Here is a 55965-nt window from a genome sequence, read left to right on the forward strand (position 1 = left end):
GCCCACGATCATCGGGCAGATCAACAACAAGCCGGTCTTCGGCCTGCCCGGCCATCCCGCCTCGGCCTTTGTGGTCCTCATTGCCATCGTCCGCCCGCTTCTCGATAAGATGCTCGGGCTCGATCATCCCATGCTCCCGACCATGAAGGCAATCCTTGCGGAGAATATCCCGTCCCAGCGGGGGAGGGAAGAGTACGTCCGCGTAAAGGTGGAGAAGGGGGTCGCCACCCCGCTCTTCGGGAAGTCCGGGCTCCTCAACACGCTCGTCAAAAGCCAGGGGATCATCCGTATCCCGGCAGGGTTTGAAGGGCTCGAGAAGGGGAGCGACGTCGAGGTGATCCTGTGGTGAAGCGGTACCTGAACGTGATGCCTCTTGACGACGTTCTCGTGCTTCTCTCGCGTGAGTTTCCCTGCCCGCCCTCGACCGAGACCATCCCGCTCGAAGAGGCTTCCGGCCGGGTCACTGCTTCCCCGCTCTTTGGCAACTATTCAGTACCGGAGATCCACCTCGCAGCAATGGACGGGATCGCGGTGGTGAGCGAAGAGACGAAAGATGCTGCCGAGCAACACCCGGTCACGCTCCGGACGGTCGCTCGGGTGAACACCGGTAATGTCGTCCCCCCCGGCTACGATGCGGTTATTATGATCGAGGACGTCTGGGAAGCAGACGGGAATTATACTATCCGGAAATCGGCCGCTCCCTGGCAGCACGTCCGCCCTGCCGGAGAGGACCTTGCCGAGTCCGAGATGGTGATGCCCTCCCGCCATCGTATCCGCCCTCACGAAACGGGAGCCCTTGCCACTTACGGTATTACCGGTCTCGATGTAATCACAGTCAGGGTGGGGCTCGTTCCCACGGGCAGCGAACTCATTCCTGCCGGTACCCGTCCCGCCCCGGGCCAGGTGGTCGAGAGCAACACGGTGATGGCAAAGGCAATGCTCGATGCGGTCGGTGCGAGATGCACCCGGTATCCCTTTGTCGAGGATACGCCGGAGAAGATCCGCGACGCGGTCGAAAAGGCAGTAAAAGAGAACGATATCGTGATCGTCTCGGCAGGATCGTCAGCAGGGACGAAGGACTTCTCCGCTGACGTGATCGCAGAACTCGGTGAGGTGCTGGTCCACGGGATTGCGACAAAGCCCGGCAAACCGGCGATCATCGGGAAGGTGGATAAAAAACCGGTCGTCGGCCTGCCAGGCTATCCCCTTTCGGCCCTGACCGTCATCCGCGAGATCATCCTCCCGTTCCTCCGGAATTATGGCCTCGCCGTCCCCGACCACGAAGTGATCCGGGCAACCATCACCTCCGCTCTTCCCAAAGAGATCGGTTCGGACGAGTTCGTGCTCTGCACGCTGGGGAAGGTAGGGGGACGCTGGACCGTCTCCCCCCAGTCCAAGGGTGCCGGGGTCCAGATGAGTGCGGTCCGGGCAAACGCGTACATCCGTGTCCCCCGCGAATCGGAAGGGTACAATGCCGGGGACGAGATCGATGCCCGGCTGATGGTGCCGATCCAGGAAGCAGAGACCGCACTCCTTGTCACCGGCAGTCATGACCCGGTGCTCGATTACCTCGCCGACCTCCTCCGGCCAGAGGGTATCTCGCTCATCTCCACCCATGTCGGGAGCATGGGGGGGATCATTGCCCTGAAAAAGGACGAGTGCCATGCCGCACCGACCCACCTCCTCTCACCGGATGGGACGTACAATACCGGATATCTCCAGAAGTATCTCCCGGGGACCGCAGTCGATCTCATCTGCGTTGCCGGCCGTCAGCAAGGGGTGGTATCGAAGAGCGGGCTCTCGTTTGCCGGGTTGCCGGGCCACGCGTTCATCAACCGGCAGAAAGGCTCCGGCACCCGGATGCTCCTCGATTATGGCCTGAAACAAGCAGGAATCGACCCATCGGCTCTTCCCGGTTATGAACGCGAAGTGACCACCCATATCGCGGTCGCCCTTGCCGTGAAGAGCGGCGAGGCCGAGGCCGGTCTCTGCGTGTACAGTGCGGCAAAAGCCCTCAATCTCCCATTCGTGCCCGTTGCTCAGGAGCGGTACGAGCTTGCTATCCGCAGGGAACATGCGGAGGACCCCCGGGTCCGGGCGCTCATCAAAGCGATCCGTTCCAATGAGTTCAGGTCGATCCTCTCGGAACTCGGGGGATATGATACTTCAGAGACCGGGTCCCTGCGAAAGGTCCGGTGAACGGGCAGACCCCGGTTCATCTTCACCTTTTTCCCTGCCCGGAGATGTGCGTATCTGATACTATATGCGGGAATGTGTGCATCATGAGCCCGTACAGGTAAGTCACTATATAATGCATATTACACAAATCAGCCCTATTTTTCCCGCGCACGTAGTGAGCACGACGATAAGCCGCTGACGGGCATGACAGGAAGTAAACCATTATATATTAGAATCGTGCATTTTGCACGTGAATGCGAAATCAGGGCCCGGATGTCAGCGGGAATTCCCGGTAATCCGCAAGAAAACGGGCCGCAATTTCCGGAAAGTACATTCTTTTATTCTAACTTTTGATGTTGAGTTAATATCTTGAGATTAACCGTTTGTAATTTTAGATATCTTTAATTAACTTGCTCCACAACATTGGATCTATCGACGACAATGTGTGTGTGATGCGCATGGCGTTTTCAGTACATGTAAACATGGAGCGATGCACCGGTTGTGGCAACTGCGTCATCGCATGTCCGGTCGATGCACTTGAACTGCATACGGTGGACCCGGCAACGAAAGAGAAGATCTACGCCGTCAGGAATGGGAAGTCCATTCATCTCGACGTAAAGGCTGAACTCTGTGCAGGCTGTGGCGTTTGTGTCAATGCCTGCCCGTATGATGTGATCCGCCTCTCCGGCAAAGGAGCAGTGGCCCTGACAGAGGCCTGAGGCAGGAGCCCGGGACCTGATCACCTTTTTATGAGGAATACCATGACAAAGAACATCAGCTTAAACCTGATCTCGGGACGCACCATCCAGCAGGGTGTAGCAATCGAAGGCGGCAAGGAGAAGCCCCTGTACCGCACCGCAGCCGGCATTATTGAGATGGACGAGTCCGATTTTAAGAAACTCGGCGCATGGAAGAGCACCAATGTCCGGGTCACGAGCGAATACGGCAGCGTTATTGTGAAAGCGGTCCAGACCACCCAGGGTCCCCACCCGGGCCTCGGGTTTATCCCGATGGGGCCGTGGGCGAACGCGATCATCAACCCCAACACCTACTCGACCGGCATGCCGACCTTCAAGGGTGTCCCGGTTACCGTAGAAGTTGCCATGAACGAACCGATCCTCCTGGGCATTGAACTTGTCCAGAAACTCTGCGGGGTGAAAACAGAATGACCAAGACAATAACCGATGTGATCTGCCCGTTCTGCGGAACGCTCTGCGATGACCTTGAGGTCGTTGTATCGGATGATGGTAAGAAGCTCCTGGAAGTCTACAACTCCTGCGTTATCGGGACCGAGAAGTTCCTGCACTCGCAGGCGCCTGACCGGGTCACCCGCCCACGGATGCACCAGGAAGACGGCTCGTGGAAAGAGGTCTCCTACGATGAGGCAGTCGAGTACTCCGCCCAGATGCTGGCAAAGGCAAAGAAGCCCCTGATGTTCGGCTGGTCCTCCACCAACTGCGAGGCCCAGAGCGTGGGTAACGAGATCGCCGAGATCTCAAAATCCTGCTGTGACAACACTGCCGCCACCTGCCACGGCACTACCCTGATTGCCGTGCAGGATATCGGGCTTCCCAGCTGCACCCTTGGTGAAGTCAAGAACCGTGCAGACCGGATCATCTTCTGGGGCTGCAACCCGGCCCACGCCCACCCCCGGCACATGTCCCGGTACTCGATCTTCCCCCGGGGTTTCTTCACCGGCAAGGGACAGATGAGCCGGAAGCTCGTGGTCGTTGACCCCCGTGTCACTGACACCGCCAAGATGGCCGACCTCCACCTCCAGGTGGAGCAGGGCAGGGACTACGAACTCCTCGATGCACTCCGCGTTGCCCTCAAGAATGAGTGGCTCCCGGACACGGTTGCGGGTATCCCGGCCGAGAAGATCCGCGAGACCGCCGCTATGTTAAAGAGCGGCCGGTTCGGTATCATCTTCTTCGGCATGGGCGTCACCCAGTCCCTCTCCAAGAACCACAACATCGACGCTGCAATTGCGCTCACAAAGGACCTCAACGAACACACCAAGTTTTCGATCATGCCGATGCGGGGCCACTATAATGTCACCGGCTCCGGGGAAGTCTTTGCCTGGCAGTTCGGGTTCCCGTTCTCGGTCGACCTCACCCGCGGCTTTGCCCGTTACAACCCGGGCGACACGAGCACGATCGACCTCCTCACCCGCGGTGAGATCGATGCGATGTTCACCATCGGCAGCGACCCGGGAGCACACTTCCCGATCAGCGCCGTGAAACACATTGCCGCAGTCCCCTCCGTCTGCGTTGACCCGCACCTGACCCCGACCACCGGAGTCTCGAAGCTCCATGTCCCGGTCGCCTTCAACGGTGTCGAGACCGGTGGCAACTGCTATCGTATGGACAATGTCCCGATCGACTGCCGCAAGGTCGTCGAACCGCCCGAGGGCATGCTCACCGATGAGGAGTTCCTCACAAAAGTCCGTGACCGCCTCAAACAGCTGAAGGGGGTAGCGTAATCATGTCAGAATATCTCATTAAGAACGGCCACGTCTTTGACCCGGTCCAGGGCATCAAGGGCGACAAGAAAGATATCGCAATCAAGGACGGGAAGATCGTTGACAAGGTCGGATCCGGTGCCAAGGTCATTGACGCAAAGGACAAGACCGTCATGGCAGGCGCCGTGGAGATCCACGCCCACATTGCAGGGCCCAAGGTCAACCTCGGCCGTATCTACCGGCCCGAGGACAAGCTCTTCAGCTGCACGCCCACGAAGGGTATGGAGCGGATGGGCGGCGGGGCTTCGATCCCGACCACGTTCAAGACCGGCTACGAATACGCGAAGATGGGCTACACTACCGCGATGGAAGCCGCAATGCCCCCGCTCTTCTCCCGCCACGTGCACGAGGAGATCCGCGACACCCCCATCATCGATGAGGGCGCATTCCCGGTCTTCGGGAACAACTGGTTCGTACTTGAGTACCTCAAGAACCACGAGATCGAGAACACCGCAGCCTACATTGCCTGGATGCTCCGCGTCACCAAGGGTTACGCAGTCAAGGTCGTCAACCCCGGCGGCACCGAGGCATGGGGCTGGGGACTGAACTGCCTCTCCATCAACGACCCGGTCCCGTACTTCGACATCACCCCAGCAGAGATCGTCAAGGGACTCATCGAGGCAAACGAGTACCTCGGCCTCCCGCACTCGATGCATATCCACCCGAACAACCTCGGGAACCCGGGATGTTACGAGACCACACTCGACACGCTCAGGCTCGCAGAAGGTTTCAAGGCAAAGAACAAGTTCGGCCGGGAGCAGGTCCTGCACCTCACCCACACCCAGTTCCACTCCTACGGAGGCACCACTTGGGGAGACTTCGAGTCCAAGGCAAAGGAAGTCACGGACTACGTCAACAAGAACAAGAACATCACCATCGACACCGGTAACGTCACCCTTGACGAGACCACTACGATGACTGCTGACGGCCCGTTCGAGCACCACCTCACCGGCCTCAACCACTTAAAGTGGGCGAATGTCGATGTGGAACTCGAGACCGCAGCCGGTGTCGTGCCCTACATCTACAGCCCGAACATCTCGGTCTGTGCGATCCAGTGGGCAATCGGCCTTGAGATCCCCTTAATGATGAAGGACCCGATGCGCTGCTACATCACCACCGACCACCCGAACGCAGGTCCGTTCACCCGGTACCCCCGTGTCATCAAGTGGCTCATGAGCAGGAAGGCCCGGGAGACCCAGATCAACGCCTTCAAGCACAAGGACAAGGTCCTTTCCCAGACGGCCATCGGCACTCTCGACCGGGAACTCTCGCTCTACGAGCTTGCCCAGATGACCCGTGCCGGCCCGGCAAAGTCCCTTGGTCTTTCCGCAGTCTGTGGTGGCCTCGCGCCTGGCATGGACGCGGATGTTGCAGTCTACAACTTCAACCCCGACAAGCCGGTTGCAGATCCGGAAGACATCGAGAAGGCATTCAGCCGCTGCGCAGCGGTCTTCAAGAGCGGCGTGCAGGTTGTCAGCAATGGCGACATCATCAGCAACGGCCACAAGCGTACCCTCTGGGTCAATGTCAAGACCAAGGAGAACCCGCAGGTCGCACGCGACATTGCTGAGAAGTTTGTCAAGTATTACAGCATGACGCAGAACAACTACGAAGCACTCGGGCACCACTTTGTCCCGAACCCGTTCGCCCTTGAGGTGGATGCAACCAACTGAGGTGGAAAAAGATGGAAACCGTTACCATTACCATGAAGAACGCGCCTGCACTGTATCTTGAGGCAGACACCATCTCTCCCGATGCATTTGCCGGCAAGAACGCGGCCCAGATCGCAGAACTCCCCGCGTTCGAGGGCAATGTTCCCACAACCCTGGGCAAGTACTTCGAGATCAGCGGCACTGCCGGAGCAACCGCAGCGGACACGAAGATCGTAGTCAAAGGCGATGTAAAGAAGGTCAAGTATCTCGGCTTCAAGATGAGCGCCGGGGAACTGGTCATCGAAGGCAGCACCGACCTCTATGTCGGGGCCTGGATGACGGGAGGCAAAATCCTCGCGAAGGGCGATGTCGCGGCATTTGCCGGGCTCGCCATGAAAGGCGGCGAACTCACCATCGAGGGCAATGCCGGCAACTATCTCGGTGCTGCCTACCGCGGCGACTGGAGAGGCATGTCCGGCGGCAAGATCCTGGTCAGGGGCAATGCCGGGTCCGATATCGGCATGTATATGACCGGTGGCGAGATCGTTGTCAACGGCAATGTCGATGTCCATGCAATGACCCATGCAGAAGGCGGGAAGCTCCTTGTCAAGGGCAATGCAAAGAGCAAGCTCGGGGGCCAGATGGTCAAGGGCGAGGTCATCATCTTCGGCTCCATCGACACGATGATGCCCGGCTTCAAGCCTGTAGGCGAAGTCGCACTTGAAGTCGAGGGTACCAGGGCAATGTTCTCGCATTTCATCGGCGACATGGGCGAGCGCCACCCCAAGCGGAAGGGCGAGACCGTGTACGCAAACCTGTACAAGAAGATCTGAATCACTTTTTTTTACGCACATACACACAGGCAGATCGCATCACAGGATCTTCCCGTATCTTTTTTGATCAAGCCAGTTGGCTTTTACCCGGAATCCGAAGTTCATCCGGGAGATTCCCGGCGGGAAATTGAAAAGATGTATCTAGGAAAAGTGTCAGAGAAAATATCATGGCGGAAAGACCAACGTGTGAACGCTGTGGGAAGGAGGCGATCGGGTTCCAGTCAATGGAGGGCGGTTTCGAATATGTCTGTTCAGACCATGCAGACAGTCTCCTCCTTGCACTCAAACCCGGTGAAAAAAAGGTGTACGGCGTCTGTTATCTCGAACGGTACTCCTGACACCGGATCGCTTCCCTGCAATGGACTGCGGATCCATTTCCCACGCAGGTTTTATTCAGGACCTGTGTCCCATCCCTGGTTTCCCCGGCCAGGCTCACAAGACCAAAAAGATGTATCTGTAAAACTCCAAGAGAGAATAACGATGGCGGAAAGACCAAAGTGCGAACGATGTGAGAAGGATGCAATCGGCCTCCAGTCACTGGGGTTCTGTGTTTCCTATGTCTGCCAGGACCATGCCGACAGCGCCCTTCTCGCTCTCAAGCCCGGCGAGAAACAGGCGTATGAATATTGTTATCTCGAACGGTTCGATACCACCGATCCCTGATATTTTCCAAAAACGAGGAGGGTCGCAACGCTCCCTGCGAGCCTGATACCTTTTTTTCGGCGTCAATCCCGGTGTTCAGGAATAACTGATACAGGACAGAATACATGAACACGACTTTCACAGGGCATTGAGGTGTGACAGGGAAGGCATGGTAAAGCCGGGTGGTGAATTGTGTGTATCGGCCTTATCCAAATACAACTCGTTATTAGAGAGAACTCTTGTCCTGCCCCACCAGTGTCTGAAAAATAATTAGTGTTGGCTGGTTTCCCCAGCCTCGGTCTAAGGATCCCGTATCCTTTCCTCTACGTTCCCGGGAAGGTGTTCACTTTTTCGCTACCGGGTTGAACACGTTCTGGTAGATCATGTCGCTGCCGGTGTTATGGAGCCGTGCACGCTCCTCCTTCTCCTCGACATACGCCATGAGCGGAAGTTCCATGTTGATACCCGGGACATGGCCGAACATCTTCTCGAGTTCGACCTGCTGGGCGTGCATGAAGAGCGCGTTGGGGATCTCCGCAGGGCAGAGTTCCTGGCACTGGCCACAGTTCACACAGGAGTCAGCAATATGGGCGAAGCGGATCAGGTGGAACATGAAGTTCGGCGGGAGTTCCCCGGGCTTGACATAGGCCGGGTTCTTGGTCGTGCAGTCCACGCAGTAGCAGATCGGGCAGGCCTCGATACAGGAATAACATTTGATGCAGCGGGAGGTTTCCTGCATAATCTTCTTTAACCGGTCTTTTCCTTCGCCAAGACCTTCGAAGTCGTGCTTGCGCCACTTGTCGCCAAGCTTCATCATTGCGCCCTCGACCTTTCCGCGGATCTCGAGACCCTTGGGGTTGGCTGCCTCAGTTACCAGAAGCCCTTTCTTGACGGCACCTTCGAGGAGTTTTGCACCCTTCTCGGAACAGATCTCGACAAAGGTTGCTTTGCCGGCCTTCTCGCCGATAACACCCCAGTTCCCGCAGGCAAGGTCTGCCTGGCGGGGGATCTTCATCTTGCAGCGGCGGCAGTTGCTGCGGCGTCCGTAGCCGGCCTCTTCGAGTTCGTCCACGGAGATACCCTTGTGACCCCCCTCGTACTCGATGATGAACTGGCCCTTGTCGATCTCTTCCTTCGTGACCACATTTGGATCAACACCGTACTTATCGGCGATCATCTTGCGGGCGAGGACCGGGCTGACCGATCCTCCGCAGTTGACACCGATCAGGATGACATTGTCGAGGTTGATCTGCTTGCGCTTGGCCAGTTCGTAAAACGCCATGGCATCGCAGCCCTTGACAGTGACACCGATCTTCATGTCCGCGGCGCCATCCATGTATTTTTTGAGGAGTTTGGGCAGGAGCAGGGTACCGCAGTGAAGAGAGCCGGCGGTCTTTGCAAGATCGTTAGGATCGGATATCAGGATCGGCTGTGCATCGTAGAGGTCCGTACCCTTGGTAACCACGAGGACTGCATCGACAGCCTTGGACTCGAGTGCAAATTTCCAGAGTGCGGTAACTGCTCCTCCGAGTTCAGCCTTCTTCTTGATCTCTGCGTCGTTGGTCCATGCGTAGAGCATATCGCCTTTCTTTGCCATATTCAGGCCTCCTTGATCTTCTCTATTTTACAGGAACAGGCCTTGAACTCGGGGATCTTTGCGACAGGATCGAGTGCATTGTGGGTGAGCAGGTTTGCTGCACATTCGATATAGTGGAACGGGATGAAGACGACACCCTTCTTGATGGTCTTGATCACGCGGGCGCCGATGGTAATCTCTCCCCTGCGGGAGATCGCCCTGACCATCTCCTTGTCCTTGATGCCCAGCGCCTTTGCGTCCTCGGGATTGACCTCGATCCAGCCCGTTGGCTCCTCACGCTCCAGGTCGGGGGAGCGGCGGGTCATGCTGCCGGTGTGCCACTGCCAGATGCAACGGCCGGTGGTCAGGAGGAGCGGGTACTCCGCGTCCGGTACTTCTGCCGGGGGTTTCCACTCGATCGGGGTAAAGATGCCAAGACCGTCCGGGTGGGAGAACTTTTCCTTGTGGAGGATAGGGGTACCCGGGTGCTCCTTTGTCGGGCAGGGCCAGTGGAGTGCTTCGGGCTTCTCGAGCCGGGCATAGTCCATGCCGGCATAGGAGGGAGTGACCTTGGTGATTTCCGTGAAAATCTCTTCTGCGCTCTTGTACGGGAACTGCTTCTCGAATCCCATGTACCTGGCGATATCACTGATGATCTGCCAGTCCACTTTGGCCTCGCCCGGCGGGTCCTGCGCCTTTCTCCACTTCTGGACACGGCGTTCGGTTGAGGTCTGGGTGCCGTCCTTTTCGGCATAGCAGGTTGCCGGAAGGACAACATGAGCAAGCTGTGCAGTCTCGGTCAGGAATATGTCCTGCACGACAATGAACTCGGCATTCCGGAGTCCCTTCTCCACGTGGTGGAGGTCCGGGTCGGAGAGCATCGGGTTCTCACCCATGATATAGACGCACTTGACCTTGCCGGGCTCATCGGCAAGCGTATTGATGAGCGTGGTGACCGTGAGACCGACTTTGCCCTCGGCGAGATCGGTTACGCCCCATGCATCCATCATCTTCTTGCGCATCTCGGGGACCAGCACCGACTGGTACCCGGAGTACACATTTGCAAGGGCTCCCATGTCGCAGGCGCCCTGCACGTTGTTCTGCCCACGCAGTGCGCAGATACCCGTGCCGGGTCTTCCGAGGTTGCCGGTCAGCATCTGGATGTTTGCAACCGACTTGACGTTGTCGACACCGGTCGTGTGCTGGGTAATACCCATCGAGTAGAGGATCGCGGACTGGCCGGACTTGCCAAACCACTCTGCCGCAGTGATGATGTCAGCTGCGGGAACACCGGTGATCTTCGAGACGTTCTCGGGGGAGTAGGCCTCCTTCATCACGACCTCTTTGACCTTCTCGAAGTCCTTTGTCCGGTTCTTGATGAAGTCCTTGTTCTCCCAGCCGTTCTTGAGGATCTGCTGCATCATGCAGTTCAGTAATGCCACATCGGTTCCGGAGTAGAACTGCAGGTGCAGGTCGGCGATCTTCCCGGTCGGCGTGAGCCGTGGGTCGGCATAGATGATCTTTGCGCCATTCGCCTTTGCCTGCATAATGCGGCGCCCGATCAGCGGGTGCTGCTCGAACGTGTTGGTGCCGATGACAAGGAGGCACTTTGATTCGGCAATGTCTGCAATTGACTGCGTCATTGCACCGGATCCAAACGCGCCGGCGAGCCCGACGACCGTGGATGCATGGCAGAGCCGGGCGCAGTGGTCGATGTTGGGGGTTTTTAAGACGGCCCTGGCAAACTTCTGCATCAGGTAGTTCTCTTCATTGGAGACACGGGCCGATGAAAGACAGGCCATCTCCTCTCCTTTGTAGGACTTGAACTTGGAGACGATGAGTTTGTATGCCTCGTCCCAGCTTGCTTCAACAAACTTCCCATCCTTCCTGATGAGAGGCTTGGTCAAACGTTCGGGGTTGTTCACGAATTCCCAGGCATAGTTGCCCTTGGGGCAGAGCTTTCCTTCATTCACCGGGTTGCGCTGCCACGGCGCAACGCCAACAACTTTCTTGTCTTTTACAACAAGGTTGAATCCACACCCCGTGCCACAATACGGACACGTAGTCGGTACATACTTGAATTCCATGTATACACACACCTCTGAATAAAAGAAAGTCCGAATTTGAGGATATTTAAGCGTATTGAAAAAAATGTGAAAAATGGTTAATATTGGTGGGTTCAATAGAAAGTCAGGCCGGGCAGGGTAAAATGGTTCCACCAATTATTGCACAAAGTCAATTGGCCGGCATTTATCCGGAAACTGCTGGATCGCGGGGAGCGCATACGTCATGAAACCACCCCGAATCCCCCCGCTTTTTAAGGACATTGTCCAGACCGCGATCTCTGCCTGTGACGGGCTCACCTTCACGGATCACGCGGCATGCCCGGCATGTGGCGGCCCCCTTACCGGATATGATACAAAAAAGAGGCAGTTCGCACACATGTTGGGCGACGACGGCCAAAAGACGCTGTTTGTCAGGGTCAGACGGTTTCAGTGTCGTACCTGTAAAAAAATCTGTTACGCAGATGAACCGTTCTATCCCGATACCCGGATCGGCTCCATCATCATTGACCTCTGCATTGCATTGTCCTTGACGATACCGGTAAACCGTATTCCGGCATACCTTGCGGCAATGGGAATTCATGTAACCCGTTCCAGCTGTCGGCTTTACGTACAGAACAACAGCAGTTACTATGTGCGGAACAATGTCCGGTACATCGAGACAGATAATATATTCGACATTCACCTGCCTCACTCCATTATCACCCTCTCAGCGCTGGCTGCAGACGCTGATACGGGAAGTTTTGTTAAGGGGAAGGAAGTGCTCGAAGCCTGTGGTTTTCCTTCCGCACAACGGACAAGCCTGAACAGCCGCTATCGCCTGAAACCATGGAAACCGCTGTGGAAGGAGAAATAAAAGAAGTACAGGGCCATACACGGTAATTTACGGGTCTGGCGGTATTTTTGGAAATGCTGGTTTGCGGGACCATTACCAGACGCTGTCCCTCCTCATTCAGACAATCTGTGTCTTGTGGATGAAAACGGACCCTCATTCAATAAATTTATCTGTTTGCTGACAGTAACAGTCTTTAAGGTTCGTTATATGGCTGATTTAATTACCGATATCCTGATCTATGCCGGTATCGGGATCATCACCTTCACCATCGGGATGATCCTCGGGTACCAGCTCCTGATAATGTATTACACGAAGCGGTTCATGGTCATTGCCAAGGAATGTTCAGATACAGACTCTGTCGTCCCCATGGTGGACGAGCTCGCCAGGGAGTCATGAACGGGGGTACTTACATGGTAGACATTGTTAGTTACACCTTAATCAGCATCACCTGCTTCTGTTTCGGGCTTATCGTCAGCTTCCAGCTGGCACACATCCATTACAGCCGCAAGCTTACGAATCTCGTGCGCCGCTCCATATCCACCAAGACCATTGCCCCGGTCCTTGCTGAATATGAGGGGCTCAAACCCAAAAAATAATTTTTTTCGCGGACAGCAGCAGGGAAGCCCGTTTTTTATCAGATCATACCTTTTTCCTCACCCATAACTCTGGTCGCTGGCAGGAACGTGTTATAGGCTCTAATACGAGGACAGCGAATAATGAGACCATGCGCTGTATCGTCCTTGCCAGCGGGAGCAAAGGCAATTGTGCTGTCATTGAAGGGAGCGCCGGGAGCATCCTCATCGATGCCGGGCTGAGCACGAAAGAGATGCTGCGCCGCATGGCCGCGACCGGGGTGGACCCGGACACGATCGATGCTGTGCTGGTAACGCACGAACACGGCGACCATGTCCGGGGGCTGGACGTAACCGCCCGGAAACTCGACATACCGGTATACGCAACGGAAGGAACGCTCCGGGATTTCCTGGAGCATCGCCGGACATCGCAAAAACCGCTCCGCCACCATACCTGCTCGTATCACGAGCAGTTTTCAGTTGGCAACTTCCTCATCAAGCCGTTCGGGACATCCCACGATGCAGCAGAACCCTGCGGGTTTGTGATCAGCGATGGGGATACCCGGATCGGTTACTGCACGGACACCGGCATCATGACAGCCCCGATGCTCGGACTCCTCCGGCCCTGCGACGGGATCGTCCTCGAGAGCAACCACTGCCCGGAGATGCTCGCAAACGGCCCGTACCCCGAGTCCCTGAAACGGCGGATCCGGTCAAAGCGGGGCCACCTCTCAAACCAGGCCGCGGCCGAATGTCTCCGGGGGTTCGGGAAGGACGTGCCCCGTATTATCCTCGCCCACTTAAGCGAGGTCAACAATACACCGGAGAAGGCGTGGGTCAGTGCCCGCGACGGGCTCGGGCTCTTCTTCGAAGAAGAGAGCGTCGTCGTCGCCACACAGTGCGGGACCTGCCCTGAACGGCCCCAAGAGTTCCGGTTGTAAGGGCGATCTTTGACGTTCTTTAAATCTGTCGGAACTCGAAGAACTTACATGGGTTCGGACCACTCGAAACTCGAAGAACGCTGGCGCGTTCTTCTCATCCTCACGGTTCTGATGAACCGTTCGGAAATCCAAACGTTAATCCCTCCCCCAAGGTAACATCTCACGAGAGAACCGCCATGCTCTTTATGGATTTTGCAAAGACCTGCGAGAGACTGGAAGACACTGCCGGCAGGCTCGATATGATCGGTATCATCAGTCAAGAGCTGACGGGCCTTTCTGAAGAGGAACTGCCGGTCTTTGTCAGGTTCGTCATGGGGAGGATCTTCCCGGACTGGAACTCCCGGAAACTCGGGATCGGGCCGAACATCCTGTACGATGCGGTCAGGAGCGTTGCCGGCGTCAGGAAGACGGCGGTTGTTGACCGGCTGAATAAGACCGGCGATATCGGCAGGACGGTCGAAGAACTTCTTCTCGTCAAGACCCAGACCTCCCTGTCCTATACCGAACTCGACCTCCTCGATGTTTACTATAAACTCGTCAGCATATCGTCACGCGAAGGAGAGGCATCGCAGCGGGAGAAAATGCGCACGGCGATGCAACTGCTTGGGGATGCCCGCCCGCTCGAAGGCCGGTACCTTGCCCGGATCATGCTCGAAGAACTCCGGATCGGTGTCGGGGAAGGAAGCGTGAGGGAAGCGATCGCAAAGGCGTTCAATGTGGATTCGGCGCTTGTGGAACACGCAATGCAGGCACTCAATGACATGGGCGAGGTGGCACGGCTCGCGAAGATCGGGCCGGATGCATTAAAGGACGTCCGGATCACGCCGTTCCACCCGGTCCGGATGATGCTTGCCCAGCAGGGAGCCATTGCGGACATGATCGAGGAGCACGGGCAGATCGCTGCCGAGTTCAAATACGACGGTTCCCGGTTCCAGTTCCACAAGAAAGGCAACTGGGCCCGGCTCTACTCCCGCCGGCTCGAGGACGTCACGGCAGCCCTGCCGGACGTGATCAGTCAGCTGTTGAGTGCCACCGAGCAGGACGTGATCCTTGACGGGGAAGTGATCGCGATCAAGGACGGGAAGCCGATGCCGTTCCAGTCCGTGCTCCGGAGGTTCCGCCGCCGTCACGATGTGGCGGAGGCGCAGGAGGCGATCGAGATGGTCCCAAACGTCTTCGATATCCTTTACCTGGACGGGGAGACGCTCATCGACCTGCCGTTTTCCGTACGCCGGAAAAGACTCGAGGGTGCGGTGACACGCTACATTGCCCCGCAGATCGTCAGCGGCGAACAGGCAGAGATCGAGAAGACCTATGATGCAGCCCTTGCTGCCGGTCACGAGGGGATCATGATCAAGGTGCCGTCTTCGCCCTATACCCCGGGCCAGCGGGGAAAGAACTGGATCAAGATCAAACCGGAGGTGGACACGCTCGACCTCGCGGTGATTGGCGCCGAGTGGGGCGAAGGGAAGAGGGCACACGTATTCGGCTCGTTCCTCGTTGCCTGCCAGGACCAGGGCCGGCTTGTCCCCATAAGCCGGGTCGCCACCGGCTTTTCCGATGAGCAGCTCGCCGAGGTGTTTGAGATGCTCAAAGAGAGCGTGATCAAAACTGAGGGCAAGGAAGTAACTTTTGAGCCGTCACTCGTCTTTGAAGTCGGGTATGCCGAGCTGCAGGCAAGCCAGAACTACAAAGGCGGGTTTACCCTTCGCTTCCCCCGGTTCATCCGGATCCGCGACGACAAGGACCTCGCGGATATCGAGACGATCGAAGGCATCAGGGCCCGGTACCAGCGGCAGGCAAACTCCGCACAGGCCTACCAAAAATGATTGAGTGTCCGCTGGGTCCGCAGTTCGGGGATCAGGGTGCTGTGGGCAACCCAGGCACCCGACCCGATGACGGTGACGGTCCGGGCTACTGCAGCATCCAGTGTCGGGCACGCCAGAGGGGGCGCTGCCATCGCCTTCCGTGTCGCCTCCCGGATCACCCAGCTCCCGAGCGGGGCCCAGTACTCGTTCGAAACGCTCCGGACCACGATCACGCGGGCGCAGCGCCGGATACTTTTCAGGTATTCGTACACGGCGAGCCGGGCCGAGTAGTATGCACCGGTTATCGGGGAATATCCTGACTTGGTCATCCCTTCACGGTCCTGCACGATCACATCCTCCTCCCCGCCCCAGAGCGTGTGCTTCCCCCATACCTCGATCATCTCGTACTTCCAGTCGCCCGGTACGAGGATACAGGCAATGCGGTTCCCGAAGATCTCGCCCGAGAAGACGAGGATCTCCTCAACGGGGGGGAACCGGGCGATCTCCTTTTTTAAGTTGATCGAAAGGGTGTCATCCACGGCGGTAATTGCCCAGCGGGTGGGGACAAACTTCCGCTTCCTCCCGAGGAGCCCCGCAGTCATCAGTTTCGAGATCTGGTACACGTCAACTGCCGAATCCTTCAGCGCAACGCAGGCCTCCGTTGCAACAAGATCGGTATCGGAAGTGATCCGGTCCACCACCCGCTCCACCTTTGCACTCCCGATAACATCCATGCTCTTTACCGATCCGGTCATCCCGACCGGCGCAACGGTACCGTCAAAACTGAGGCTGAACGCCACCGGCCGCTCGAAGGCGACATCCACATCGAGCGGGACCGAAGAGAGCGCGATCTCCTGCAGGTCTCCTGCAACGGCGGGGAGGGCCGAGCTCCCGCGGAGGGTGCGGGCACGGATGCCCACGATATCCTCCATGCCGAGGTTCTGCCGGATCCAGTCCGGGGGGTTGTCGGAATCGTTGATCAGGAGCGGGCCGCCCCGCACGTCGGGGTACCCGAAACTGCCGATGAAGACCGAGGGGGAACTGCCCTGGTAACTGGCAGAGGGTTTTGCCATCGAGGCGGCCTGCGCATGGAACCGGCTGACGATCGGGCAGCGGGGGAGCCCGCACATCCCTTTTCCCTTGCACTCTGCACACCGCATCATCGGTTACGCTCCATCCGGACAGGGCGACAGGGAATATTATTCGGGAAGGTGCGGGTCATGGGGAGGGAGTGCCGGCAGGCTGGTGACAACCGTGACATGCGGCGAGGAGATGGGGGGTACTGCCTGGGAGACGTTCACAAACCGGCTCTCGAATTCCGTAAACGAGACACGCCAGCCCACATCGTAGCGGGCCCCGCATTCCGGGCAGATGAGGATCACGCTGTACACCTCGCGGGTGGACTTGACCGGGTTTGTCTTGTCCGTGTTCGTGCCAATAAACGAGGTGTGGAACCCCCGTTCGTACCCGCAGGCCGGGCAGGTATGGAATTCCGTCCCCGCTTTGATATGGGTAATCTCACCGGATGCTTTCATAAAAATTCCTGAAATTCTTAACGATGATACTGTGGGGACGGGACCATATTGAGACAAAACCGCGTTCCGCAACAGAGATGATGACATCGGACGCGTTCTGCCGCCCGTTGACCCCGGCATGGGCTGCCCGGAACGGTTGGGGGACAATAGTCATAGTCTCGGCGATCTTCTGCTCCAGGAGCCCGGGGGTGATATTCCTCCCGTCGACAGAGGTCCCGGCCCCCATCTCCACGATCCTCATCGCATTGTTCTGCTGTTCGGGATGGCCCGGGTCCATGATGACAAGGACCGGTTTCTCGAAGATCAGCGCCTCGTGCAGCGTGGTAAGTCCCCCGTGCACGATCGCGATCCGTGCTGCGGCAAGGTGCTCGTGGAGGTTTTCGACATACCCGTGGGTATGGAAATTGTCCGATGACTCCGGCAGCACCGCCCCGGTATAGAAGACATCGAAGGTGAGGTCTTTTCTCCGGTCGGCAATCCCTTTCAGCATCCGGTACATCGGGAGCTTGTAGGGCTCACCACCAAAACTGGTGAAGATCGTCTTGTTGTCATACGTGAACCGTTCCGGCTCGAAGCGGAAGAACGGGCCGGTGAGACAGTACCGCTCCTGGTCGCGCGAGGAGTACCGGATATTGTACTTGCTGACGGTGTCGGGCGACGGGTAATCGGGGATGATCACTTTGCGCGCAAACCGCAGGTAACGGCGGATGAGAATGTTCAGGACCTTCCAGACAAGGTTCGTGGTGCCGTTCGGCCCGTTGAAATGGGTCTGGTTGGTGATGAAGACCACCGGGGCACGTGCCAGCCGTGCCCCCGTGACACCGGCGTACATCGTGTCGCAGACAACGCAGTCATAGCCATTCCTGCGGACGAGCTTCTTGACATCCAGGCCGGACTGGAGGAGGTTGAAAAAAAGGGTTTTTGAGTGCCAGAGGGTCTTTTTCAGGCTGAAGAAACCATCCGTTCCCTCAAGGCAGACTTCACGATGGATCCGGTGCAGTTCCGTGCACCCGTGCTGGTCCATGAAATCATACGACTTGCCATACCCGGCATAATGGATCGTATGCCCCTGCTGCTGCATATAGTGCCCGAGGTGGAGACAGCGGGAAGCATGCCCGAGTCCTTCACCGCAGACAACGAAAAGGATCTTCATTCGTGTCCTGCCGGACAGTTATGTTCTGATGGAAGATGAATTATGGTGTCTCTCCACCGGGCTCTTCGGGTATGAGGACCCATGCAATGAGGTAGACAAGGATGCCGGTGCCAAGCGACAGGAGCGTGAGGGCAACCCAGACCAGGCGGACCACCGTGGGATCGATATCAAGGTGCGAACCGATGCCCGTACAGACACCCCCGAGCATACGACCATGGAGCGGGCGGTACAATTTCTTCATGGTCAGAACTGGTTTTTTTCTGGCATTAAGACTGACCCTGCCGGTCAATGGTCACATGCAGAGCATTATAGTTCACGGGTACTAAGGGGGAGTGGGAATACTACGATGACCGTGACAGAGAGCAAACCGCTTGCGACATTCGGGGCCGGGTGTTTCTGGGGCATCGAAGAGGCGTTCCGGACCATTGAGGGGGTACTCTCAACTGCCGTCGGGTACATGGGAGGGACGGTGAAGGCCCCGACGTACGAACAGGTCTGTACCAGAGAGACCGGCCATGCGGAAGTGGTACAGGTGACATTCGATCCTGCAAAGGTCAGCTACGAGCGGCTGCTCGACGTGTTCTGGTCGGTTCATGACCCCACCCAGCTCAACCGGCAGGGGCCGGATATCGGATCCAACTACCGGTCGGTCATCTTTTACCACGACCCGGAACAGGAAAAGATCGCCCGGCAGTCAAAAGCGGATATCGAGACCTCTGGGCGGTTCGGGTCTGGCAGGATAGTTACCCTCATCCAGCCGGCGGGCGAGTTCTGGAAGGCCGAGGAGTACCACCAGCAGTACTTCGCAAAGCATGGCGGAGGGCGCTGCCACATCTGATAATAGTGGATAAGAATCCGCATTGTTTATCAATCTGGCCGGGATAATTCCGTACCATGGATATTTCCGGAACCATCCAGCTCATCGCAACCCTGGCAGAAGTCGTGGTTGCCATTATCGCAATCCTGATCGCAGTTACGAAGAAGAAGACCTACGGCTGGTTCGTGGGGATCACCTTCGGCCTTTTCGTAGTCTTTGACATTGCCCGCATCTTTACGCTGGAGATGTCAGCCGAATTGCACGCACTCGTCCTTCTCATCGCATGTATCTCGATGGTCTATGCAGCGTGGCTGATGTGGAAAGAGCAGTAAAAACGAGGGATACATACCATGGACACCTCGGGAACCATCCAGATCATTGCAAGCCTGGCAGAAGTCATAGTCGCTGTTCTTGCATTCCTGATCGCGACAAAGAAGAAAAAGACCTATGGCTGGTTCATGGGAATCACATTCAGCCTTCTCGTGGTCTTTAACTTCGCCCGCGTCTTCGCACTCGATATATCGGCCGAAGGGTATGCGCTGATATTCCTCGTCGCGTGTCTGTCGATGGTCTACGCGATCTGGCTGATGTGGACGGAGCAGTAACCTTCTTCGTTCCGGTTGCGAGTCAGGGCCGGAACGCAGGCTTATAAGGGATACCGGATACCATTAGCTTATCATAACGGCAACCGCGGGGGCCGTCAGGTCGTGGGGACATGATTCAGATTTACAAGTCAAGGAAAGATTCCGACCCGTCTGGCACGGACATTGTCGATGTCCCGTGTGAGGGCGCATGGGTCCGCATGACCAGCCCGACCGACGCGGAACTGACCCAGATCGCTGAATCGTGCTCTCTCCCGCCGGAGTTCCTTCGTGCTGCACTCGATGAGGAGGAGCGGCCGCGCATTGATGCCGAGGACGGGGTTGTCCTCATCGTCCTCGACGTCCCGATGGTCACGGAGATGGAGGGGATCCGGACCCTGACAACGCTCCCGCTCGGGATTATCATTTCAGAGACCCTGGTCGTCACCGTATGCAGCCGCCAGACCCCGATCCTCGATGATTTCATCGCGGGCAAGGTCCGGCACTTCCACACGGTCAAGAAGACCCGGTTCCTCTTCCAGATCTTCTACCGCAACGCCTCCTCCTACCTGCACCACCTGCGCCAGATCGAGAGGTCAATCTCCCGGATCGAACTCGAACTGCACCGCTCCATGAAGAACGAGGAACTCTTCCAGATGATGGAGCTCGAAAAGAGCCTCATCTACTTCTCGACCTCGCTCAAGTCCAACGAGGCCGTGCTGGAACGGATCCTGCGCACCAAGCCCCTGAAGATGTACGAGGACGACGCCGAGTTCCTCGAAGACGTCATCATCGAGAACAAGCAGGCCATGGAGATGTCGCAGATCTACCTGCACATCTTAAACGGGATGACACAGGCATTCGCCACCATCATTTCGAACAACTTAAGCATCGTGATGAAATTCCTCGCCTCGATCACGATCATTATCGCCATCCCGACGATGATTGCGAGTTTCTACGGGATGAACGTGCTGGACCTTCCCCTCTCGGAAACCCCGCTTGCTTTTGAGATTATCTTTGCATTCTCGGTGATGATATCGGTCCTCCTCGGCCTCTTCATGTGGCGGAAGAAGTTCTTTTAGTCGGTGAGGGGCATCAGACCCGAACCGCGAGAAGAACACAGCAGCGTTCTTCGAGTTCCGACAGGTCTTCAGGCCTGGAGGAGGAGAAGGGAGGCATCAGCCGACCTTCGACCAGATAGTTTCATTTTCCCGGGAAGGTATATCCCCGGGTCTTTTTCGTGAACGCATCAGCGGTGTTACTTTTTTTCAGGAGATTACCTTTTCAGGGAGGAACATATTGCTGCGTCTTTGCCAGCAATACTCCGACAGCGAGCGCTCCCGCTCCGCAAAAACAGTAAATGGAAAAAGATGGGCCCGCTGAGATTCGAACTCAGGACCTCCGCCATGTCAAGGCGACGTCATAGCCAACTAGACCACGAGCCCTCGTAAGTCTGATGCTCTATAACATCTGCTCTGGTATTATTAAAAATTAGTGTAAAGTTGTTCCGGGCCGGGCAGACCATGGAATGAAAATGAGGGGGCGCAAAAACCGGATCCTTTATCTGAACACCACTCCCATCCCTCTCTTGTATCACCATGACTGAACAGACGCAACTCTTCACGTTCGAGCATGACGCCGGCCGTCTCGAACTGCTCATCCGTATCATATACTGGATCCTGATCGGGATTGTCCTCTGGGTCTACGGGATCATTGCCGGTATCTGCCTCATCATCCAATGGATTCACATCCTCGTTCTCGGGCGCAGGAACGAGGCGTTATCGGATCTTGTCAAAGGGTATCTCGAATACATGATCCACGTGCTGCCCTATGTCTACTTCATGACCGACAAGCGGCCGGACATTATGCCGGTTCCGGTCAGGATAATCGAGGAACTCTAAAAGAGTTCTTCTCATTCTCTCCTTTTTTTATCCAGGATTGCATACTTACTGAAGCGACGGGGGTATCGTTCTCCCGCTGGATAAGGTTCCCAGCAGTACTGCAAGGAGGAGGGGCCCCCTGCAAACAATATGTACACCATCCGACCCCCTCCACCACATCACCACGGGCGCATGCACAGGGCCCGGTTAACAGATTTTCGGTCAAAGTCCGATCGATCCGGATCGGTTTTTCATCAGGGTCGCTGCTCAGCCACAAAGTCTGCCCCTGCCCGACCCCCCTCCGGCAAAAGATCGTGATAAATAACATTTTTCCGTCGTATTTTCCACGGGAAACTGGACATTTTCCGTACCTGCATGAGGGGGGTCGGGCAGGGGCAATCCGGAAAAAAATGATCGGGTTTGAAAAATTTTCAATCAGGGTTTGATCGATCCGGATCTATTTTTCAATCAAAGTTGCGATCGCGATGAAATCAATAATTCAATCATGACCTGACTGAAAAGTTTCACGGTTTTTCAAATCCGACAGGTCATCAGACCTGGAGGAAGAGAAGAAACCGTAAGGTTTCTTCGAACCGCGATCCTGATCACGATGGATTTTTTTCAGGCAGGATCTGCTTTAAACGATATCCGCTCTTTGATGAGGAAATCCCGAGAACCCCATAAATGAGATCGAATGATTTCTGCAGAGCAAAAAAAGGATTATCTCAGATCTTCTCGTCCGATATCCTGGCAAACGTCATGGAGGAGATTCCCGGGAGGCCGCGGAGCTCATCAATTACGGCCTGCGGCACATCGCTGTCAACGTTTAAGACCATCAGCGCCGGTTCCTCGGGCTTGAACCGGCCGACCTGCATGCCGGCGATATTGATATTGTTCTTACCAAGGATGGTTGCCGCCCGCCCGATCACGCCGGGCTTATCGAGGTGACGGGAGACCAGCACGTGACCTTCGGGGATCATGTCCATCGTGTAGCCGCCGACCGCAACGATCCGGCTCCGGCCCTTGAAGAAGACCGTCCCGCTGACACTCTCTTCACCCTTATCGGTCTTGATCCTGAGGGTAATGAGGTTCTTGAACCCACTTGATTCCTGTGTCACCGTCTCGCTGACCGCAATACCGCGCTCCTTTGCAATGAAGTCCGCGTTGACAATATTGACCGGCTGCTGGAGGATCGGGTCAAGGAGACCCTTGAGGGCAAGCCGTGTGACATACTTCATGCTGCCGGCATACGCAGAGAGTTCTCCGCCATAGATGCACTCAACGGACGAGAGCCTGCCACCCGCGATCTGGGTGACGAACCGGCCCATCTTCTCCGCAAGCTGGGCATAGGGTGCGAGGAGTTCTGCGTGCTCGGGCGGGACCATCGGTGCGTTCACGACGTACTTCGCGGAGCCGCCTTTCAGGACCTCGATGCACTGCTTTGCCACGGAGACCGCCACGTTCAGTTGCGCCTCGACCGTGCTTGCCCCGAGGTGCGGGGTGACGATCACCTGGTCGAGGGTGAGAAGCGGTGACTCGGTCGGGGGTTCCTGCTCGAAGACATCGAGGGCCGCTCCGGCCACCTTGCCGCTCTTGATCGCGTCATAGAGCGCCTTCTCGTCGATGATGCCCCCACGGGCGCAGTTGATGATCCGGACGCCGTCTTTCATCGTCGCGATGCTCTTTTCGTTGATCACGTGCGTTGTCTCGGGGATGAGCGGCGTGTGGACAGTGATCACGTCAGCGACCTTGAAGAGGTCGGCCATGGTCATCATCTCGACGCCGAGCTGGGCCGCACGTTCCTTGGTGATGAACGGGTCGTAGGCAACGCACTTCATGTCCATTGCCTGTGCCCTCTTTGCAACTTCGCGCCCGATCCGGCCAAAGCCGACGATACCAATAGTCTTCTCGTTGAGCTCGACACCCATGAACTTCGAGCGCTTCCACTCCTTCTTCTTCAGGCTTGCATTTGCCTGCGGGATGTTCCGGGCGAGCGACTGCATCATGGCCATCGTGTGCTCGGTCGCCGCAAGGGTGTTACCCTCTGGAGCGTTTGCCACGATGATCCCTTTCCGGGTCGCCGCGTCCATATCGATATTGTCCACGCCGACTCCGGCACGGCCAATGAACTTCAGTTTCTTCCCGGCTTCGATTACTTTCGCGTTGACATCCGTCCCGCTCCGTACCAGCAGGGCATCGTAGTCCCCGATGATCTTACAGAGCTCGTCTTCCGTAAGCCCGGTCTTGACATCCACGTCAACGACCGGCCGCAGGATAACGAGGCCCTCTTCCGCCAGCGGATCGCTGACGAGCACTCTCGCATTTGCCATAAAAAACCCATATACTATTTGCGCCGTACTTAATCAGGGTTATTCTTCGTGCGGCTGGCGCTTTCCGGCACCCGGGTAAAAAATATCCGCACGGGAAAGGGGTTTATCCGCACCAGGGAAACGGGGTATCATAACCCTTAAACAGGGTGGCGGCAAGATCATAAGTGGTGCGAGCATGAGAGATGTGCCGAATATTCTGTGGCTCGAGGAGATACGAAAAGAGGATATCATTTCCGTCGGGGGCAAAGGGGCGTCCCTTGGCGAGATGGCCTCCATCGGTCTTCCCGTCCCGAAAGCCTTCGTCGTAACGGCCCAGGCATTCCGCAGGTTTTTAGTCGAGACCAGTCTTGAAAAGAAGATTTTTGCATCGTTCGACCGGCTCGATGTGGAGGACAACGCGGCACTTGAGAAAGCAGCCGACAATGCCAAGGCACTCGTCATGAAAGCGAAGATGCCGGCATCGATCCGGGACGACATCCGGAAGTCCTACAAGAAGATGTCGGACGGGGAACTCATCGTCGCCGTCCGGTCAAGTGCCACGGCCGAGGACCTGCCCGATGCCAGTTTTGCCGGCCAGCAGGAGACTTACCTCAATATCAAGGGCGAAGCAGCCCTCATCTCCTCGGTCCAGCAGTGCTGGGCTTCGCTCTACGGTGCCCGGGCGATCTATTACCGGGCAAAGCAGGGGTTCGACGACAATACCGTGAATATCGCAGTCGTAGTCCAGCAGCTCGTCCACTCGGAGAAGGCAGGTGTCATGTTCACGTCCCACCCGATCACGGGCGAGCCCCTCACGATCATCGAGGGCTCATGGGGCCTTGGGGAAGCCGTTGTCTCCGGTTCGGTCTCGCCGGACAAATATGTCTTCGATCAGAGGAGCGAGAAGATTGTTGACACGTTCATAGCGAACAAAAAAGTCGAGATCATTGCAAACGGGGACCATGGCACGAAGATTGCGGATGTGCCGAAGGACCGGCAGGACGCCCGGGTGCTTGCCGATGCGGAAGTAGCCAAGCTCGCAATGTATGGCAAGATCGCCGAGAACCACTATGGCGTCCCGCAGGACGTCGAGTGGGGCGTCGTGGCAGAGACGATCTATATTCTCCAGTCCCGCCCGATCACGACCATCGGGAAGAAGGAGGCAAAGGGTATGTCAGGTCAGAAGTCAAGCGCAACGATCATTCTGAAGGGCCAGGGAGCGGCACCGGGTATCGCCTCCGGCAAGGTCATCATCGTCAGGGACGTGAAGGACACCAGTGCGGTCAGGGAAGGGGACATCCTCGTCACGAAGATGACGAACCCGGACATGGTGCCGGCAATGCGCAAGGTCGCCGCGATCATCACGGATGAAGGCGGCATGACCTGCCACGCGGCGATCGTGAGCCGTGAACTCGGCACTCCCGCGATTGTCGGGACGAAGACGGCAACGCACCAGCTGAAGAACGGCCAGCTCATCACCGTTGATGGCGAGATGGGTCTCATCTACGAGGGCGATGTCACCTCGGCAGGCCCTTCGCCGTCAGCGGTTTCACCGCAGGCCATCATCGGCCACGCCCCGATCATCACCGCAACGAGCGTGAAGGTGAACGTCTCCATTCCCGAGGCAGCGGTGCGGGCGGCAGCAACCGGCGCCGATGGTGTCGGACTCCTCCGGATCGAGCACCTGATCCTCGGCCTCAACAAGACCCCCGGCTGGTATATCACCAACAACCGCGAGGAGGAATTTGTCAAGGAACTCCACGACGGTATCAAGATCGTGCTCGATGCCTTCCCGGGAAAACCCGTCTGGGTCCGTACCCTCGATGCCCCGACCGACGAGTTCCGGAACATGGCAGGCGGCGAGCACGAGCCGCACGAGCACAACCCGATGCTCGGCTGGAGAGGTATCCGCCGCGACCTCCAGAGCCCGGACCAGTTCCGGCTCCAGATCGAGGCATTCAAGCGCCTCTGGAAGGAGGGCTACGACCACCTCGGCATCATGTTCCCGATGGTCTCCCACCCCGACCAGTTTATTGTCGGCAAGGAGATGATGCGGGCCTGCGGCGTGGACGTAGAGAACGTGACGCTCGGCATCATGATCGAGATCCCGGCAAGCGCGATCATGATTGAGGACTTCATCCGGGCCGGCATCAAGTTCGCCTCGTTCGGCACGAACGACCTGATCCAGTACACGCTCGCCATTGACCGGAACAACGAGAACGTGGCGGACATGTACAACCCGCAGCACCCGGCCGTCCTTTCCCTCATCCACACCGCGATCCAGGTGTGCCGGGCCTACAATGTCGAGTGCTCGATCTGCGGGCAGGCCGGCTCCGACCCGAAGATGGCAGCCTGGCTCGTGGAGCACGGCATAACGAGCGTCTCGGCAAACATCGACGCCATCGCGAAGATCCGCGAGACCGTCGCAAAGACAGAAAAACGCATCATCCTCGAAGCCGCGAGAACCAAAGATGCTGAATAAGGGTCAGTCTGAAGAAGAACTCTTCACATTCCTCTCGCAGAAACGGCGGGAGGACCTTGACCACGATTTTATTTTAAGCTCCATGTGTACCATTCCCCACTCCGTTGCAGTGAGGGCGCACTGCATGTTCATGGAGACGAACCTCGGCGACCCGGGGCTCTTCCCCGGCACGTTCTCGCTCGAACAACTCCTCATCAGCAGGTTCGGCACGCTCTTCCACTGCCCGGATGCAGAGGGGTACGCAACGAGCGGGGGTACCGAGTCCAACATCCAGGCGCTCCGTCTCGCGAGGGTAGAGAAGAGCGGGATCGAGAAACCAAACGTGATCGTCCCGGAGTCCGCTCACTTCTCGTTCAAGAAAGCCTGCGATATGCTCAGCCTCGATATGCGCAGCGTGCCAATCACCAAAGATTTCCGGATGGATGCGGGTGCGGCAGCCGGGCTTATTGACAGGAATACCATTGCCCTTGTCGGTATTGCCGGCACGACCGAGTACGGCATGGTCGACCCGATCGCCGACCTTGCAAAGATCGCCGTGCAGCACGACCTTTTTTTCCACGTGGACGCGGCATTCGGTGGCATGGTGATCCCGTTCCTCGACTACCCGACGCCCTTCGATTTTGCCCTCCCGGGCGTCACGACCATCGCCGTCGACCCGCACAAAATGGGCATGAGCACGATCCCCTGCGGCTGCCTCCTCACCCGCGAGCCGGACAGGCTCAACAGCCTTAATATCGACACGCCCTATCTCACGGTGAAGCAGGAGTACACCCTTGCCGGCACCCGCCCGGGCGCTCCCGTTGCCGGGGCGCTCGCCGTACTCGACTATCTCGGTGTCGAGGGCATGAGAGCGGTCGTTACCGGGTGCATGAAGAACACGGAGCGCCTGATCGCGGGTATGGAGACGCTCGGGTATACCCGGGCAGCAACCCCGGACCTCAACGTCGCGACATTCATCTGCGGGAAAGAGGCCGTGCCCGGGGCGTGGAGGGTCTCCTGGACCCGGAAAAATCACCTGAGGATCGTCTGCATGCCACACGTGCACGCGGGAAGGATCGAGGCGTTCCTAACGGATATGCAAAACAGCAGGACACGGTGAACAACATGCTTGACAGACTGGTAGAATCTCTTGAGACCTGCCCCATGGTGAAACGCGGGGATTACAATTACTTCATCCACCCCATCACCGATGGCGTACCGATCGTTGAACCCGCACTTCTCCGCGACGTGGCAGCCGCAATGGTCAGGGTGATGGACTTAAACAACGTGGACAAGATCGTTGTTGTCGAGGCCATGGGCATCCACATCGGCTCCATCCTCTCCACCATGACCGACATCCCGATGACGGTGATGCGCAAGCGGGAATACAAGCTCCCGCACGAGGTCCCGGTTCACCAGACCACCGGTTACTCGAAAGGTGAACTATACCTCAACGGGGTCTACAAGGGCGACCGCGTCGTCATCATCGATGACGTCGTGAGCACGGGCGGGACGATGAAGGCGCTCCTTGCGGCCCTCGAGATCGCCGGCGCAGAGGTCGTGGATGTCTGCATTGCGATCCAGCGGGGCGACCCGGATATCGGCAGGCCCTACAAGTCCCTCGTGAAGATCGAGGTGGATGACCGGGTGCATGTTGTCAAACGCTTCCTCTGACCTTATCAGGCAGCTGGAGGAACGGGGGGCAAAACGTATTGCCCTCCAGTTCCCGGAAGGGCTGAAACGGAAGGCACCGGAGTATACGGAGCGGCTCAGGAAGGCCGGCTTCGAGGTCATCGTGAGCGGCGATCCCTGTTACGGGGCCTGCGACCTCGCACTCGATACCCTCCTCGATACAGATGTGCTTGTCCATGTCGGGCATGCCCCGGTCGATGACCGGCCGAATGTCATCTACCTCCCGTATACGATCGGTTTTTCTATGCCCGTGCTGGATGTGGCACTCCCGCTTATTGAGGGAAAAACAACAGGGCTGGTCACCACGGTCCAGCACGTCCACCTCGTCCCGGAGATGGAAACATACCTGCGCTCGAAGGGCGTTGACATCAGGGTTGCCGATGGCCGGGGAAGGACCCCGCTCCGGGGGCAGGTGCTCGGGTGTTGTTTCACCGCGGCAAGGAACACGCAGGCCGACCTGGTCCTGTTCGTGGGCACGGGTCTTTTCCACCCGGTCGGGATCGCCCTGACCACGCGGAAACGTGTCATTGCGCTCGACCCGCTCACCGGCGCAGCGCAGGAAGTGAGCGGCGATACCCTCCTGCGACGGCGTTTTGCAGTGATCGAGAAAGCCCGGGGGGCAAAGAGCGTGGGGATCATCGTCAGCACCAAGAGCGGGCAGCGGCGGATGGACCTTGCCCGGCGCCTTGCCGGTCTCTCCCCCACCGCCGTGATCGTGACCATGCAGGAGGCGAGCCCGGACGAACTGCTGAACCTCGGGTTTGGCTGTTATGTGAATACCGCCTGCCCCCGCCTCGCGTACGATGACCAGGTCCGGTTCCCTGTCCCGGTACTGTCACCGCAGGAGTTCGAGATCCTCTGCGGCGCCCGGACCTGGGACGAGTACGAGATCGACGAGATCCCATGAAATTAAAACAGCTTGAGATGGCCCTCCAGCGCCTTGCCGGTTTCTCCCGGCCGCAGGCAGCGCTCGAACAGTACCAGACCCCGGCACCCCTTGCAGCCCGGCTGCTGTACCATGCCCTGATGAAGGGGGACATTGAGGGGAAAACCGTCTGTGACCTCGGGTGCGGGACCGGCATTCTGGCAATCGGCGCCTCGCTTCTTGGGGCTGCATCGGTTACCGGCGTGGATATCGATGAGGGGGCGCTTGCCGTTGCCCGGGAGAATGCAGCGCTCCTCGATGCAGAAGTCACGTTCACTGCGTCGGATCTGCGGGAACGAAGATGCCAGGAACGTATCGGTGCCTGCGACACGGCGATCATGAACCCGCCGTTCGGGGCGCAGAAGGCCCATGCGGACCGGCCGTTCATCGACTGCGCCCTTGCGGTTGCAGGAGTCACCTACAGTATATTTAATGCGGGATCCATCCCATTTGTTGAAGCCTACACTGCAGGAAAGGCAGAGATCACCGAGAAGATCGGCGGGGCATTCTTAATAAAGCGCACCTTTGCCTTCCATACAAAAGACGTGCAGGAGATCGAGGTCGAGATCCTACGGCTGAAACGAATACCATAACAGAACCAGGGAGTGTAAAGAAGACCATCACCGGGCTCGCCGCGGCCCACATGGTCACCGACATCTACATGCCGGTGCTGCCAGCGATCCTGCCGCTGTTGATCCTGAACAACGGCTACTCGTACCTTGCCGCAGGGCTGCTCGTCACGGCCTACAACGTCACCTCTTCGTTCACCCAGCCGGTGGTCGGGTGGCTCTCCGACACAAAGGGCCTCACGGTCAGCGTGACGGTCAGTCTCTTCGTCAGCGCGGTCTTTGTCGCCCTCATGGGTGTTGCAAAGGACTATTACCTGATCATGGCCTTTGCCGTCATCGCGGCCCTTGGCCATGCCTGCTTCCACCCTACCGCACTCAGTCTCGTCAGCCGGCTCTGCACGGACGCGGACCGGGGCCGGATCACGTCATACTTCGTGGTCGGGGGAAACCTCGGCTACGCGATCGGCCCGGTGCTTGCCGGGGTGCTTGTCTGGTCGCTGGGCCTCCCGGGACTCCTGCTCCTCATCATTCCCGCGGTGGTCATGGTCTTCGCTCTCAGGCACCTCCTCCCGGGAGGTATTGCCGGGGCCTGCGAGCTGCATGCAAAACCTGCACTGGCACCAGCGGAAGCCCGGTCATTGAAGCCGTTTACAATCCTGATGACCGCATCGATCCTGCGGGCATGGGGAGTCTTTGCCGCCATCACGTTCCTCCCGATGTACCTCGTCACGCAGGGATACGACCTCGTGTACGCAAGTGCCGTCATGACCCTGATGCTCCTTGCCGGGGTTGCCGGGCAGGTTGCCGGGGGCCGCATCTCCGACAGGATCGGGAGGAAGGAGTTCATGGTCTTCGGCCTCGTCGGGGCGATCCCGTGTTTTTACCTGTTCTTTGCCACCACGGGAGTGCTCTCGGTCCTCGCGGTCCTCCTTTTCGGGTTCTTCCTCTGGTCAACCTTTGCCGTGGCGGTCGCCATGTCCCATGAGCTCCTCCCGGGAAACGTCGGGCTCGCTTCCGGCATGATGATGGGCCTTGCGATCGGCTTTGGCGGCCTCGGGGTCGCGGTCAACGGGATGATCGCCGACCACTACTCCCTTGCAGCAGCCCTTGGCACCATCCCCATCCCCATTGCCGCCGCGGTGGTGCTGATGGCCGTGCTGCCCTACCCGTGGAAGACGTTGTTTTGCAGGAACCGGGAAACCGCCATTCAATAAAATGCAACAGGCTTATTATATCCCGGTGAGAACCTGATGTGAGGAAACGAGATGGATAAAGTCGGAGTTATCTCACTGATCGTCGGGCTGGTTCTCTGTGCCCTTGGGGGTTTTGCTATCTGGACATTCCTGCCGGATGTCATCGTCGCAGTCAAGGGACTGATCGGCATCGTCGTGCTGCTCGCCGGCCTGATGCTTGTGGTCTTTGGTATCCTGATATTCAAAGACTGATACAAAACAGGATTAAAATAGAAAACTCTTTTTCAGATTTTAACGACAAGGCACTGGGAGCCGGCGGTCTCCAGCACCGGTTCTGCCTTTCCTTCAAAGAAGTCGTCGAACGCTTTCTTGACACCGGGAGCGGTGATGTAATCGTGGGAGATGATGATGCCGCCCGGGCTTATCCGGGAGTAGAAGAACTCGAGGCACTGCTTCGTGCTCTCGTAACAGTCCACGTCAAGGTTCACGAGCGAGAACTTCGTGTCCTTGACAGGGTCTGACGTACCGGGAAAGATGCCCTTGTAAAAATGGACATTGCTGCCATCCTTGAGGTACTCCCGGACACTGTCATAGGACGCAGCGAATTTCCCCTCGTAAAACGGCCAGACCATATCGATCTCTTCGACCTTCGGCAGGCCTTCGAATGTATCGAAGAGGTGGAGGGCCTTGTCGTCCCCCTTTGCCGAACAGATGATCTTGGCAGAACCGCCCTTGTATACCCCGACTTCCGCGATGTCGCCTGGCACTTTCCGGGTGGTCTTCACGGCCATGTAGATATGGTAGGCCTCGATATCCTCGAGCAGGAGTTCGGTCTCTTTCCGGATCTTTTTTAAGTTCTTTGCAAACTCCTTTCTCCGGTCGCACCCGTAATGGGATAACCTGCCCCGGTTCGCGATATCATTACCGATGAACGGATCAAAGAAGACCGCCTTGCGGAACTTGAGGAGATACCTGCTGGGGATGACAGAATCAAAAACAGAGTAGAGATTTTTCTTTTGGAGCAGGCTCATGTCTTATTAAGTATGTATTGCTGTCATTTATAAATCGCGATCGCTGGAAAACCCGGACCTGACACCAGCGCCCGGGCCGGCTATTTTTTGGTGAGCGGCACTTCCTGCAGTCCGGGCTGTGGCGACTCGGTACTCATATCCAGCTCGTCAAGGAACGGCATCAGGCAGGTGACATACGGTTCGGAGGCGGTACCGGTGCCCGAGGGGGTCTGCCCGACCTGCACGATCCCGACCATCAGCGGGAACTCCTCCATGGTCTGTTCGAACGAGGGGTCGTTCTCCTGCGTGAACCGGAGGAAACTCTCCACCAGGATCACCGGGCGCTCGTACTCGGGAATGCCGGAGAGCTCGGCAAGGACGGATTCAAGAGGCCGTGTACGGGCCAGGTCCTCCTCGAAGAAGATCCAGATCGCAACACCGTAGTTATCCGCTATCGTCCCAAGTTTCCGGATATCAACCGATGTCCCGGGTATAATACCGAGGCGCCCGAGTTTTTCAACAGGAGTCGTGCCGGGCACGGCGGCCCATGCGGCTGGTTTCAGCATACAGATAAAAGGACGGCAGGACGGGTAAATATAACGATACGAATAAAGGGGGGGAATCACTCTCGCCCGAACTTGTTCAGGAGGGTAAATCCAACACCGAAGAAGAGGACTGCGGCCACAGGCCAGACGGACCAGGTGATCTTGCCGTTGGAGTAGAAATCCATTCCAAGAAAGAAAGCACAGATCATCACCGCAACGGCGATACTATACCACCATTTCGGCTGACCCTTTGCACCCATTGCATCTCTCATCATACTCATAGTATCACAAACATGTACTGCATGATATCGGAAAAAGGCAGCGGAGGGGATCACTGCCTGCTCTTCAGATGTTTTCCTTGAGATTACCCTGCTTTGGCTGGAATGCGTTCTTTATCAGGCCCGGGTTGAACGCGGTCGGCACAGTACCGGTCTTTGCATACGTGTAGAGCGCAGTCACGAAGATGCCCTGCATGGCCGAGTACACTACCGCGAGGACCACGACAAGGAGGAGGAATAACGCGAGCGCAGCCATGAAGACCGTGGAACTCCCCAGCATCAGGGTGGCAAACACGCAGATGGCCGCGATGACGCCAATGATTACAAAGACAATTGCCATCGAAGCAGACCCGACGATACTTTCGCCCCAGGTCTTTTTGATCAGGTTCACGGACTCCTTGAGGGAGTCTATAACACCCTTGTCTTCTAGTACCAGGACCGGCACGACAAAGTAGGTGACCAGGCTCCAGGCGCCCCCGATGACCGCGAGCACGATGTCGCCGATGAATCCTGCACGCTCTTCAAGAAGGTTTGAGATCAGCCCGACAGTTGCAGCAATGATTGACCATCCGATGATCGAGGGAAGATGGTTTGCCGCATTGGAGAGTCCTTCGCCCACTGTCATCGACTTCCCGTTCAGTCTCGCGTTCACGCACGAGATCAGGGCCGTGTTGAAGAAGATCACGACAAAATAACTCGCCACGTAGAAGAGGAACAGGAACACGAGGGAAATGAGGTTGCCCGATGATGCGAACCCTCCCGTGAGGAGGAGTGGGATGATAAACGTGAGGACAACAAGAATAGTGACGATACCGGAGAGGACCGGGAACGCGAGCAGTCTCTTATCTGCCATGAGTATGTCCCAGCTCGTCTTCATGAGCGCAAGACTCCTGCCAATACTTTCAAACATAGATCACCGTGGTGAGCGGTGCGAGATGAAGATTACGCGATATTCAGGTAAAATAGAGGATTTTTTTTAGACCAGTACGGGCAATTATTGCCTGCGGCGCATCCATACAAGGCCGGCCATGCTGCACCCGAGGATTCCAGGCACTAAGGAAAAACCGGGCGATTTCGTGACCGGCGGGGAAGTTGTTACAAGCGGAGGGATATGGGTGGGGGCTTCCGATACAGATGAGGGTATGGTCGCCCCGGTCACCGGCTGGGTGATGACGATCTGGCTTCCCGGCACTACACTTCCGGCATTATCGAGCTCCACCAGCTGCAGGACGGTCACGGAACCTGTTGCAGATGAAGGGACCGTGCCGCTGACGGTGACAGTAAACCGAACGTCGCGGTTGACGGAATAGGAGAGGATCTCGCCGTTGATGAACGCAGCAGAGCCGGACGCGGTCTGCAGGGCCGCATTGTTGCCGTCAAGGATCACCTGGATAGTCCACAGGGCATCCACAAGACCGGTCTGCATCTGGAGCTCGTGGTCCTTGGGAAACGTCGTGCCGCTGGGGATTACAAACGTGGCCACGACCTGCTGCTGTCCCCCGGGCACAAGGGGGGGATTCGGGGTGAATGACTCGCTGGCAAGGATGGGACTCGCGGCACACGGAAGTACGATGAGCAGGAGCAGTATGCACCCGCACAACAGGGAACAAATCATCGGTTTCATGGAGTATCGTCAGAAGAGAGTTTACTTAACGGTTGATAGAGGTGTCGGTCCTGCCTGCCACACAGAGGACGAGCCGGTTCAGCGGCCCTGCACGTTCCGCATGAACGTCCCGGCGTGGTCGATGGCTTCCTGCCCCTCGTCAAGCTGGCCGGCAAACATCTGCCAGTCATGGAACATCCCTTCCCAGATCTCGACCTGGACCGGGACACCGGTCCACCGGGCTTTTTCGACGAACGAGCCGATATCGGAAAGGAGGAGCTCGTGCGTACCCACCTGGATATAGAGACGGGGGAGGGATTTAAGTGTCCCGTTGACCGGGGATGCGAACGGTTCGGACGGCTTATGGCTGCCCAGGTACGTTGTCCGTATGGACTGGAGGAGCCGGAGTGTGAGCCAGTCCCGGTGCTCGTTCTTTATCACCGACTCCCCGGGGAACAACATGTCGGTCACCGGGGACATGCAGACCGCGGCCGGGGGAAGGGTATATCGCTGGGCAGACAGGGAGAGCAGGGACGCGATTACGAGGTTCCCCCCCACAGAGATGCCCGTCGGGATGATCCGGTGGGGCAGGTATCCCTTTTTCTGGAGGTACCAGTACGCGGCAATGGCATCCTCCACCGGTGCAGGGAACAGGTGTTCGGGTGCGAGCCGGTAGTCCACCGAGAAGACACGGGCACGGGCGGCACGGGCGAGCCGTATACAGAGGCCGAGGTGGTCATGCGTCGAGCCATGGGTGAATTCCCCCCCATGGAAGAAGAGGACCACATAGCCCGGATCCGATTCAGGAACCGATATCCAGTATCCGGCAAGGTCGTCCCGGATCGGGACCTTTTCCACGGTATGGAGACCTTCCTCAACGATCTCTTCCTGCATGTCTGAAAAAAATGAGGAGGAGTCCTTCCGCACGGCAGCCAGGGGCTTGTTAAAGTCGGGTACATGCGATCTGATGATTGACAGGAGCTCATCCGGTGACTCGCGGATCATTATTCTCTGTGTTAGAGAGGCGGGATAATAAAGTGAGGGGGTGCCAGGCTGCCGGTTCCAGGCACCGGGGACCGTTCCGGTGCAAAACCGAACGCATATCTGGCGAAAAAAGGAGATACGATCATGCATCCCGCTGATGAGCTCGGGGAGCGTACCGTCCGCAAGGTCGGCCGCCGCCTGCTCCCGTTCCTCTTCCTGCTCTATGTCGTCGCGTTCCTCGACCGCGTCAATTTCGGGTACGCGGCCCTCGATATGAACAGCGCCCTCGGCCTCTCCGCAGAGGTCTTCGGGTTCCTCTCCGGGATCTTCTTCATCGGGTACCTGCTCTTCGAGGTCCCGAGCAACATGATCCTCCAGCGGATCGGCGCCCGTATCTGGATCAGCCGGATCATCATCAGCTGGGGGATCGTGGTGATCGTTACCGCGGCAGCAACGGACGCCTTCCAGCTGGCTGCGTTCAGGTTCATCCTCGGCGTGGCAGAAGCAGGGTTCTTCCCCGGCATCATCCTCTATATCACCTGCTGGTTCCGCAAGAAATACCTTGCCAGTGCCGTCGCACTTTTCATGGCGGCGCTCGCCGTCTCAAACATCATCGGTGCGCCGGTCTCGACATGGATCCTCGACAATGTCCAATGGTTCGGTATAGCGGGCTGGCGGTGGCTCTTCATCCTCGAAGGCCTGCCGGCGCTCGTGCTGGGTGTCGTAACCTGGTTCTGGCTTACCGACCGCCCGGAGGATGCTACGTGGCTTGAGCCGGAGGAACGGGACTGGCTTGCCGGTACGATTGCACGGGAGAACGAGGAGGCCGCGGGCACTCACCAGGATTTCTGGTCGGTCATGAAGGACCGGCGGATCTGGCACCTTGCCTGCATCTACTGCACCGTGGTCATCGGGCTGTACGGCCTCGGGTTCTGGATGCCGCAGATCATCCGTTCCATGAGCCCGTCATTCACTAACTTCGAGATCGGGCTCGTCATGGTCATTCCCTATCTCGTCGCACTCTGTACGATGGTTGCGTGGGGCGCCCATTCGGACCGGACGGGAGAACGCATATGGCATGCAGCTATCCCACCCATAGTCGGGGGCATCGCGCTCGCAGGCGCCGGTCTCGTCCCGGTCCCCCTCCTTGCATTTGTCCTGATCATCGTCGCAACGGCCGGCATCTACAGTGAGTTCGGCCCGTTCTGGACACTTCCGGCAGTCTTTCTCGCGGAAGCAGCGGCAGCGATCGGCATCGCGGTGATCAACTCGATCGGGAACCTCGGGGGGTTCATCGGCCCGTCCATGGTCGGGTATCTTACCAAGGTTACCGGAACGACGGATGCCGGGCTGGTCGCTGCGGGTGCCTGCCTCGTGCTCTGCGGATTGCTGACGCTTGCAGTCCGCCCGGAAGGGCGGAAGTGATCACCCGGGCATTCCATCACCGCTAATTGAGTTCATCCCGGTGTCGCAGGATCATGGTGGAAAACGAGCAATACAATTGTCCAAACGCCTTTCCGTTCGAGGATTCATTAGTTTTAAAAAAGATTAGGATAATATACCGCTAGGATCATTTCACGTGAATCCAGCATGAGACAGAGGCCTGGATGCCGGGTATGATCTGACCAAAGGAGAGGAAATGTCATGAAGTGTTCACGTATCAGTATCATTGCAGTCATGCTCGTGGTGATCGCCGTTGCGATTGCCGGGTGCACGGGGAGCAGCCAGCCATCATCATCCCCCGGCACTGCCGCACCGGGCAGTGCTGGTCCTGCCGCCACAGCTGCCGCAGGAAGCAGTGCGGGCCCGGGAACGGTCAGCGGGGCAGACCTGCTGGGCGGCCTGACCTATGAATGGGCAGAGTATAAGATTACCAGTAATGCCGGCGGGGAAAAAGTCACGATGTTCTTCAAGTACAACCAGAAGACCGGCAGGTGCACCATGCGTATCGAAGGAATGGAGGATACCACGGGCCTGCTTTCCGACCTTGACTGCAGTTCGACCGATACCTCAGGCGGGAGTGCCAGCGATCCCAATGATATCGGTTCCGATGTCAAGCTGACCAAGGTGAGCACGGAGACCGTGACCGTCCCGGCAGGCACCTTTGTTACCGACAAGTATTCCACCACCGCCAACGGGGTTACGGCAACCTACTGGTTTGCTGCAGGCAAGCCATTGCTCAAGATGGAAGGTGGGAGCAGCGAAGGGTCCTATCTCATGGAACTGAACGGCTGGGGATAACACCGTTCATTTTCCTGTTTTTTATTTTTAGTTTATTTCCCCGGCGTGCCGAGGTATTGCTCGTAAAAAAAAGGAATCCTGCCACTCACAGGAAATACCTGAGCACCGTCTGCTGGTACCCGTTGGTGAACGTCCCGATTATGTTCACGCGCGAGGCATCGGATACGCCCCGGTAGGTGAAGCCAATCGTGGAACCGATGGCAGGACTGACGATTGTCCGGTCATCGTATGAACCGGCCCGGTTATCGACACGGATGTAAAGGGACTGCAGGTCTGCTACATCGGGACCGCCATTATAGGTGATATACACGGCGTTCGTTGTCGAATTGACCGTGAAGTTCAGCTCTTTCTCCATAGTTGTCGTGGCAGCGGGGGAAAGGGTTACTTCCGGGGTCGGGAGGATTGTTGTCAATGGTGTGGGTGCAGGCTGGGTGCAGCCACTGGAGATGACAAGTAAGAAGACAACCAGGCAGATCCAATGCAATCGTCTCATGATTGGGATGTGGGGGCGAAAAAGAGATAAATGTTGGGGATTTTGAGGTTTTTACGGACGTTCACGGTTTTTTTGCGCGGTGTACCGGGACCACACGATGCCGTTTGCCAGGACTTTCGTACTCTTGTGCGTGAGGGGGACCTGCAGCCCGGGGATACCGGCATTCAGCGGGTCGCAGAGGGTCGGGGCGGCCTTTCCCCCGGCAATGAACGGGTGGATGAGGACGCTCACCTCGTCCACGAGCCCGGCGTGCAGCAGCACGCTGTTGAGTGTCCCGCCGCTGTCGGCTCGCATGACCTTCACGTTGTGTTGTTCTCGCAATGCCTCCAGTGCAGCCCGCATGTCGATGTGGTCCTCCCCTGCGATGATGACCCCTATCCGCCGCTCCTTCAGGTAATCGAGATACTCCTGCGGGGTAGCTGATGAGCAGAGCGCGAGGACGTCACGCATATAGGGCCACTTCCGGATGGCGTCCCAGCACCGCACCCTCCCCCGGCTGTCCGCGATAACGAGCAGCGGGCGGGGATCGGTTTTGGCATCGGCTGGCGGGGTGAATATCTCCTCATGCTCCGGGGGAACTTCCAGTGACGGGTCCTCCCGAACCGCGGCAAGGACCGTTTCGCTCCCGAAGAGGACCGCGTCAGGGTTCCATTGCGCAGCGAGGGTATAGTACAACTCAAGGTCGGCAGGGAAATTCGTGATGCGTCCGTCAAGGCTCGTGGCCGTGTGGAGGATGACTTTAGGTAACATATCCGGCTCCTGAACAAACGAGGCGCACCGGGGTTATAAAGTAGGGCTGCGCGGGGTGAAACTGGCAATGGTGCCCGCATCGGGATTATTCCACAAAATATATATTGTCAACATTCGAATGTTGACATATACTCCTGACAACCTGCGACAACCAATCCGGGTTCCGGGCACGTACTGTCTTGCAGGAGAAAAAAAGGTTTGGTGAATCATTGTGGAAAAAAAACTGTTTGCTCTTGGAGTATTTTGCCTGTTCATGTTGATTGCTATAGTTCCGGTAGCAGGGTCTTCCGGGGGGAGCCCGGCAGCAGCCGGAGGCGATGCTCCCGTAACCATAACCCCGCTTGTGAATTTAAGATATGGCATTGGTGAGGATACGATAACGTTCTCCGGTACCAACACAGATTCCAATGCTACGTATCTCGTCCTTTCCGGGCCTAACCTGGACAGCAATGGTGTACGGATCGATAAGGACTGGCCGCGCAAGTATCCGGTTACTGACGGCGATGCATCCACGTTCATGGCAGTCAGTGTCGGGCCGGATAACACATGGTCATACACGTGGGATACGCATGATGTTGCCATTGATTCCGGGACATACACGGTCTATGCAGCCAGTACACCCCGGGATAAACCACATATAAACGAGACAAATTTCGCCAGGATATCGTTCCTCATGCTTCCACCGAAAGACAGGGACCTGCCAATGGTAAAAATAGCCCCGCTTGTGAATCTAAAATATTACATAGGGGAGGATACCATCACGTTCTCCGGTATCAATACCGCTTCCAATACTACGTATCTCGTCCTTTCCGGACCCAACCTGGACATAAAAGGTTCACAAATTCAAAAGGATTTGCCGCGTAAGTATCCTGTTACTGACGGCGATGCATCCACGTTCATGGCAACCAGTGTCGGGTCGAATAACACATGGTCATACACGTGGGACACGCATAATGTTGCCATTGATTCCGGGATGTACATTGTCTATGCAGCCAGTTCGCCCCGGGATATCCCTCATATCAACAGCACGCATTTTAACATGATATCGTTCCTCATGCTCCCGCCAAGAGACATGGTCCTGCCGACAGAAACAGTACCCCCATCCAGTGAAAGCGTACCCGTACTGCAGGACCGGGTTGCTGAAACACAGAACCAGTCGGTTGCCGGACAAACCAGGAATACCGGAGATTCTGGTAATCTGCTGGACCAGGCATGGGGTTTCCTGTCAGGAATTTTCTAAAGGAAATCATCTTTTTTTGACTGCACTGCGGGAATTCCAAAAAATATATATTGTCAACATTCAAATGTTGACATATGTTCCTGACAACGGACGACAGGCAGTTTGGGTTCTGGGCATTGCGCCGGAACGGGGAGTCCAACATCGGGATTGCCAACCGCTTCGGCATCTCACGCCAGGCCGTGTCACGGGCACTCCTCCTCATGGACGAGAAGATCGAGAGCACGCTCCGGGAGATGGCACAGGCCAACCAGATCTCGGTTGGGAAGATCAACGCGGAGCGGGGCGTCCTTCTCGGCCGGTCAATCCCGTTCCAGACTGCGGCAATCATCTTCGTGTCGGAGAAACATGGCGTACAGGTCTGGTACGAGCACGACGGCGACTGCGGGACGTGCCAGCGTTACACCGAATGCATCGAACTGCTCTGGGACTATGCAACCGAGCTCGGCGTCCGGATCGAGAAGACCGCTGACCCGACAAAGATGGCCGAGGAATTATTTGCAAAAGTCAAGGCGATGGTCTGATGATCACACGGATTTCAGAGATAATTAATGAGTGGACCGGCTGGTGCCCGAACGGGCATACAATAAATACAAGAAAAAGCGGCGATGCAGACTTCCGCCACGGTGCCAACAATCCGCAGGTAAAAAGTCCCGGGCCTTCGGGGACAGATGGGTCCGACATGCCGTGGGGCGGGAAGTACGAACATACCCAGCGGGGCACACTCCTCATCGGTGCGGGATCCGCCGCCATCATCCTGATCCTGGCAGCTACGTACCTCTTCGGTATCGCATGGGTTGCGATCATTGTACTGGGTATGATGGTTTTTCTGCTCGCGATCATGTCAACGCTGACTGCATCAGTTGGGGACGATACCCTGACGATCCGGTTTGGTCCCGTAGGGCTCATCCGGAAGAGCTGGCAGATATCAGAGATCGTATCGGCAACGACCGTCACCAACCAGTGGATTTATGGATGGGGGATCCGGTGGACACCCCATGGCCTCCTCTATAACGTCTCGGGGAGTCATGCGGTGGAGATCCTGCTGTATTCCGGGAAAAAGGTCCGGATCGGCACCGATGAGCCGGAAGCCCTGAAAACTGCGATAGAAAAGGCAAGAATAGAAATTAAGAATCCTTCACGGAGGATGGGTTATCCATGACAGAGCCCATTTCAAACAAAACAGGGGCATATCTGGGCTGGTGCCCGAACGCACATGCACTGAAGGTTCCCTCACCCGGTGCCCGGGCCGGTACGGAACAAACCGGGATTTCCGATCCGGAACCCCCACAGCCGGGCACATCACTGACAACTCTTGCAGTAGATCACTGGATGACCACAGCAGCACTGGTGATTCTCTTTGCCACGTTCTTTGTCGGCGGGAACATCTGGTGGCCGTTCTTTGTCGGGGCAGTCCTGATCGTCTGCCTTGCATATTGGTACTATCGTCACATCCTGAAGGTGCAGTGACATGGTACAGATTGCCACACTTATCTGGGACGCCATGGGCTGGTGCCCGATGCAGGCTGCCGTCCGCTATCCTCCGAAGGGATCGCAGGGAGAACTTCGCCAGAGAGACAGCGCAGGTGACGGGGGCCCGGTTGCCCGCCGGTCAGCCATGTTCATGCGCCTGTCATGGGGGGTGGTCATCCTCTCGTGGGTGATCGCTTTCCTCGCATTGCCGTATCTCCCGGAGGTCATCCCGGTCCACTGGGGCCTGCACGGAGAGGCAAACGGGTTCGCGGACCGGCTTTCCGGTACATTCGGGCTGCCGGCAGTCATGACGCTCCTCATGGTCCTCCTGCTGGTGCTGCCCCGGTATAACTCCGTGAAGTTCTCGCTTACCGCATTCCAGGACATCTATGCCATCATCATCTTTGCAACCATCGCGATGTTCTTCTGCATTGAGGTCCTCGCGCTCCTGATCGCTGCTGGTGTTGACCTGCCCGTTGTCATTATCATGCCGATGCTCATCGGGGTCCTCTTCATCGTGATGGGAGCCCTGATGCCCCATATCGGGCGGAATACAACGATGGGGATCCGCCTGCCGTGGACACTTGAAAGCGAGGAGGTCTGGAAGAAGACCCACGAGCACGGCGGGCCGGTCTTCGCCGGTGCCGGAGTTCTTGTCGTGCTCGGGAGCCTTGTTACCGGCATGTGGGCAATGGCCCTGATGCTCGTGATCATCCTTGGTGTCACCGTCTATATCGTGGTCTGGTCGTACCGGCTGGCGAAGAAAGAAACGGGAATGGAGAAGAAGCAATGTTTGCAAAACTGAATGAAATTATCCGGCACCACTTCGGCTGGTGCCCGAATGCAGGGACACTCCGCACCGCACCGCCGGGTATCATGACCCCCCCGGTCTCTGTCAATCCGGCACAGCCGGATGGCGGTGCCGGGGGACCGGGACGGCTTGACCGCAGCTTTACCCTGGCAATGGGAAGCATCAGGATCCTCTTTTTGAACAAGCGGCTGCTCTGGTTCTCGTTCCTGACCGGCCTCGTACTGCTGTTCAGCCTCATCACCACGTTTGGTATCCAGGCCCTCTCCGGGATCTCCCCATTAACCGGGAGCGCTCTTGCCACTGTACCTGATACGGCTCTTCTTGTACAGGGATCCCCGATCTGGCTTGCGTTGACCTTTGTGTTCCAGATGGTTGCCATGTTCGGCACGGTATTCCTGCTGGCCGGCCTCGTCACCTGCGTCTCCAGCCTCTTTTCCGGCCAGACTGCAACCCTTGGCGAAGGCCTGTCCCAAGCGAAGAATCACGCGGGGTCCATAGCAGGCTGGGCCGCGATTATGGCAGTTGCAGGCACTTCACAGCAGTTCATCACAGCCCTCTATCTGGGAGACATTTTTCTCGTATTCATTTCCATGGCCCTCATCTGTATCTTTGGATTTATGACGTCATTTGTCATCCCGCTCATGGTTCTCGAAGACAGGAGCCTCGTCGGCGCGGTCATGGGATCATGTTCACTGATCCGGCGGACATGGGCAGAGATCATTCTCTGTCTGTTCGTCCTCTGGCTGTTTGCGTTTGTCATTGCATTCCTCTCCCTTATTCCTGCGATCGCGATCGGGTTCCCGTCAGGCAACACAGGGCTTCTCAGTATCACCGTAGGCCTCTACATGTTTGTCCTGATGGTCCTGATCATGATAGGTACGACACTGATGGGCATCGTGCTCGTCGGCCTGTATAACTATGGAAAGACCGGCCAGCTGCCGGATATGTTTGAAGGAAAGAGGAGGGACGTTGCACCTGTATGACGTTACTACGCGTTTCGGAGATCATTTACGAGTGGACCGGCTGGTGCCCGAACTCACCGGCCCTGCGTACAGCACCGGCGGTCCTCAGGATCCCTCCTGAAACAATGCATGGCGACCGGCCTGAGGGCCGCGGACCCGCCAGCCGTTCCGGCAGTGTCAGGCTTGGGACTCATATTGCTGTCGATAGCCTGAAGACGATGGCCCGGAACCGGTACCTGCTCGGTCTCTCGCTCCTCTCCGGGCTCGCGATGTTCTTCCTGATCGTGGCAAAAATGTGGGATGTCCAGCATTTTCACGACACCCTGCCATTCCTCGTCACCATCTCTTCCGGCAGTACGTCCATCGTATTTGACCCGTGGCTCTTTGTCGTCGAGCTGATCTGCCTGTCATGCTTCATCTTCGTGCTGGCAGATATGGTCCTTCACCGGAACGGGGATCGGGAAAATACCCCTATCATGGTCCATGAGGGATTTTCCGGGACCGTCGCCTATGCCGCTCCACTTGCCCTTCTTTCCAATGGAATGGCGCTGATCGCGACCATTGCATTTGAGATTCTCTACAAGGGCGAGTTTTTCACGGATATGATCGTAGCTAGGATCCTTGCGGTCTTCACGATTCCCAACACCTATCTCCCGTACGGGGACGTTATGGCGTTCTATATCACATACATCCTCCTGTTCATCAACATTATCCTGTTCCTGGCCGCACTCTGGCTGGTACCGGCCATCGTTCTGAAGTTGAAGGCGCGGGTTCCTGATCATGGGGGATCGATGACCCTCATACAGAAGACCTGGCGGGAGGTGCTGGGCTGTATTCTTGTCGGCGGGACAATCGTCATCGGGGTCATTGCCATAGCGTTCGCGGTCAGCCAGTTGCCCTATATGCTCCATTATGAGTATGACGCCACCGCCAGCGGACATCCGCTCATAATGGTCGTCTATTACGGGTTCATCCTTGCCTGCATGGTCCTGATGGCGGCGGGATTTACTGCGGCGGGTGTTGCGGTTGAAGAGCTCAACCGGATCCAGACGAGCAACGAGGTATCCGGTAATACCGATGGAAACCGGGAAAAACAGTAGCATACCCCATGATCCGGACTGCTGATATGATCCGGGGAGGGCTGAGGGTACCCGAACATCACATCCAGAATAATACACATTGTTGTTGTCGGGCACCCAACTATTTTTATATTGTAAACATCCATACATTTACCTATGTTCCTACCCACGAATGAGAAACAGTTCGGGTTCTGGAAGATGCGTCGCAACGGGATGCAGAATGTCTCCATTGCAAACCAGTTGGGCATAACACGGCAGGGGGTATCCCAGGCACTCCACGCAATAGACGAGAAGATCGATGTGGAGAAAGGTGTCCTGTTCGGGCGGTCCATCCCGTTCCAGACCAATGCATATATTTTCGTCTCGGAGAAGCACGGCATGCAGGTCTGGTACGAACATGACGGCGACTGCGGGGCATGCGACGAATATACCCAGTGCATCGAGTTCATCTGGGACTTCGCAGCCGAACTGGGAATTAAAATTGAGAAGACCGCTGACCCGACGAAGATGGCAGACGAGCTGCTCGCAAAGATCCGGGAGAGTTCGGGATGACCCAGCATTCCCCGGATACACAAGGGTGGCTCGGCCTGTGCCGGAAAGCGCCGGTGTTCCGTGCCTCAGAGACTTTTACCGGTGATCAGCCAACACCTGCCCATGAGGGGAGCCCGGATGGCGGGGCTGGCGGGCCGGGAACGGTCCGGCGGGGAATCGGGGCCGCCCTGTCAGGTATGAAAACACTGATCCGGAACCGGCAGCTCCTCTGGTTCTCGCTCCTCACCGGACTCGTGCTGGTCGCGCACCTCATCGCCCAGTGGGCGTTCTTCATATTCCCCCAATCCATGGAGTGGCGGTCCTTTGCTGATGCCCGTTTACTCCCATCGCTTGTCCTGACATTTTTAGTTGAGCTCATAACGGTGTTTTGCCTGGTCTTCTTACTGGCGGGCCTTGTCCTGAGCCTCTCTTCAAAGAAAGGTGGTCCGGTCTCATTCTTTCACGGGCTCGCAATGGCCAGAAAATACACAAGATCACTAGCCGGGGGGTCCGTGGTCTTGGCACTCGCAGGCATTCTGCTCTTTGTTCATCCCTTCATCGTCGAAGGGGTACTCTTCGTTCGCAACCCCCAGTGGATGCTCTTCGTTGATCCCTACCACGGCTATGGCGGTTTACTCATATGGCTTGTCCTGACATTTGTAGTCGAGCTCTTAACGGTATTCTGCCTGGCCTTCTTGTTGGCGGGCCTTATCCTGAGCCTTTCTTCAAAGAACGGCGGTTCTGTCTCATTCTTTCACGGACTCGCAATGGCCAGAAAATACACAAGATCACTAACCGGGTGGTCCGCGGTCCTGGCACTCGCAGGCACCCTGATCTTCATTGCTGGCCAATATTCCTATTCGCTGAGATCGACCATCTGGGAATCCCTGTTCAACGTGCTCAACCAGTTTCCCTTCTACCTCGTTAACTACATGCCTGAGGGGGGGTTGGGGGGAATTACGAGTATGCTCGCGGACACTCTGATCCTTTCAGCAATTAACGTACTCCTGTTCATCCTGACCCTGTTTGTTGTACCCCTGCTCGTGCTTGAGGGGAAGAGCCTGAAGGAGGTGGTTTTTGGATCGTTTACCCTGATGAAGAAGTGCTGGGGAGAAGTGGTGGCCTGCGTCCTTGGCCTTGGAATGGTAGTATTCGCCGCCTCGCTCGCGTACCTGCTCTTCCAGGTTACCGGGATTTATCATTTTGAGATCGTCGGCAGCAGCACGTACTCATCCTTGCGCCCGGGCGATGAGTGGATCGCTCTCGGCTTCCTGTACATTCTTGCCCTATCCGGCCTTACGCTTGTCGCGGCAACGGTTGGCGGGATTGCATCTCTGGACCTCTACACCCATGCAAAGAACATGGAGCATGTGGGATGACGGTCCTCACCACCGTTGCGGACTGCTGGCTGGGGCTGTGCCGGAAAAGGCCTGTCATGCAGACAACGACAGCGGTGATGCTGGGAGAGGCCGAAACCGCCCATCCCGTCCAGCCGGATGCCGGAGGTGCGGCCGGGGGCTTACGAAGGGTCCGGTGCGGGATCTCCATCGCCACCGGGAGCATCAAAACCCTGTTTGTGGAGAGGCACCTGCTCTGGTTCTCGCTCCTTGCAGGCCTCGTACTCCTCTTCCTCTTCGTGGCAGAAGGGTGGAGCGTGACGCACTATGATTCCTTCCTGCCCCATTACATCTGGATCCCCTTTGGGGACTCATCCATCATCGTGTTCAATATGCAGCTCTTCCTGATCGAGGCGATCAGCCTGTCAGGCTTCACCTGCCTCCTCGCGGGCCTGGTCCTGCACCGGAGCGCAGGCAGGGCAAACGGGCCGGTCACGATCCGGAAGGCGTTAGCCGGAGTCAACATCCATAATGGCACACTGGCAGCGTTATCCATCGCGATGGCGTTCGTGGCGACAGTTCTTTTTGTGCAGGTCTCCCAGAGCCGGTTCATCGGAGGGTTCCTGCACACGATTGATATGGCCTTGTTCAACCTGCCTTATGCGTACTATGTCCCGAACGGGATCACGTCCATGTATTATTTCTCGTTCAGGATCATGGCCATCAACATTCTCCTGTTCCTGCTGGCACTGTATGTGGTGCCAGGCATCGTGCTGGAGGGCAGACGTCTGCTCCCGGCCCTAGCAGGTTCTGTCAGTCTCATGAAGAGGACCTGGCGCGAGCTGCTGGGCTGCATCCTCGTTCTGGGATGCATTGTCCTTGGGGTCTTTGCTGTCGGGCTCCTGATCGGCCAGTCGCCCCTTTTGCTCAACCACGATTATGACTTCTTCCTCCAGATGTCCCGCGGGCAGGTGCTGATGACCATTGCCTGTTACGGCTTCCTCCTGGGCTGTTGCGTGCTGATGGCTCTCGGGTCGACAGTCCTTGGGGTCGCCATCACGGAACTGCATACGTGCGGGAGAACGGGGTCAGTCCACCCGTTGCCAAAGAGCGATACGACAGCAGTCGGGGAGCCTTCACGATGAGCCGGTTCTCCGAGATAATCCACGGGTGGCTCGGGTTGTGCCCGGACAGGTATGCAGTACAGATGAGGAAAGAGGTGCTGCCCTTTGAGATGAATTCCCAGGGCCCTGAGAAAAACAGGGCATATACCAATAACGGGATCGTTGTTGATTCTGGGACAGCCGGCATCACGAAATGGTTTATCATAGGAGTGGTTGTCGCACTCTTCGGTACCGTATTAGTGTTTCCCTTTATCGTCAAGGGGATATCATTTCGTCAGGCGAGTACCCTGTTCAGTGTATTTCTTCTCTTGTTCGCCATTGTCACACTGTATCGGGATATAAAAAAGGCCAGTCTGGAGATTAGACCCGATGCCCTCATTCTCCGCAGGCCTTTTCACAAGCCGGTGGTTATCCGGCGGGACGATATCGCAACGGTGGAGATCCGGCAAAATGCATTGCCCTACCCGCTCTGGCACCAGAAGATATTAACCGTCTGCCTCATTCCCATCTGCTCTGTCGCTATCGTCCTGATAGAATACTGGGACCTGATTTCAGGAGAGGTTGCCTCTTCACGGTTCCTCCTCAATCTCATTTTCTACATTAATCTCATCTTGTTCTTCTTGGTGTTTTACCATCATTCCCGTGTACGGTCGTCTCCTGAAAAAGGAGTGATCATTACGAACAGGAAAGAAAGAATTACGGTTTTTTGTGAAAACCCGGGTGAGATTACCCGGCTGCTGGAGAAAACACCATGACATTATCCCTGGATTATCTCAGGAAAAAAGTTGGTTTGTGCCAACATGGAGAAACATCCCGGAAAACCCTCACCTGTACCAGCACGGCGGAGCCATACCAGGTCCCCCCCCGACCATCCCCCGTGCCAGCCGCACCTCCTGCCACAACCGATGCCCCGGCCAGGCCCCAACCCGTCTACCAGGAGAATTTCCTCCTGATCCTCCTGCTGGTGGCCGGCCTGTTCTGCCTTGTGGACCTCAGGATGCTCGCCCTTGCCGGGATCTTTTCCGCACTGCTCGTCTATTACGATGCCGGGACGCTGCATGCCGGGGAGAAGTTCGGGAAAGAATCGCTCTTTGGCGATGTGGTTGCATGGCGGCCGCTGACCTGGGCGATCTGCGTCTTCATCATCCCGCTCATCTTCCTCGCGTTTTACACGTTCTCCCGGGAAGAGATCTTTAAAGCGAACAACTGAACCCTCTGGCCGTCGTCTGTGCAGGGCCCGGACGTAACCGGGCCCTTGCATAACGGGATGTCTCCTTACAGCACGAATTCTGCACACACAGCACCGTGGTCCGATGCCGCATTGGACCATTTCGTTACGGTGGTATACTCGTTCTCAACAGGCACCTTTCCTTTCGCTCCAGTTGTCAGTTTCCCGAGGTTGTAGATTCCCCTGCGTTCAACCTTGGCATTCCTGAAACGGTCTTTTAAGGGCTTTGATACCAGAATATAATCGATCTGCTCGAACCCGGTATAGTGATAAGTCCAGCGTTTCATCAGGTCATCCCTGAACTGAAGTGCCAGGACATCGTAGAGGTCGGGGACTGTGAGCAGGGGTTGCAGCGGGGCGCTTAAGGGATGGTCATTGAAGTCGCCGGCAACGACAACCCAGTCGCGTTTCAGGTCGTACTTATTCAGGATCCCTGCAATGGCTTCAGCCTGGTCCTTGCGCCGCTTATCGGCAGTATTGTTCTTGTCATACCCCTTGCTCTTCAGGTGGTTGCAGAGGATGTAGAGTGACTGCTTATTGGGGAGAAGGATCTCGTACTTCGGGCAGTCGCGACTGAAGACCTCGCTCTTTCCCTTCTTATCAAACATGTGGGTACGTATCGTACCAATCGGGTATTTGCTATACAGTCCCACATCGATGCCCCGGTCATCGTTGCCGTCCATCAGCATGTCATATGGATACTTCGACTTCAGCATCTGTGCATCGAACGATTTGAGGGTCGGACGGTCTTCTGCTTCGACAATGCAGAGGATATCGGCACGGATATCCTTGATCACCTGTGCAGTATTTTCACGGGTATTGTTATCGAATGAGTCGGGTTTGAAAGCAACCTCCCCGTCCCAGTCATCTCCTTTTCCTTTTGCCTTGACACCGGTAATTTTCTGTCCTTTCCGGGCGAATAATTTCCCCCGGTTCTCCCGGACTTCGATGAAATCCTTGAGTTCCCCAGTATACATCGCGACAATCTTCTTTTTGTCCGCTTCGCTGTACACGTCCTGTCCGATGAGGTTCTTGAATTCCTGGATCTTTACGAGTATCAGGTCTACTTTATCATGGTCCATGTAATTGAGGGCTTTTGCACGACGGAATAGATTCTGGACATTAAACGTTCCTATCCTGAATGTATCTGCCATAATTCATCTCAAAGCAGTACAGCCGGTTTTCAATCGCTGGGGCTGTTCTGCTATGGATGATGATTAATATTTTACTACAATAAATAATTTTAGCAACAATACATAAGATTTGCCTTCAGCAGTTCCCCTGATGCGGATCCGGACCCTTTTCATTTACCGGGAGTTTTAAGTTCGGCCACTGCCAATTTTTATGAATACGATGCCACATAACAGCGAGATCTCGGGCCACATGTCTGCCGAACGGGGCCTCCTCCAGAACAGTGAGAGCCGGTTCAGGGACCTTGCCGATCTCCTTCCCCAGGTAGTATTCGAACTCGATGAAAACCTGAAATTCACCTTTTTCAACTGGTATGCGATTAAGATCACCGGATATGCATACGATGACCTTTCGAAGAGGACAGGGATATTCGATATTATTCGCGAGATTGATCGACCGTCGGTAGAGCTTTTTTTTACCCGCCTCCAGCAGGATATTACCAGCGGCCATATCGAATGCGGACTCGTTACCCATGATGGAAGGGAGATCCCCGCCATCATCTATGCCTCCCCGGTGATCGGGGAGAACCGTATCGCGGGGATCCATGGGGTCATCGTTGACATCGCGGAACAGAAACGGCTCGAGAAGGCACTCGAGGTAACGAACCAGAAACTGAACATGATGAACAGCGTGACGCGCCATGATGTCCTCAACAACATCACCGGCCTTCTCGGGCTGTGCGATATGCTGGGCGAGATGACCGCTGACAGCAATGCCCGCATGCTCCTCTCAGAGATCCGCGGCCAGGTCATCAAGATCAAAGACCAGATCCTCTTCACCAGGGACTACCAGAGCGTGGGGGTGAAGGCCCCCCAGTGGCAGGGCCTTTGCCAGAGTGTCAGGGATGCGGCATCGGCAATCGGGCGGGATATCGCCCTGGACCTGCCCGGGTCCGATGCAGAGATATATGCCGATCCATTCTTCGGCAGGATTTTCTACAACCTGATCGATAATAGCTTCAGGCACGGCGGATCGGTCCGGAAGATCTCGGTTGAGACCGGGGTCATGCCGGAGGGGGACCTCGTTATCCGGTATTGTGACGATGGCATCGGCATCCCGATGGATGAGAAGCATCTGATCTTTGAACAGGGATATGGCAAGAATACTGGGTTTGGCCTCTTTATCATCCGGGAAATCCTGGGTATTACCGGCCTGACAATCCGGGAGACCGGGAGACCCGGGAGCGGCGTCCTGTTCGAGATCACGGTCCCGAAAGCAGCGTGGAGATTGAATAAAGGCGAACGAGTACAGGGAACATGAATGATATGCGAACCATGATTACACCGGTGAATGAACGATGACGAAGATCCTCCTTGTTGAAGATGATGAAATTGTCTCGCGGGTTGCCGTCTGGCGCCTGCAGAAACTCGGTTACGAAGTCTGCGGAACGGCCACCAACAGCGCCGACGCCCTGAAGGCTGCAAAAGAACATCCCCCGGATCTTATCCTCATGGACATCAAGATTGCCGGGCCCACCGATGGCATAACGACCGCGAAGATGTTAAAGGAGATCACCACTGCCCCGCTTGTGTACCTCACGTCCCAGAGCGATGACGAGATCATCCGCCAGGCTGCCGAGACCCAGCCGGCCGGCTTCGTCTCAAAACCCTTTGAGGACAAGGACCTCAAGATTGCAATCGAGATTGCCCTCCGGAAGAAATAACCGGATGGTTACTTTTTATTCATCATGCAGGTCGCGGACCTGCCGGTATCAGCAAATGATACAATAACATGAAGAGCGCTTTCGCTCTAAAACATTACAGGAAAACTGCCGGGTTCGGAAAGATTCCGGGCATGTCCAGACTGCGAAGCGATTGTTGTGCCCCGGGTATTCCCGCCGGCAGTGCGCTCACCGTCCCCGCTTAAGAACGTGGATAAAAGAGACCCCTCCCATTTTTATATTGTAAATACCAATACATTTACGTATGTCATTGTATGACAACAACAAACGGCCAGTGTTCCGAACGCTGGCCCTGCTGCTCATCATGTCATGTGCAGCGGTATTGTCGGCAGTTCCCGTATCTGCTGAAACAGGAGTCACGGTTATTGCAGAAGGCGACCAGTCCTATTACCTGGGAGAATGCGTGATCTTCCATGGCTTTAACCATGATTCGGATACTACGTACCTCTTTATCACCGGCCCGGGTATCTCTGAAAACGGTGGAAAGCTTACCGCACCGGGCGAGGGTGTCATCAGCAGTGACCCCGGCTTATTCACGCAGGCAGCAACAAAGCCCGACAAGTCCTGGGAATATGTCCTTTATACGGACAGTCTCGATCTCCTTGCCGGATCTTACACGATCTATGCCGTGAGCCAGCCCAAGGCGAAAGACGATATTGGGACAATAAGTTCTGACGATGTCGGGGTCATCTTCAAAAAACCCTTCATCGCTACAGCGATCTCCCCGACACCGGTCGTGAGTGGACAGCCGTTCACGGTCACCGGCTATGCGGAAGGCGACCCGGCCGGCATCCAGCTCTGGATACTCGGCAAAAACTACTTCTCCATCATAACCGTCCCGGTCGACATTGAAGCGAACTATACGTTCACTGCTGACGCCCAGTACTCCGGAAACCTCACTGCGGGAGACTATTACCTCATCGCGCAGCACTCGATGCAGAACAACCAGTTCGACATCGCATTTAACGGAGAATACGTCACCGCCATGCAGGGCGGAAACAGTACGATCCTCTTTAAGGTCACCGGGCCGGGAAGCCTGCAGGGCAGCGATGCGGCAGAGGCGCTTGTTTTTGCCCTGAGCAACAGCGAAAACGGGGATGACACCTATGCAATGGTCCCTTTTACGGTGGATGAGACCGGATACTCTCCGCAGCAGGCACAACCGGTCGCAACCGCCCCGGTACAACAGCAGGCCTCATCTTTCCCGTTCCAGTTTGCCTCGTCCGGGATTACCGGTCTGCTTTCGGGACTGGTCATGTAGAACCGTCGGCAGGCAGTCCATTTCTCTCCCTTTTTTCACCTGCCGGGAAAAACCGGTCGGCAGTCCTCAATGTTTTTATATTGTAAATGTCAATAGATTTACATATGTTCCTGCCCACGAATGAGAAACAGTTCGGGTTCTGGAAGATGCGGCGCAGCGGGATGTCGAATGTTTCTATTGCAAACGAGCTCGGCATTACACGGCAGGGAGTTTCCCAGGCACTCCTCGTGATGAACGAGAAGATCGAGACCTCGCTCCGGGAGATGGCGCAGGCAAACCGGATCCAGATCGAGAAGATCGATGTGGAGCGGGGCGTCCTGTTCGGGCGGTCCATCCCGTTCCAGACCAATGCATATATTTTCGTCTCGGAGAAGCACGGCATGCAGGTCTGGTACGAGCATGACGGCGATTGCATTTCCTGCAATGAATTCACAAAATGCATCGAGTTCATCTGGGACTTCGCAGCCGAGCTGGGGATAAAACTCGAAAAGACCCAGGACCCGACAAAGATGGCAGAGGAACTGCTTGCAAAGGTCCGGGAGGATCGGGAATGAACCTTGTATCGGAAATTGCCGAACACTGGTTTGGCCTGTGCCGGAAGCCACCGGCAGTACATGCACTGCAGACGGATATCGGTATCCCGATGGGATCAGCCTTTGAGGGACTCCCGGATGGCGGGGGCGGCGGATCGGGCACTATTCGCAGGGGGATCGGAGCAGCCCTGTCAGGCACAAAAACGCTGGCGCAGAACCGGCAGCTCCTCTGGTTTACGATCCTTGCCGGGCTTGTGCTGGCGGGAAACGCTATCGGCCAGGCGGCACTCCGCTACATCGACAGGGCCGCGCAACCCGGGGGAATCGTGGAGCTTGTCCGGGACTTTTATATCCTGGACTTTTTCCTGGAGTTTATCACAGTGTTCTGCCTGCTGCTCCTGCTGGCGGGCCTTGTCCTGAGCCTCTCGTCAAAGAAAGGAGGTCCTGCATCGTTCTCAAAAGGACTTGCCGGGGCAAAAAAATACTGGAAACCAATCTTCCTGTGGTCCTTGGTTCTGGCACTCGCAGGCATACTGCTCTTCCGCATCTGGTGTTATGTATTCTTCGGGTTGCCACCAGAGTTCCGGTTCCTCAATAACTTCGGGCCTTATTTCTTTGACAGCACGATCACCCAGTTCCCCTTCAACTGGACGCTCGACTGGGCCATGTTAACCGAACTTCCGGGCTACGGGGGACGATCCCTGCTGTTATTGATCTATCCGTTTGGGCTTGTAGAGGCCATGAACGTCCTTGTGATCAACCTGCTCCTCTTCGTACTGACCCCGTTTGTCGTGCCCCTCACCGTATTCGAGCAGAAGACCCTCAGGGAGGCAGTCGCGGGATCGTTTGCCATGATGAAAAAGACCTGGGGCGAGATAGCTGCCTGCGCCGCATTCCTTGGCATTGTCGTCTTCGGTGTATTTCTTATGTACCTGCTTGTCCAAGCGGTATCCGGGATGGTGTCACCCTACGAGACGGTCATGTTTCATCCCACCGTTACCTGGATTGCTCTGGCCCTCCTCTATAATCTCGCACTTGTAACCTTTGCGTTTGTCGTGGCAACCGTCGGAGGGATCGCTGCGCTGCATCTTTACACCTCTGCAAAGAGCAGGCAGATGCCCGGATCTCCGGAACCAGAACCTCACGCATAACTTTTTTTTAGTTTTTTAAAGAGCGTCAGGGAAATTTCCGGATCTCATATTATTTTTGTCGTACGTGTCATGCAGGCCGCGAACCTGCCGGTATCCATAAAAAACGATACGATGACATAACGAGAGCATTCGCTCTGTACTCAAAACATTCCAAGAATAGTCCGTGTAAGAAGGAAAGCGATAGCAGCTTGGTATGGTTCCCGGGGACTCGCGTACCTCAGTACAGCATACTCACACGGATCTATCACAAAATAGTGTTTATGTTCTACCTCATTCTTTATTACTTCTGAATTGAAATGATACTTTAACATGACATTAGTTCATGGCAAGCATGAAACAGAATGGATCACTATCTCTGTAGATGAATACGAATCCATGAAAAGGACAATTGACGTACTTACTGACAAGGAACTCATGACCCAGATAAAGAGAGGGCAACAGAAGGATGTAAAATCACGCGATTTTAAAGAAGTCGTTAAAGAACTCAGTATTTAGAACTCATCCTTGTGTTTAATCGCTTCGATTAAGACAACGTTATTTTCAAGATCTATCGTGTAAATTATCCTGAAACTGTTTTCAAAATAGAGTTCCCAATAACCATGAAGCGGGGTTCGCAAGGGCTTTCCGTGGAGTTCGGGATTTTCAGATAATTTCTGAATCTTTTTACAAAATGACGTTGGATATTCTTATCGTATTTCTTCAGCCACTCTTCTGCCGGTTCTTTAATTCGGATATTATAGGCACTCATTCTGTTTTGTCTCCTTCGGACTGAAAAACCAAACAACGTAAATCATCCGTCATACCTAACCTGGCGACCCTGACTCGTTCTCCAAAATTATTTCACTCATTTGATTGATAAGTAAACTTCTCATCTGTCTGATTCTTTGATGTAGTAATATCAGATTTAGTAATATCAGATTTTGGTTGTTCAATCCATCTTGCTTCGATGGCCTCCCAGAATATTTTCGCAACTTTAAATTTTCTTGGAGTATCGATTACAATTGATGCTCCCAATTCGGGATCATATAGGATGGGGAAATCACCCCCCATGTTTATAGGAGAAATACCAGAGGATTTTGTTTGCGTTACTTCCATAGTTGGTTTCTTGTCGTTTGACCCATTTATAGAAGTTTGAGTTTTATCCGATTCCGTAGGCTTTTCGGGGCATTCTACAATTTTAAGGTTTCTTACATCGTTTAAATAAGCATTGCGCACAGAATTTTCGAGATTTTGTGCATCAGGAGCAGCAATACCAGCGATTCTTTGTAAATCTACCCAAAATTTCTCTTTTGGAAGATTAACTCCGTATTGTTTAAAAAACTCCTTCCATAACGGAATGTTAAGAATTGCTTCATTAAGGGCCGAATTCTTTTCATCATCTGAGGTGGGATAGGTTATCCTTATACCTAAGTTAGTTACTTTTACACCTCTTTTCTCTAATAATCCAAAATCGCGTAGCGCGGCAAGCTTGCGGAAATACGATCCGCTTGGAGATTTATGACCTAATAGATTTGAGATAGTCAGATTATCATTAGCTTCTTCATTCCGATATTTGTCGTAAAGTAACTTCGTTGCATCAATCAGATCTGGATCTAACCTGAAATCCGGGACGTGGTATTTGTTAACTTCCATTCTAACCACCATTGGGTTAATATTACTCGTCATTCTAACTATATATCTAACTCTACAAAGGTTGAATGAGTTGGTTTGCATAAGTTAATTTAGC

64 protein-coding genes and 1 tRNA gene (1 of these 65 cut by a window edge) are annotated in these 55965 nt (G+C 56.1%); 46 read left to right on the forward strand and 19 right to left on the reverse strand.

Annotated elements, in window-relative coordinates; genetic code table 11:
* The 9 genes from glp to M0R30_RS03510 all read left to right on the forward strand — a co-directional run.
* Positions 1-349: the 3' portion of a gephyrin-like molybdotransferase Glp gene (gene glp / locus M0R30_RS03470; protein WP_292543367.1), read on the forward strand. Its footprint begins 860 nt before the window's first position; the window shows 349 of its 1209 coding nt (coding positions 861-1209); the start codon falls outside the window, past its left edge; its stop codon occupies positions 347-349.
* A complete protein-coding gene (locus M0R30_RS03475) occupies positions 343-2199 on the forward strand; it encodes a molybdopterin biosynthesis protein (RefSeq protein WP_292543369.1) in 1857 nt (618 codons plus the stop codon). The genes glp and M0R30_RS03475 overlap by 7 nt, the downstream gene beginning before the upstream one ends.
* A 437-nt stretch (positions 2200-2636) precedes the next feature.
* A complete protein-coding gene (locus tag M0R30_RS03480) occupies positions 2637-2897 on the forward strand; it encodes a 4Fe-4S binding protein (RefSeq protein ID WP_292543372.1) in 261 nt (86 codons plus the stop codon).
* A gap of 42 nt (positions 2898-2939) precedes the next feature.
* Positions 2940-3347 carry a molybdopterin dinucleotide binding domain-containing protein gene (locus M0R30_RS03485; protein WP_292543374.1) on the forward strand — a complete coding sequence of 136 codons (408 nt, stop codon included), beginning with the start codon at positions 2940-2942 and terminating at the stop codon, positions 3345-3347.
* Positions 3344-4660: a formylmethanofuran dehydrogenase subunit B gene (locus tag M0R30_RS03490; RefSeq protein WP_292543376.1), complete on the forward strand. Its 1317-nt coding sequence runs from the start codon at positions 3344-3346 to the stop codon at positions 4658-4660. The genes M0R30_RS03485 and M0R30_RS03490 overlap by 4 nt, the downstream gene beginning before the upstream one ends.
* Positions 4661-4662: 2 nt before the next feature.
* Positions 4663-6372 (forward strand): formylmethanofuran dehydrogenase subunit A, encoded by a 1710-nt coding sequence (locus M0R30_RS03495; RefSeq protein WP_292543379.1) that lies wholly within the window; start codon positions 4663-4665, stop codon positions 6370-6372.
* A gap of 11 nt (positions 6373-6383) precedes the next feature.
* Positions 6384-7184, forward strand: coding sequence for a formylmethanofuran dehydrogenase subunit C (locus M0R30_RS03500; RefSeq protein WP_292543383.1), 801 nt, complete (start codon positions 6384-6386; stop codon positions 7182-7184).
* Positions 7185-7351: 167 nt separating this feature from the next.
* Positions 7352-7522 (forward strand): hypothetical protein, encoded by a 171-nt coding sequence (locus tag M0R30_RS03505; protein WP_292543384.1) that lies wholly within the window; start codon positions 7352-7354, stop codon positions 7520-7522.
* A gap of 142 nt (positions 7523-7664) precedes the next feature.
* Positions 7665-7847 (forward strand): hypothetical protein, encoded by a 183-nt coding sequence (locus M0R30_RS03510; protein ID WP_292543387.1) that lies wholly within the window; start codon positions 7665-7667, stop codon positions 7845-7847.
* A gap of 322 nt (positions 7848-8169) precedes the next feature.
* On the opposite strand, the gene M0R30_RS03515 is transcribed toward M0R30_RS03510, so the two are convergent.
* Positions 8170-9423, reverse strand: coding sequence for a Coenzyme F420 hydrogenase/dehydrogenase, beta subunit C-terminal domain (locus tag M0R30_RS03515; RefSeq protein ID WP_292543390.1), 1254 nt, complete (start codon positions 9421-9423; stop codon positions 8170-8172).
* A gap of 2 nt (positions 9424-9425) precedes the next feature.
* A complete protein-coding gene (gene fdhF / locus M0R30_RS03520; protein WP_292543391.1) occupies positions 9426-11489 on the reverse strand; it encodes a formate dehydrogenase subunit alpha in 2064 nt (687 codons plus the stop codon).
* A 202-nt stretch (positions 11490-11691) separates the two neighbouring features.
* On the opposite strand from fdhF, the gene M0R30_RS03525 reads away from it, so the two are divergent.
* The 5 genes from M0R30_RS03525 (at position 11692) to M0R30_RS03545 (ending at position 15642) form a co-directional block, all read left to right on the forward strand.
* Positions 11692-12321 (forward strand): hypothetical protein, encoded by a 630-nt coding sequence (locus M0R30_RS03525; RefSeq protein ID WP_292543393.1) that lies wholly within the window; start codon positions 11692-11694, stop codon positions 12319-12321.
* Between the two features lie 186 nt (positions 12322-12507).
* Entirely contained in the window at positions 12508-12696 is a 189-nt protein-coding gene (locus tag M0R30_RS03530; RefSeq protein ID WP_292543395.1) for a hypothetical protein, read from the forward strand.
* A gap of 14 nt (positions 12697-12710) precedes the next feature.
* Positions 12711-12896, forward strand: coding sequence for a hypothetical protein (locus M0R30_RS03535; protein ID WP_292543397.1), 186 nt, complete (start codon positions 12711-12713; stop codon positions 12894-12896).
* 128 nt (positions 12897-13024) lie between these two features.
* Entirely contained in the window at positions 13025-13813 is a 789-nt protein-coding gene (locus tag M0R30_RS03540; protein ID WP_292543399.1) for an MBL fold metallo-hydrolase, read from the forward strand.
* 176 nt (positions 13814-13989) lie between these two features.
* Entirely contained in the window at positions 13990-15642 is a 1653-nt protein-coding gene (locus tag M0R30_RS03545) for an ATP-dependent DNA ligase (protein ID WP_292543401.1), read from the forward strand.
* Here the strand turns inward: M0R30_RS03545 and M0R30_RS03550 are convergent.
* The 4 genes from M0R30_RS03550 to M0R30_RS03565 are packed head-to-tail and all read right to left on the reverse strand — an operon-like array spanning position 15630 to position 18550.
* Positions 15630-16781 (reverse strand): hypothetical protein, encoded by a 1152-nt coding sequence (locus M0R30_RS03550; RefSeq protein ID WP_292543519.1) that lies wholly within the window; start codon positions 16779-16781, stop codon positions 15630-15632. The two genes, M0R30_RS03545 and M0R30_RS03550, sit on opposite strands and share 13 nt — an antisense overlap.
* 39 nt (positions 16782-16820) lie before the next feature.
* On the reverse strand, positions 16821-17156 hold the full coding sequence (locus tag M0R30_RS03555) for a hypothetical protein (RefSeq protein ID WP_292543403.1): 336 nt from the start codon (positions 17154-17156) through the stop codon (positions 16821-16823).
* Positions 17140-18309 carry a glycosyltransferase family protein gene (locus M0R30_RS03560; protein WP_292543405.1) on the reverse strand — a complete coding sequence of 390 codons (1170 nt, stop codon included), beginning with the start codon at positions 18307-18309 and terminating at the stop codon, positions 17140-17142. The genes M0R30_RS03555 and M0R30_RS03560 overlap by 17 nt, the downstream gene beginning before the upstream one ends.
* A 40-nt stretch (positions 18310-18349) precedes the next feature.
* On the reverse strand, positions 18350-18550 hold the full coding sequence (locus M0R30_RS03565; protein WP_292543407.1) for a PspC domain-containing protein: 201 nt from the start codon (positions 18548-18550) through the stop codon (positions 18350-18352).
* A 105-nt stretch (positions 18551-18655) separates the two neighbouring features.
* Between M0R30_RS03565 and msrA the strand changes: the two genes are divergently transcribed.
* The 4 genes from msrA to M0R30_RS03585 all read left to right on the forward strand — a co-directional run bounded on the left by msrA (position 18656) and on the right by M0R30_RS03585 (position 20789).
* Positions 18656-19147: a peptide-methionine (S)-S-oxide reductase MsrA gene (gene msrA, locus M0R30_RS03570; protein WP_292543409.1), complete on the forward strand. Its 492-nt coding sequence runs from the start codon at positions 18656-18658 to the stop codon at positions 19145-19147.
* A 56-nt stretch (positions 19148-19203) separates the two neighbouring features.
* Positions 19204-19458, forward strand: coding sequence for a hypothetical protein (locus M0R30_RS03575; RefSeq protein ID WP_292543411.1), 255 nt, complete (start codon positions 19204-19206; stop codon positions 19456-19458).
* An 18-nt stretch (positions 19459-19476) separates the two neighbouring features.
* The gene (locus tag M0R30_RS03580; protein WP_292543413.1) at positions 19477-19731 is read left to right on the forward strand and encodes a hypothetical protein; all 255 of its coding nucleotides are present in this window, start codon (positions 19477-19479) and stop codon (positions 19729-19731) included.
* 110 nt (positions 19732-19841) lie between these two features.
* Positions 19842-20789, forward strand: coding sequence for a magnesium transporter CorA family protein (locus M0R30_RS03585; protein WP_292543415.1), 948 nt, complete (start codon positions 19842-19844; stop codon positions 20787-20789).
* Between the two features lie 289 nt (positions 20790-21078).
* Here M0R30_RS03585 and M0R30_RS03590 read toward each other — a convergent pair.
* Positions 21079-21152 (reverse strand) — tRNA-Val (locus M0R30_RS03590).
* Between the two features lie 153 nt (positions 21153-21305).
* Between M0R30_RS03590 and M0R30_RS03595 the strand changes: the two genes are divergently transcribed.
* Positions 21306-21608, forward strand: a complete 303-nt coding sequence (locus M0R30_RS03595; protein ID WP_292543418.1) for a DUF4389 domain-containing protein — start codon at positions 21306-21308, stop codon at positions 21606-21608.
* 704 nt (positions 21609-22312) lie between these two features.
* Here M0R30_RS03595 and serA read toward each other — a convergent pair.
* Entirely contained in the window at positions 22313-23917 is a 1605-nt protein-coding gene (gene serA, locus M0R30_RS03600; RefSeq protein ID WP_292543420.1) for a phosphoglycerate dehydrogenase, read from the reverse strand.
* Positions 23918-24092: 175 nt separating this feature from the next.
* On the opposite strand from serA, the gene ppsA reads away from it, so the two are divergent.
* Genes ppsA through M0R30_RS03635 form a run of 7 tightly spaced genes read left to right on the forward strand, consistent with a single transcriptional unit; the run spans position 24093 to position 30988 of the window.
* Positions 24093-26378, forward strand: a complete 2286-nt coding sequence (ppsA, locus tag M0R30_RS03605) for a phosphoenolpyruvate synthase (RefSeq protein WP_292543423.1) — start codon at positions 24093-24095, stop codon at positions 26376-26378.
* Positions 26368-27477 (forward strand): tyrosine decarboxylase MfnA, encoded by a 1110-nt coding sequence (mfnA, locus tag M0R30_RS03610; RefSeq protein ID WP_292543426.1) that lies wholly within the window; start codon positions 26368-26370, stop codon positions 27475-27477. The genes ppsA and mfnA overlap by 11 nt, the downstream gene beginning before the upstream one ends.
* Positions 27478-27482: 5 nt before the next feature.
* On the forward strand, positions 27483-28031 hold the full coding sequence (gene hpt, locus M0R30_RS03615; RefSeq protein WP_292543429.1) for a hypoxanthine/guanine phosphoribosyltransferase: 549 nt from the start codon (positions 27483-27485) through the stop codon (positions 28029-28031).
* On the forward strand, positions 28009-28956 hold the full coding sequence (gene dph2 / locus M0R30_RS03620) for a diphthamide biosynthesis enzyme Dph2 (protein ID WP_292543431.1): 948 nt from the start codon (positions 28009-28011) through the stop codon (positions 28954-28956). The genes hpt and dph2 overlap by 23 nt, the downstream gene beginning before the upstream one ends.
* Positions 28953-29567, forward strand: a complete 615-nt coding sequence (locus M0R30_RS03625) for an METTL5 family protein (RefSeq protein ID WP_292543434.1) — start codon at positions 28953-28955, stop codon at positions 29565-29567. Before dph2 ends, M0R30_RS03625 begins: the two co-directional genes overlap by 4 nt.
* Positions 29568-29617: 50 nt before the next feature.
* Positions 29618-30757: an MFS transporter gene (locus tag M0R30_RS03630; protein ID WP_366513096.1), complete on the forward strand. Its 1140-nt coding sequence runs from the start codon at positions 29618-29620 to the stop codon at positions 30755-30757.
* A gap of 51 nt (positions 30758-30808) precedes the next feature.
* On the forward strand, positions 30809-30988 hold the full coding sequence (locus tag M0R30_RS03635) for a hypothetical protein (RefSeq protein WP_292543437.1): 180 nt from the start codon (positions 30809-30811) through the stop codon (positions 30986-30988).
* Between the two features lie 32 nt (positions 30989-31020).
* Here the strand turns inward: M0R30_RS03635 and M0R30_RS03640 are convergent, their stop codons facing one another.
* The 6 genes from M0R30_RS03640 to M0R30_RS03665 form a co-directional block, all read right to left on the reverse strand.
* Positions 31021-31767: a TylF/MycF/NovP-related O-methyltransferase gene (locus M0R30_RS03640; RefSeq protein ID WP_292543440.1), complete on the reverse strand. Its 747-nt coding sequence runs from the start codon at positions 31765-31767 to the stop codon at positions 31021-31023.
* Positions 31768-31847: 80 nt separating this feature from the next.
* Positions 31848-32312, reverse strand: a complete 465-nt coding sequence (locus M0R30_RS03645; protein ID WP_292543444.1) for a hypothetical protein — start codon at positions 32310-32312, stop codon at positions 31848-31850.
* Between the two features lie 56 nt (positions 32313-32368).
* Complete coding sequence (locus M0R30_RS03650) at positions 32369-32551, reverse strand: hypothetical protein (RefSeq protein ID WP_292543447.1); 183 nt, start codon at positions 32549-32551, stop codon at positions 32369-32371.
* A gap of 85 nt (positions 32552-32636) precedes the next feature.
* On the reverse strand, positions 32637-33479 hold the full coding sequence (locus M0R30_RS03655; protein ID WP_292543449.1) for a DUF6159 family protein: 843 nt from the start codon (positions 33477-33479) through the stop codon (positions 32637-32639).
* Between the two features lie 84 nt (positions 33480-33563).
* The gene (locus M0R30_RS03660; protein WP_292543452.1) at positions 33564-34193 is read right to left on the reverse strand and encodes a hypothetical protein; all 630 of its coding nucleotides are present in this window, start codon (positions 34191-34193) and stop codon (positions 33564-33566) included.
* 78 nt (positions 34194-34271) lie between these two features.
* Positions 34272-35177 (reverse strand): alpha/beta hydrolase, encoded by a 906-nt coding sequence (locus tag M0R30_RS03665; RefSeq protein WP_292543455.1) that lies wholly within the window; start codon positions 35175-35177, stop codon positions 34272-34274.
* Between the two features lie 123 nt (positions 35178-35300).
* Here M0R30_RS03665 and M0R30_RS03670 point away from each other — a divergent pair, with 123 nt between their 5' ends.
* Positions 35301-36581, forward strand: coding sequence for an MFS transporter (locus tag M0R30_RS03670; RefSeq protein ID WP_292543458.1), 1281 nt, complete (start codon positions 35301-35303; stop codon positions 36579-36581).
* 219 nt (positions 36582-36800) lie between these two features.
* On the forward strand, positions 36801-37397 hold the full coding sequence (locus M0R30_RS03675; RefSeq protein ID WP_292543460.1) for a hypothetical protein: 597 nt from the start codon (positions 36801-36803) through the stop codon (positions 37395-37397).
* A gap of 85 nt (positions 37398-37482) precedes the next feature.
* Here the strand turns inward: M0R30_RS03675 and M0R30_RS03680 are convergent, their stop codons facing one another.
* Positions 37483-37890, reverse strand: a complete 408-nt coding sequence (locus M0R30_RS03680; protein ID WP_292543463.1) for a hypothetical protein — start codon at positions 37888-37890, stop codon at positions 37483-37485.
* 51 nt (positions 37891-37941) lie between these two features.
* Positions 37942-38640, reverse strand: a complete 699-nt coding sequence (locus M0R30_RS03685) for a dihydrofolate reductase family protein (protein ID WP_292543466.1) — start codon at positions 38638-38640, stop codon at positions 37942-37944.
* Positions 38641-38893: 253 nt separating this feature from the next.
* On the opposite strand from M0R30_RS03685, the gene M0R30_RS03690 reads away from it, so the two are divergent.
* From M0R30_RS03690 to M0R30_RS03745, 12 genes are all read left to right on the forward strand, one after another.
* The gene (locus M0R30_RS03690; protein WP_292543468.1) at positions 38894-39880 is read left to right on the forward strand and encodes a hypothetical protein; all 987 of its coding nucleotides are present in this window, start codon (positions 38894-38896) and stop codon (positions 39878-39880) included.
* Positions 39881-39954: 74 nt separating this feature from the next.
* On the forward strand, positions 39955-40401 hold the full coding sequence (locus M0R30_RS03695) for a hypothetical protein (RefSeq protein WP_292543471.1): 447 nt from the start codon (positions 39955-39957) through the stop codon (positions 40399-40401).
* The gene (locus tag M0R30_RS03700; protein ID WP_292543473.1) at positions 40401-41039 is read left to right on the forward strand and encodes a hypothetical protein; all 639 of its coding nucleotides are present in this window, start codon (positions 40401-40403) and stop codon (positions 41037-41039) included. Before M0R30_RS03695 ends, M0R30_RS03700 begins: the two co-directional genes overlap by 1 nt.
* Positions 41036-41347 carry a hypothetical protein gene (locus M0R30_RS03705; protein ID WP_292543475.1) on the forward strand — a complete coding sequence of 104 codons (312 nt, stop codon included), beginning with the start codon at positions 41036-41038 and terminating at the stop codon, positions 41345-41347. The genes M0R30_RS03700 and M0R30_RS03705 overlap by 4 nt, the downstream gene beginning before the upstream one ends.
* Position 41348: 1 nt before the next feature.
* Positions 41349-42155, forward strand: a complete 807-nt coding sequence (locus tag M0R30_RS03710) for an SdpI family protein (RefSeq protein ID WP_292543477.1) — start codon at positions 41349-41351, stop codon at positions 42153-42155.
* Positions 42140-43144: a DUF6159 family protein gene (locus tag M0R30_RS03715; protein ID WP_292543479.1), complete on the forward strand. Its 1005-nt coding sequence runs from the start codon at positions 42140-42142 to the stop codon at positions 43142-43144. The genes M0R30_RS03710 and M0R30_RS03715 overlap by 16 nt, the downstream gene beginning before the upstream one ends.
* On the forward strand, positions 43141-44223 hold the full coding sequence (locus tag M0R30_RS03720) for a hypothetical protein (RefSeq protein WP_292543481.1): 1083 nt from the start codon (positions 43141-43143) through the stop codon (positions 44221-44223). Before M0R30_RS03715 ends, M0R30_RS03720 begins: the two co-directional genes overlap by 4 nt.
* Before the next feature lie 135 nt (positions 44224-44358).
* Positions 44359-44754, forward strand: coding sequence for a hypothetical protein (locus M0R30_RS03725; protein WP_292543484.1), 396 nt, complete (start codon positions 44359-44361; stop codon positions 44752-44754).
* Positions 44751-46112 carry a DUF6159 family protein gene (locus tag M0R30_RS03730; protein WP_292543485.1) on the forward strand — a complete coding sequence of 454 codons (1362 nt, stop codon included), beginning with the start codon at positions 44751-44753 and terminating at the stop codon, positions 46110-46112. The genes M0R30_RS03725 and M0R30_RS03730 overlap by 4 nt, the downstream gene beginning before the upstream one ends.
* Complete coding sequence (locus M0R30_RS03735; protein WP_292543487.1) at positions 46109-47215, forward strand: hypothetical protein; 1107 nt, start codon at positions 46109-46111, stop codon at positions 47213-47215. The genes M0R30_RS03730 and M0R30_RS03735 overlap by 4 nt, the downstream gene beginning before the upstream one ends.
* Entirely contained in the window at positions 47212-47949 is a 738-nt protein-coding gene (locus M0R30_RS03740; RefSeq protein WP_292543489.1) for a DUF1673 family protein, read from the forward strand. The genes M0R30_RS03735 and M0R30_RS03740 overlap by 4 nt, the downstream gene beginning before the upstream one ends.
* A gap of 122 nt (positions 47950-48071) precedes the next feature.
* Positions 48072-48404, forward strand: coding sequence for a hypothetical protein (locus M0R30_RS03745; RefSeq protein WP_292543491.1), 333 nt, complete (start codon positions 48072-48074; stop codon positions 48402-48404).
* Positions 48405-48469: 65 nt separating this feature from the next.
* Here M0R30_RS03745 and M0R30_RS03750 read toward each other — a convergent pair whose 3' ends face one another.
* Entirely contained in the window at positions 48470-49576 is a 1107-nt protein-coding gene (locus M0R30_RS03750) for an endonuclease/exonuclease/phosphatase family protein (protein WP_292543493.1), read from the reverse strand.
* 199 nt (positions 49577-49775) lie between these two features.
* Here M0R30_RS03750 and M0R30_RS03755 point away from each other — a divergent pair, with 199 nt between their 5' ends.
* The 6 genes from M0R30_RS03755 (at position 49776) to M0R30_RS03780 (ending at position 54734) form a co-directional block, all read left to right on the forward strand.
* The gene (locus M0R30_RS03755) at positions 49776-50873 is read left to right on the forward strand and encodes a HAMP domain-containing sensor histidine kinase (RefSeq protein ID WP_292543495.1); all 1098 of its coding nucleotides are present in this window, start codon (positions 49776-49778) and stop codon (positions 50871-50873) included.
* Positions 50874-50910: 37 nt separating this feature from the next.
* Positions 50911-51276 carry a response regulator gene (locus M0R30_RS03760; RefSeq protein WP_292543497.1) on the forward strand — a complete coding sequence of 122 codons (366 nt, stop codon included), beginning with the start codon at positions 50911-50913 and terminating at the stop codon, positions 51274-51276.
* A 262-nt stretch (positions 51277-51538) separates the two neighbouring features.
* Complete coding sequence (locus M0R30_RS03765) at positions 51539-52555, forward strand: hypothetical protein (protein WP_292543499.1); 1017 nt, start codon at positions 51539-51541, stop codon at positions 52553-52555.
* A 104-nt stretch (positions 52556-52659) separates the two neighbouring features.
* Positions 52660-53109: a hypothetical protein gene (locus M0R30_RS03770; RefSeq protein WP_292543501.1), complete on the forward strand. Its 450-nt coding sequence runs from the start codon at positions 52660-52662 to the stop codon at positions 53107-53109.
* Positions 53106-54239, forward strand: coding sequence for a DUF6159 family protein (locus M0R30_RS03775; protein WP_292543503.1), 1134 nt, complete (start codon positions 53106-53108; stop codon positions 54237-54239). Before M0R30_RS03770 ends, M0R30_RS03775 begins: the two co-directional genes overlap by 4 nt.
* A gap of 309 nt (positions 54240-54548) precedes the next feature.
* The gene (locus M0R30_RS03780) at positions 54549-54734 is read left to right on the forward strand and encodes a hypothetical protein (protein ID WP_292543505.1); all 186 of its coding nucleotides are present in this window, start codon (positions 54549-54551) and stop codon (positions 54732-54734) included.
* Here the strand turns inward: M0R30_RS03780 and M0R30_RS14740 are convergent.
* Positions 54731-54898: a type II toxin-antitoxin system RelE/ParE family toxin gene (locus tag M0R30_RS14740; protein ID WP_366513099.1), complete on the reverse strand. Its 168-nt coding sequence runs from the start codon at positions 54896-54898 to the stop codon at positions 54731-54733. The two genes, M0R30_RS03780 and M0R30_RS14740, sit on opposite strands and share 4 nt — an antisense overlap.
* Positions 54899-55079: 181 nt before the next feature.
* A complete protein-coding gene (locus tag M0R30_RS03785) occupies positions 55080-55871 on the reverse strand; it encodes a hypothetical protein (protein ID WP_292543508.1) in 792 nt (263 codons plus the stop codon).
* Between the last annotated feature and the right edge of the window lie 94 nt (positions 55872-55965).

The sequence above is a fragment of the Methanoregula sp. genome, from assembly GCF_023227875.1.
Classification (GTDB): Archaea; Halobacteriota; Methanomicrobia; order Methanomicrobiales; family Methanospirillaceae; genus Methanoregula.

Coding starts and splice junctions, on each gene's coding strand:
- M0R30_RS03480 (WP_292543372.1), top strand. CDS start 2,637: ATGGCGTTTTCAGTACATGTAAACATGGAGCGATGCACCGGTTGTGGC.
- M0R30_RS03485 (WP_292543374.1), top strand. CDS start 2,940: ATGACAAAGAACATCAGCTTAAACCTGATCTCGGGACGCACCATCCAG.
- M0R30_RS03490 (WP_292543376.1), top strand. CDS start 3,344: ATGACCAAGACAATAACCGATGTGATCTGCCCGTTCTGCGGAACGCTC.
- M0R30_RS03495 (WP_292543379.1), top strand. CDS start 4,663: ATGTCAGAATATCTCATTAAGAACGGCCACGTCTTTGACCCGGTCCAG.
- M0R30_RS03500 (WP_292543383.1), top strand. CDS start 6,384: ATGGAAACCGTTACCATTACCATGAAGAACGCGCCTGCACTGTATCTT.
- M0R30_RS03505 (WP_292543384.1), top strand. CDS start 7,352: ATGGCGGAAAGACCAACGTGTGAACGCTGTGGGAAGGAGGCGATCGGG.
- M0R30_RS03510 (WP_292543387.1), top strand. CDS start 7,665: ATGGCGGAAAGACCAAAGTGCGAACGATGTGAGAAGGATGCAATCGGC.
- M0R30_RS03515 (WP_292543390.1), bottom strand. CDS start 9,423: ATGGCAAAGAAAGGCGATATGCTCTACGCATGGACCAACGACGCAGAG.
- fdhF (WP_292543391.1), bottom strand. CDS start 11,489: ATGGAATTCAAGTATGTACCGACTACGTGTCCGTATTGTGGCACGGGG.
- M0R30_RS03525 (WP_292543393.1), top strand. CDS start 11,692: ATGAAACCACCCCGAATCCCCCCGCTTTTTAAGGACATTGTCCAGACC.
- M0R30_RS03530 (WP_292543395.1), top strand. CDS start 12,508: ATGGCTGATTTAATTACCGATATCCTGATCTATGCCGGTATCGGGATC.
- M0R30_RS03535 (WP_292543397.1), top strand. CDS start 12,711: ATGGTAGACATTGTTAGTTACACCTTAATCAGCATCACCTGCTTCTGT.
- M0R30_RS03540 (WP_292543399.1), top strand. CDS start 13,025: ATGCGCTGTATCGTCCTTGCCAGCGGGAGCAAAGGCAATTGTGCTGTC.
- M0R30_RS03545 (WP_292543401.1), top strand. CDS start 13,990: ATGCTCTTTATGGATTTTGCAAAGACCTGCGAGAGACTGGAAGACACT.
- M0R30_RS03550 (WP_292543519.1), bottom strand. CDS start 16,781: ATGCGGTGTGCAGAGTGCAAGGGAAAAGGGATGTGCGGGCTCCCCCGC.
- M0R30_RS03555 (WP_292543403.1), bottom strand. CDS start 17,156: ATGAAAGCATCCGGTGAGATTACCCATATCAAAGCGGGGACGGAATTC.
- M0R30_RS03560 (WP_292543405.1), bottom strand. CDS start 18,309: ATGAAGATCCTTTTCGTTGTCTGCGGTGAAGGACTCGGGCATGCTTCC.
- M0R30_RS03565 (WP_292543407.1), bottom strand. CDS start 18,550: ATGAAGAAATTGTACCGCCCGCTCCATGGTCGTATGCTCGGGGGTGTC.
- msrA (WP_292543409.1), top strand. CDS start 18,656: ATGACCGTGACAGAGAGCAAACCGCTTGCGACATTCGGGGCCGGGTGT.
- M0R30_RS03575 (WP_292543411.1), top strand. CDS start 19,204: ATGGATATTTCCGGAACCATCCAGCTCATCGCAACCCTGGCAGAAGTC.
- M0R30_RS03580 (WP_292543413.1), top strand. CDS start 19,477: ATGGACACCTCGGGAACCATCCAGATCATTGCAAGCCTGGCAGAAGTC.
- M0R30_RS03585 (WP_292543415.1), top strand. CDS start 19,842: ATGATTCAGATTTACAAGTCAAGGAAAGATTCCGACCCGTCTGGCACG.
- M0R30_RS03595 (WP_292543418.1), top strand. CDS start 21,306: ATGACTGAACAGACGCAACTCTTCACGTTCGAGCATGACGCCGGCCGT.
- serA (WP_292543420.1), bottom strand. CDS start 23,917: ATGGCAAATGCGAGAGTGCTCGTCAGCGATCCGCTGGCGGAAGAGGGC.
- ppsA (WP_292543423.1), top strand. CDS start 24,093: ATGAGAGATGTGCCGAATATTCTGTGGCTCGAGGAGATACGAAAAGAG.
- mfnA (WP_292543426.1), top strand. CDS start 26,368: ATGCTGAATAAGGGTCAGTCTGAAGAAGAACTCTTCACATTCCTCTCG.
- hpt (WP_292543429.1), top strand. CDS start 27,483: ATGCTTGACAGACTGGTAGAATCTCTTGAGACCTGCCCCATGGTGAAA.
- dph2 (WP_292543431.1), top strand. CDS start 28,009: ATGTTGTCAAACGCTTCCTCTGACCTTATCAGGCAGCTGGAGGAACGG.
- M0R30_RS03625 (WP_292543434.1), top strand. CDS start 28,953: ATGAAATTAAAACAGCTTGAGATGGCCCTCCAGCGCCTTGCCGGTTTC.
- M0R30_RS03630 (WP_366513096.1), top strand. CDS start 29,618: ATGGTCACCGACATCTACATGCCGGTGCTGCCAGCGATCCTGCCGCTG.
- M0R30_RS03635 (WP_292543437.1), top strand. CDS start 30,809: ATGGATAAAGTCGGAGTTATCTCACTGATCGTCGGGCTGGTTCTCTGT.
- M0R30_RS03640 (WP_292543440.1), bottom strand. CDS start 31,767: ATGAGCCTGCTCCAAAAGAAAAATCTCTACTCTGTTTTTGATTCTGTC.
- M0R30_RS03645 (WP_292543444.1), bottom strand. CDS start 32,312: ATGCTGAAACCAGCCGCATGGGCCGCCGTGCCCGGCACGACTCCTGTT.
- M0R30_RS03650 (WP_292543447.1), bottom strand. CDS start 32,551: ATGGGTGCAAAGGGTCAGCCGAAATGGTGGTATAGTATCGCCGTTGCG.
- M0R30_RS03655 (WP_292543449.1), bottom strand. CDS start 33,479: ATGTTTGAAAGTATTGGCAGGAGTCTTGCGCTCATGAAGACGAGCTGG.
- M0R30_RS03660 (WP_292543452.1), bottom strand. CDS start 34,193: ATGAAACCGATGATTTGTTCCCTGTTGTGCGGGTGCATACTGCTCCTG.
- M0R30_RS03665 (WP_292543455.1), bottom strand. CDS start 35,177: ATGATCCGCGAGTCACCGGATGAGCTCCTGTCAATCATCAGATCGCAT.
- M0R30_RS03670 (WP_292543458.1), top strand. CDS start 35,301: ATGCATCCCGCTGATGAGCTCGGGGAGCGTACCGTCCGCAAGGTCGGC.
- M0R30_RS03675 (WP_292543460.1), top strand. CDS start 36,801: ATGAAGTGTTCACGTATCAGTATCATTGCAGTCATGCTCGTGGTGATC.
- M0R30_RS03680 (WP_292543463.1), bottom strand. CDS start 37,890: ATGAGACGATTGCATTGGATCTGCCTGGTTGTCTTCTTACTTGTCATC.
- M0R30_RS03685 (WP_292543466.1), bottom strand. CDS start 38,640: ATGTTACCTAAAGTCATCCTCCACACGGCCACGAGCCTTGACGGACGC.
- M0R30_RS03690 (WP_292543468.1), top strand. CDS start 38,894: ATGTTGATTGCTATAGTTCCGGTAGCAGGGTCTTCCGGGGGGAGCCCG.
- M0R30_RS03695 (WP_292543471.1), top strand. CDS start 39,955: ATGTTCCTGACAACGGACGACAGGCAGTTTGGGTTCTGGGCATTGCGC.
- M0R30_RS03700 (WP_292543473.1), top strand. CDS start 40,401: ATGATCACACGGATTTCAGAGATAATTAATGAGTGGACCGGCTGGTGC.
- M0R30_RS03705 (WP_292543475.1), top strand. CDS start 41,036: ATGACAGAGCCCATTTCAAACAAAACAGGGGCATATCTGGGCTGGTGC.
- M0R30_RS03710 (WP_292543477.1), top strand. CDS start 41,349: ATGGTACAGATTGCCACACTTATCTGGGACGCCATGGGCTGGTGCCCG.
- M0R30_RS03715 (WP_292543479.1), top strand. CDS start 42,140: ATGTTTGCAAAACTGAATGAAATTATCCGGCACCACTTCGGCTGGTGC.
- M0R30_RS03720 (WP_292543481.1), top strand. CDS start 43,141: ATGACGTTACTACGCGTTTCGGAGATCATTTACGAGTGGACCGGCTGG.
- M0R30_RS03725 (WP_292543484.1), top strand. CDS start 44,359: ATGTTCCTACCCACGAATGAGAAACAGTTCGGGTTCTGGAAGATGCGT.
- M0R30_RS03730 (WP_292543485.1), top strand. CDS start 44,751: ATGACCCAGCATTCCCCGGATACACAAGGGTGGCTCGGCCTGTGCCGG.
- M0R30_RS03735 (WP_292543487.1), top strand. CDS start 46,109: ATGACGGTCCTCACCACCGTTGCGGACTGCTGGCTGGGGCTGTGCCGG.
- M0R30_RS03740 (WP_292543489.1), top strand. CDS start 47,212: ATGAGCCGGTTCTCCGAGATAATCCACGGGTGGCTCGGGTTGTGCCCG.
- M0R30_RS03750 (WP_292543493.1), bottom strand. CDS start 49,576: ATGGCAGATACATTCAGGATAGGAACGTTTAATGTCCAGAATCTATTC.
- M0R30_RS03755 (WP_292543495.1), top strand. CDS start 49,776: ATGCCACATAACAGCGAGATCTCGGGCCACATGTCTGCCGAACGGGGC.
- M0R30_RS03760 (WP_292543497.1), top strand. CDS start 50,911: ATGACGAAGATCCTCCTTGTTGAAGATGATGAAATTGTCTCGCGGGTT.
- M0R30_RS03765 (WP_292543499.1), top strand. CDS start 51,539: ATGTCATTGTATGACAACAACAAACGGCCAGTGTTCCGAACGCTGGCC.
- M0R30_RS03770 (WP_292543501.1), top strand. CDS start 52,660: ATGTTCCTGCCCACGAATGAGAAACAGTTCGGGTTCTGGAAGATGCGG.
- M0R30_RS03775 (WP_292543503.1), top strand. CDS start 53,106: ATGAACCTTGTATCGGAAATTGCCGAACACTGGTTTGGCCTGTGCCGG.
- M0R30_RS03780 (WP_292543505.1), top strand. CDS start 54,549: ATGACATTAGTTCATGGCAAGCATGAAACAGAATGGATCACTATCTCT.
- M0R30_RS03785 (WP_292543508.1), bottom strand. CDS start 55,871: ATGGAAGTTAACAAATACCACGTCCCGGATTTCAGGTTAGATCCAGAT.